51 protein-coding genes and 1 pseudogene (2 of these 52 only partly in view) are annotated in these 56,451 nt (G+C 67.2%); 14 read left to right on the top strand and 38 right to left on the bottom strand.

Going from position 1 to position 56,451, the window contains the following annotated elements:
- On the bottom strand, positions 1-682 hold the 5' portion of the coding sequence (locus tag LE197_RS36445; protein ID WP_003122138.1) for an ABC transporter ATP-binding protein. It extends 242 nt beyond the left edge of the window; only the first 682 of its 924 coding nucleotides appear in the window; the start codon lies at positions 680-682; its stop codon lies beyond the left edge, outside the window.
- Positions 683-965: 283 nt separating this feature from the next.
- On the opposite strand from LE197_RS36445, the gene plsB reads away from it, so the two are divergent.
- The 3 genes from plsB (at position 966) to LE197_RS36430 (ending at position 4,828) form a co-directional block, all read left to right on the top strand.
- Positions 966-3,470 (top strand): glycerol-3-phosphate 1-O-acyltransferase PlsB, encoded by a 2,505-nt coding sequence (gene plsB, locus LE197_RS36440; protein WP_014602565.1) that lies wholly within the window; start codon positions 966-968, stop codon positions 3,468-3,470.
- Between the two features lie 142 nt (positions 3,471-3,612).
- A complete protein-coding gene (locus tag LE197_RS36435; protein ID WP_003119337.1) occupies positions 3,613-4,011 on the top strand; it encodes a YbaY family lipoprotein in 399 nt (132 codons plus the stop codon).
- A 136-nt stretch (positions 4,012-4,147) separates the two neighbouring features.
- A complete protein-coding gene (locus tag LE197_RS36430) occupies positions 4,148-4,828 on the top strand; it encodes a DUF4197 domain-containing protein (protein ID WP_003098644.1) in 681 nt (226 codons plus the stop codon).
- Between the two features lie 40 nt (positions 4,829-4,868).
- On the opposite strand, the gene mexK is transcribed toward LE197_RS36430, so the two are convergent.
- Complete coding sequence (mexK, locus tag LE197_RS36425; RefSeq protein ID WP_003117477.1) at positions 4,869-7,946, bottom strand: multidrug efflux RND transporter permease subunit MexK; 3,078 nt, start codon at positions 7,944-7,946, stop codon at positions 4,869-4,871.
- A gap of 4 nt (positions 7,947-7,950) precedes the next feature.
- On the bottom strand, positions 7,951-9,054 hold the full coding sequence (gene mexJ, locus LE197_RS36420; RefSeq protein WP_003113855.1) for a multidrug efflux RND transporter periplasmic adaptor subunit MexJ: 1,104 nt from the start codon (positions 9,052-9,054) through the stop codon (positions 7,951-7,953).
- Between the two features lie 95 nt (positions 9,055-9,149).
- On the opposite strand from mexJ, the gene mexL reads away from it, so the two are divergent.
- Entirely contained in the window at positions 9,150-9,788 is a 639-nt protein-coding gene (gene mexL / locus LE197_RS36415) for an efflux system transcriptional repressor MexL (protein WP_003098648.1), read from the top strand.
- 6 nt (positions 9,789-9,794) lie between these two features.
- Here mexL and LE197_RS36410 read toward each other — a convergent pair whose 3' ends face one another.
- The 9 genes and pseudogenes from LE197_RS36410 to ppc all read right to left on the bottom strand — a co-directional run bounded on the left by LE197_RS36410 (position 9,795) and on the right by ppc (position 19,072).
- Positions 9,795-11,072 carry a cytochrome P450 gene (locus LE197_RS36410; RefSeq protein WP_196752316.1) on the bottom strand — a complete coding sequence of 426 codons (1,278 nt, stop codon included), beginning with the start codon at positions 11,070-11,072 and terminating at the stop codon, positions 9,795-9,797.
- A 28-nt stretch (positions 11,073-11,100) separates the two neighbouring features.
- A complete protein-coding gene (locus LE197_RS36405) occupies positions 11,101-11,886 on the bottom strand; it encodes a class I SAM-dependent methyltransferase (RefSeq protein WP_019371528.1) in 786 nt (261 codons plus the stop codon).
- Positions 11,887-11,941: 55 nt separating this feature from the next.
- Entirely contained in the window at positions 11,942-12,637 is a 696-nt protein-coding gene (locus LE197_RS36400) for an extensin family protein (protein ID WP_019371527.1), read from the bottom strand.
- A gap of 4 nt (positions 12,638-12,641) precedes the next feature.
- Positions 12,642-13,466: an isocitrate lyase/PEP mutase family protein gene (locus LE197_RS36395; RefSeq protein WP_019371526.1), complete on the bottom strand. Its 825-nt coding sequence runs from the start codon at positions 13,464-13,466 to the stop codon at positions 12,642-12,644.
- A gap of 72 nt (positions 13,467-13,538) precedes the next feature.
- On the bottom strand, positions 13,539-14,405 hold the full coding sequence (locus tag LE197_RS36390) for a DUF72 domain-containing protein (protein ID WP_003143219.1): 867 nt from the start codon (positions 14,403-14,405) through the stop codon (positions 13,539-13,541).
- Positions 14,406-14,423: 18 nt separating this feature from the next.
- On the bottom strand, positions 14,424-14,771 hold the full coding sequence (locus tag LE197_RS36385) for a hypothetical protein (protein WP_003098661.1): 348 nt from the start codon (positions 14,769-14,771) through the stop codon (positions 14,424-14,426).
- Positions 14,772-14,844: 73 nt separating this feature from the next.
- Positions 14,845-15,525, bottom strand: a complete 681-nt coding sequence (gene tsaB, locus LE197_RS36380) for a tRNA (adenosine(37)-N6)-threonylcarbamoyltransferase complex dimerization subunit type 1 TsaB (protein ID WP_003092483.1) — start codon at positions 15,523-15,525, stop codon at positions 14,845-14,847.
- Between the two features lie 103 nt (positions 15,526-15,628).
- The gene (gene adk / locus LE197_RS36375) at positions 15,629-16,276 is read right to left on the bottom strand and encodes an adenylate kinase (protein ID WP_019371525.1); all 648 of its coding nucleotides are present in this window, start codon (positions 16,274-16,276) and stop codon (positions 15,629-15,631) included.
- A gap of 160 nt (positions 16,277-16,436) precedes the next feature.
- Positions 16,437-19,072 (bottom strand): annotated as a pseudogene (gene ppc, locus LE197_RS36370) (phosphoenolpyruvate carboxylase).
- A gap of 206 nt (positions 19,073-19,278) precedes the next feature.
- Between ppc and LE197_RS36365 the strand changes: the two are divergent.
- Positions 19,279-19,623 (top strand): hypothetical protein, encoded by a 345-nt coding sequence (locus LE197_RS36365; RefSeq protein WP_003092488.1) that lies wholly within the window; start codon positions 19,279-19,281, stop codon positions 19,621-19,623.
- Between the two features lie 8 nt (positions 19,624-19,631).
- Here LE197_RS36365 and cadR read toward each other — a convergent pair whose 3' ends face one another.
- Entirely contained in the window at positions 19,632-20,102 is a 471-nt protein-coding gene (cadR, locus tag LE197_RS36360; RefSeq protein ID WP_003103716.1) for a Cd(II)/Pb(II)-responsive transcriptional regulator, read from the bottom strand.
- Between the two features lie 113 nt (positions 20,103-20,215).
- Here cadR and LE197_RS36355 point away from each other — a divergent pair, with 113 nt between their 5' ends.
- The 3 genes from LE197_RS36355 to LE197_RS36345 all read left to right on the top strand — a co-directional run bounded on the left by LE197_RS36355 (position 20,216) and on the right by LE197_RS36345 (position 24,050).
- Entirely contained in the window at positions 20,216-22,432 is a 2,217-nt protein-coding gene (locus LE197_RS36355; RefSeq protein WP_003117471.1) for a heavy metal translocating P-type ATPase, read from the top strand.
- A gap of 379 nt (positions 22,433-22,811) precedes the next feature.
- Positions 22,812-23,216, top strand: a complete 405-nt coding sequence (locus LE197_RS36350) for a DUF4398 domain-containing protein (protein WP_003092495.1) — start codon at positions 22,812-22,814, stop codon at positions 23,214-23,216.
- Positions 23,217-23,264: 48 nt separating this feature from the next.
- Positions 23,265-24,050: an OmpA family protein gene (locus tag LE197_RS36345; RefSeq protein WP_003092499.1), complete on the top strand. Its 786-nt coding sequence runs from the start codon at positions 23,265-23,267 to the stop codon at positions 24,048-24,050.
- Between the two features lie 75 nt (positions 24,051-24,125).
- On the opposite strand, the gene LE197_RS36340 is transcribed toward LE197_RS36345, so the two are convergent.
- The 18 genes from LE197_RS36340 to LE197_RS36255 all read right to left on the bottom strand — a co-directional run bounded on the left by LE197_RS36340 (position 24,126) and on the right by LE197_RS36255 (position 44,687).
- A complete protein-coding gene (locus LE197_RS36340) occupies positions 24,126-24,647 on the bottom strand; it encodes an O-acetyl-ADP-ribose deacetylase (protein WP_003092502.1) in 522 nt (173 codons plus the stop codon).
- Positions 24,644-24,967: a hypothetical protein gene (locus LE197_RS36335; RefSeq protein ID WP_003092509.1), complete on the bottom strand. Its 324-nt coding sequence runs from the start codon at positions 24,965-24,967 to the stop codon at positions 24,644-24,646. The genes LE197_RS36340 and LE197_RS36335 overlap by 4 nt, the downstream gene beginning before the upstream one ends.
- Positions 24,964-25,869 (bottom strand): alpha/beta hydrolase, encoded by a 906-nt coding sequence (locus LE197_RS36330; RefSeq protein ID WP_019371524.1) that lies wholly within the window; start codon positions 25,867-25,869, stop codon positions 24,964-24,966. Before LE197_RS36330 ends, LE197_RS36335 begins: the two co-directional genes overlap by 4 nt.
- On the bottom strand, positions 25,866-26,612 hold the full coding sequence (locus LE197_RS36325; protein ID WP_003113847.1) for a TIGR00266 family protein: 747 nt from the start codon (positions 26,610-26,612) through the stop codon (positions 25,866-25,868). The genes LE197_RS36330 and LE197_RS36325 overlap by 4 nt, the downstream gene beginning before the upstream one ends.
- 68 nt (positions 26,613-26,680) lie before the next feature.
- The gene (locus LE197_RS36320; RefSeq protein WP_003092515.1) at positions 26,681-27,976 is read right to left on the bottom strand and encodes a flavohemoglobin expression-modulating QEGLA motif protein; all 1,296 of its coding nucleotides are present in this window, start codon (positions 27,974-27,976) and stop codon (positions 26,681-26,683) included.
- Between the two features lie 8 nt (positions 27,977-27,984).
- The gene (locus LE197_RS36315; protein ID WP_019371523.1) at positions 27,985-28,536 is read right to left on the bottom strand and encodes a hypothetical protein; all 552 of its coding nucleotides are present in this window, start codon (positions 28,534-28,536) and stop codon (positions 27,985-27,987) included.
- 96 nt (positions 28,537-28,632) lie between these two features.
- Positions 28,633-29,346, bottom strand: coding sequence for a TetR/AcrR family transcriptional regulator (locus tag LE197_RS36310; protein WP_196752315.1), 714 nt, complete (start codon positions 29,344-29,346; stop codon positions 28,633-28,635).
- A 211-nt stretch (positions 29,347-29,557) separates the two neighbouring features.
- Positions 29,558-31,063: a lysine--tRNA ligase gene (gene lysS, locus LE197_RS36305; protein WP_003103728.1), complete on the bottom strand. Its 1,506-nt coding sequence runs from the start codon at positions 31,061-31,063 to the stop codon at positions 29,558-29,560.
- Between the two features lie 181 nt (positions 31,064-31,244).
- Positions 31,245-32,340 (bottom strand): peptide chain release factor 2 gene (gene prfB / locus LE197_RS36300; RefSeq protein ID WP_196752314.1). Its coding sequence is split into 2 segments (ribosomal slippage): positions 31,245-32,267 and positions 32,269-32,340, totalling 1,095 coding nucleotides; the frame shifts between segments, so codons are not numbered across the junction.
- Positions 32,341-32,462: 122 nt separating this feature from the next.
- Positions 32,463-33,506, bottom strand: a complete 1,044-nt coding sequence (gene wspR / locus LE197_RS36295) for a Wsp signal transduction system regulator diguanylate cyclase WspR (RefSeq protein ID WP_003103734.1) — start codon at positions 33,504-33,506, stop codon at positions 32,463-32,465.
- 107 nt (positions 33,507-33,613) lie between these two features.
- The gene (gene wspF, locus LE197_RS36290) at positions 33,614-34,621 is read right to left on the bottom strand and encodes a Wsp signal transduction system protein-glutamate methylesterase WspF (protein ID WP_003092534.1); all 1,008 of its coding nucleotides are present in this window, start codon (positions 34,619-34,621) and stop codon (positions 33,614-33,616) included.
- Positions 34,618-36,927: a Wsp signal transduction system sensor histidine kinase WspE gene (gene wspE, locus LE197_RS36285; protein ID WP_003103736.1), complete on the bottom strand. Its 2,310-nt coding sequence runs from the start codon at positions 36,925-36,927 to the stop codon at positions 34,618-34,620. Before wspE ends, wspF begins: the two co-directional genes overlap by 4 nt.
- Positions 36,924-37,613 (bottom strand): chemotaxis protein CheW, encoded by a 690-nt coding sequence (locus tag LE197_RS36280; protein ID WP_003103738.1) that lies wholly within the window; start codon positions 37,611-37,613, stop codon positions 36,924-36,926. The genes wspE and LE197_RS36280 overlap by 4 nt, the downstream gene beginning before the upstream one ends.
- A complete protein-coding gene (locus LE197_RS36275; RefSeq protein ID WP_003122132.1) occupies positions 37,606-38,874 on the bottom strand; it encodes a CheR family methyltransferase in 1,269 nt (422 codons plus the stop codon). Before LE197_RS36275 ends, LE197_RS36280 begins: the two co-directional genes overlap by 8 nt.
- Complete coding sequence (locus LE197_RS36270; RefSeq protein WP_003106290.1) at positions 38,871-39,386, bottom strand: chemotaxis protein CheW; 516 nt, start codon at positions 39,384-39,386, stop codon at positions 38,871-38,873. The genes LE197_RS36275 and LE197_RS36270 overlap by 4 nt, the downstream gene beginning before the upstream one ends.
- A gap of 4 nt (positions 39,387-39,390) precedes the next feature.
- Complete coding sequence (gene wspA / locus LE197_RS36265; RefSeq protein ID WP_003106291.1) at positions 39,391-41,019, bottom strand: Wsp signal transduction system chemoreceptor WspA; 1,629 nt, start codon at positions 41,017-41,019, stop codon at positions 39,391-39,393.
- A 266-nt stretch (positions 41,020-41,285) separates the two neighbouring features.
- Positions 41,286-42,905 (bottom strand): MFS transporter, encoded by a 1,620-nt coding sequence (locus tag LE197_RS36260; RefSeq protein ID WP_003106293.1) that lies wholly within the window; start codon positions 42,903-42,905, stop codon positions 41,286-41,288.
- A 108-nt stretch (positions 42,906-43,013) separates the two neighbouring features.
- Positions 43,014-44,687 carry a GMC family oxidoreductase gene (locus LE197_RS36255; protein ID WP_012613667.1) on the bottom strand — a complete coding sequence of 558 codons (1,674 nt, stop codon included), beginning with the start codon at positions 44,685-44,687 and terminating at the stop codon, positions 43,014-43,016.
- 175 nt (positions 44,688-44,862) lie between these two features.
- Here LE197_RS36255 and LE197_RS36250 point away from each other — a divergent pair, with 175 nt between their 5' ends.
- Positions 44,863-45,768: a LysR family transcriptional regulator gene (locus LE197_RS36250; protein ID WP_003092552.1), complete on the top strand. Its 906-nt coding sequence runs from the start codon at positions 44,863-44,865 to the stop codon at positions 45,766-45,768.
- A gap of 36 nt (positions 45,769-45,804) precedes the next feature.
- On the opposite strand, the gene LE197_RS36245 is transcribed toward LE197_RS36250, so the two are convergent.
- Positions 45,805-46,500 carry a tellurite resistance TerB family protein gene (locus LE197_RS36245; RefSeq protein ID WP_003106298.1) on the bottom strand — a complete coding sequence of 232 codons (696 nt, stop codon included), beginning with the start codon at positions 46,498-46,500 and terminating at the stop codon, positions 45,805-45,807.
- A gap of 321 nt (positions 46,501-46,821) precedes the next feature.
- Between LE197_RS36245 and LE197_RS36240 the strand changes: the two genes are divergently transcribed.
- The 3 genes from LE197_RS36240 to LE197_RS36230 all read left to right on the top strand — a co-directional run bounded on the left by LE197_RS36240 (position 46,822) and on the right by LE197_RS36230 (position 50,561).
- Positions 46,822-48,684 (top strand): NAD(P)/FAD-dependent oxidoreductase, encoded by a 1,863-nt coding sequence (locus LE197_RS36240; RefSeq protein WP_226033837.1) that lies wholly within the window; start codon positions 46,822-46,824, stop codon positions 48,682-48,684.
- A gap of 323 nt (positions 48,685-49,007) precedes the next feature.
- Entirely contained in the window at positions 49,008-49,649 is a 642-nt protein-coding gene (locus LE197_RS36235; protein ID WP_003092560.1) for a response regulator transcription factor, read from the top strand.
- A gap of 120 nt (positions 49,650-49,769) precedes the next feature.
- A complete protein-coding gene (locus LE197_RS36230) occupies positions 49,770-50,561 on the top strand; it encodes a hypothetical protein (RefSeq protein ID WP_196752311.1) in 792 nt (263 codons plus the stop codon).
- Positions 50,562-50,639: 78 nt separating this feature from the next.
- Here LE197_RS36230 and LE197_RS36225 read toward each other — a convergent pair whose 3' ends face one another.
- A complete protein-coding gene (locus LE197_RS36225) occupies positions 50,640-52,346 on the bottom strand; it encodes a WG repeat-containing protein (RefSeq protein WP_003100693.1) in 1,707 nt (568 codons plus the stop codon).
- Positions 52,347-52,556: 210 nt separating this feature from the next.
- Here LE197_RS36225 and LE197_RS36220 point away from each other — a divergent pair, with 210 nt between their 5' ends.
- Positions 52,557-52,898: an FKBP-type peptidyl-prolyl cis-trans isomerase gene (locus LE197_RS36220; protein WP_003092567.1), complete on the top strand. Its 342-nt coding sequence runs from the start codon at positions 52,557-52,559 to the stop codon at positions 52,896-52,898.
- Between the two features lie 98 nt (positions 52,899-52,996).
- Here LE197_RS36220 and LE197_RS36215 read toward each other — a convergent pair whose 3' ends face one another.
- The 3 genes from LE197_RS36215 to LE197_RS36205 form a co-directional block, all read right to left on the bottom strand.
- The gene (locus LE197_RS36215) at positions 52,997-54,238 is read right to left on the bottom strand and encodes a CynX/NimT family MFS transporter (RefSeq protein WP_023091087.1); all 1,242 of its coding nucleotides are present in this window, start codon (positions 54,236-54,238) and stop codon (positions 52,997-52,999) included.
- Positions 54,239-54,385: 147 nt separating this feature from the next.
- Positions 54,386-54,547, bottom strand: a complete 162-nt coding sequence (armR, locus tag LE197_RS36210; protein ID WP_003100689.1) for a MexR antirepressor ArmR — start codon at positions 54,545-54,547, stop codon at positions 54,386-54,388.
- A gap of 7 nt (positions 54,548-54,554) precedes the next feature.
- Positions 54,555-54,980, bottom strand: coding sequence for a hypothetical protein (locus LE197_RS36205; protein ID WP_003143203.1), 426 nt, complete (start codon positions 54,978-54,980; stop codon positions 54,555-54,557).
- 204 nt (positions 54,981-55,184) lie between these two features.
- Here LE197_RS36205 and nalC point away from each other — a divergent pair, with 204 nt between their 5' ends.
- Positions 55,185-55,826, top strand: a complete 642-nt coding sequence (nalC, locus tag LE197_RS36200; RefSeq protein WP_003109635.1) for an efflux system transcriptional repressor NalC — start codon at positions 55,185-55,187, stop codon at positions 55,824-55,826.
- 12 nt (positions 55,827-55,838) lie between these two features.
- Here nalC and LE197_RS36195 read toward each other — a convergent pair whose 3' ends face one another.
- Positions 55,839-56,189: a hypothetical protein gene (locus LE197_RS36195; RefSeq protein WP_003100685.1), complete on the bottom strand. Its 351-nt coding sequence runs from the start codon at positions 56,187-56,189 to the stop codon at positions 55,839-55,841.
- Positions 56,190-56,377: 188 nt separating this feature from the next.
- Positions 56,378-56,451 carry the 3' end of an NADH:flavin oxidoreductase/NADH oxidase gene (locus LE197_RS36190; protein ID WP_003100683.1) on the bottom strand. 1,033 nt of this gene lie beyond the right edge of the window, so 74 of the gene's 1,107 nt are visible here — the last part of the coding sequence; its start codon lies beyond the right edge, outside the window; its stop codon occupies positions 56,378-56,380.

The raw sequence follows: 56,451 nt of genomic DNA, 5'->3' as shown, positions 1-56,451 counted from the left end.
CCGCCTGGTGGTAGCGCGAGCGGCTGGCCAGCTCCAGCGGCGTGCTGTCCGCCAGCAGCCGCCCGCCGCCGATCACCAGGGCGCGGCTGCACAGCGCCGAGACTTCCTCGAGGATATGGGTGGAGATGATCACGATGCGCTCCTGCGCGAGGCCGCGGATCAGTTCGCGGACCTGGTGCTTCTGGTTCGGATCGAGCCCGTCGGTGGGCTCGTCGAGCACCAGCGCCCGCGGTTCGTGGAGGATCGCCTGGGCCAGGCCGACACGCCGGCGGAAGCCCTTGGAGAGGGTTTCGATGGTCTGCCGGCGCACCTCGTCCAGTTCCAGCAGCCCCAGTGCCCGGGCGACCCGCTCGCGCTTGCCGGCACCACGGTAGCCACGGATCTCGGCGATGAAATCGAGGAAGCCCTGCACGGTCATTTCCGCGTAGCAGGGCGAACCTTCCGGGAGGTAGCCGATCAGCCGCTGCGCCTGCAGCGTGCGGTTGCGGATGTCGAAGCCGAAAATGCTCGCGGTGCCGGCGCTGGGCGCCAGGAAGCCGGTGAGCATCTTCATGGTGGTGGACTTGCCGGCGCCGTTCGGACCGAGGAAGCCCAGTACCTCCCCCGTCTCCACCTGGAAGGACAGGTCGTCCACCGCCACCCGCGAGCCGAAGCGTTTGCCGAGGTTTCTTGTTTCGATCATGGTCCCCTACCTGTTCCGGCGGCCGCCGCCATGTCCGGCCAGGGCCGCGAAAAACGCGCAGGGACTATAGCCGAAGCGCCCCGCCGCCTGGCAATACGGGGCATCGGGAGAACCTTGGCAAAACGTGACAGAACCCGAACGCCTGCCGAAGGTTCTACATTCGCAACCTGTTCGCCGCCGTTCGCCGTAGGACGCGTTGCGTTCTTTTGCGGCCCTCCGGGGATTGCGGCAAACTAGCCGCGCCCGTCACGCCGGGTCCCGATCAACTGCCAGTAGACACCGTATGCCCCGCTACCCTTTCCGCCGCTTTGGTTTTGGCGCCCTGCGCCGCCTGCTGTACCTCTGGGTACGCTCGGAAACCATCAACCAATCGGCCTTCACCCTGAAGATCGACCGCAGCAAGCCGGTGCTCTACGTGCTGCAACAGCCTTCGGTCAGCGATCTCGCGGTAGTGGATACCGAATGCCGCAAGGCCGGGCTGCCGCGTCCGGTGATGCCGGTAGCGGTAGGCGACGCCATCGAGCCGGCGGCGTTCTTCTACCTGACGCCCGAACCCGACTGGCTCGGCCGCCAGGATAAGCGCGGCGCCTCGCCGACCCTGGTGCGCATGCTCGCCGCGGTCGGCCAGAACGGTCTCGACGACGCGCAGATCATTCCGGTCAGCGTGTTCTGGGGACAATCGCCGGACAGCGAATCGAGCCCCTGGAAGCTGCTGTTCGCCGACAACTGGGCGGTCACCGGGCGCCTGCGCAAGCTGGCGCGCATCCTGATCCTCGGACGCAAGACCCGTGTGCAGTTCTCCGCGCCGATCCACCTGCGCGAGCTGGTGGAACAGGGCAAGGGCCACGAGCGCACGCTGCGCATGGTCAACCGTATCCTCCGGGTGCACTTCCGCAACCTGAAGACCGCGGTGATCGGTCCCGACCTGTCGCACCGCCGCAACCTGGTCAAGGGCCTGCTGCGCGCGCCGCTGGTACGCCAGGCGATCAGCGAGGAATGCGAGAGCGAACGGATATCCCAGGAGAAGGCCGAAGGCATCGCGCTGCGCTACGCCAATGAAATCGCCTCGGACTTCTCCTATCCGGTGATCCGCTTCCTCGAAGTCATCCTCAGCTGGTTCTGGAACAAGCTGTACGAAGGGGTCAAGGTCAACCACATCGAGCGGGTGCAGGACGTGGCCCAGGGCAACGAGATCGTCTACGTGCCCTGCCACCGCAGCCACATCGACTACCTGCTGCTCTCCTACCTGCTGTTCCGCAACGGCCTGACCCCGCCGCACATCGCCGCCGGGATCAACCTGAACATGCCGGTGATCGGCTCGATCCTGCGCCGCGGCGGGGCCTTCTTCATGCGCCGCAGCTTCAAGGGCAACCAGCTCTACACCGCGGTGTTCAACGAGTACCTGCACACCCTGTTCTCCCGCGGCTTCTCCACCGAGTACTTCGTCGAGGGCGGCCGTTCGCGCACCGGGCGCATGCTCCACCCACGCACCGGCATGCTCGCCATCACCCTGCGCAGCTTCCTCCGTGACTCGCGCCGGCCGATCGTCTTCGTGCCGGTCTACATCGGCTACGAGCGCGTGCTGGAAGGCCGCACCTACCTCGGCGAACTGCGCGGCGCGACCAAGAAGAAGGAGTCGATCTTCGACCTGTTCAAGGTGGTCGGCGCCCTGAAGCAGCGTTTTGGCCAGGTCTGGGTGAACTTCGGCGAGCCGATCCATCTCGACCAGTTCCTCGACCGCCACCAGCCCGACTGGCAGGACCAGGACCTCGGCCCGGAATACCGCCCCGACTGGCTGCCGCAGACCACCAACCTGCTGGCCAAGGACGTCGCCCGCCACCTCAACGACGCGGCGGCGATCAACCCGGTCAACCTGGTCGCCCTGGCGCTGCTCTCCACCAGCCGCCAGGCCCTCGACGAAAGCGCCCTGGCGCGAATCCTCGACCTCTACCTGGCGTTGCTGCGCAAGGTGCCCTACTCGCCCAGCGCGACCCTGCCGGACGGCGACGGCCAGGCCCTGATCGAATACGTGAAGAGCATGAACCTGCTGGCCGAGCAGAAGGACGCGCTGGGCCGCATCCTCTATCTCGACGAACAGAACGCGGTGCTGGCGACCTATTACCGCAACAACGTCCTCCACGTCTTCGCCCTGCCGGCGCTGATCGCCAGCTTCTTCCAGAGCAACTCGCGGATCAGCCGCGAACAGTTGCTGCGCTTCGCCCGCGCGCTCTATCCCTACCTGCAGGCGGAACTGTTCATCCGCTGGAGCCTGGACGAACTCGACGCGGTGATCGACCAGTGGCTGGCGGCCCTGGTGGAGCAGGGCCTGCTGCGCCAGGAGAACGACACCTTCATCCGCCCGGCGCCAAGCTCGCGGCAATACGTGCTGCTGATCCTCCTCGCTCGTTCGGTGACCCAGACCCTGCAGCGCTTCTACATGGCCATCGCCCTGCTGCTCAACGCCGGGCAGAACGCCCTGACCGCCGAGGAACTGGAGAACCTCTGCACCGTGATGGCCCAGCGCCTGTCGATCCTGCATGGCCTGAACGCCCCGGAGTTCTTCGACAAGAGCCTGTTCCGCCACTTCATCCAGACCCTTCTCGACCTGCGTGTGCTGCGCAAGGACGAGGCCGGCAAACTGAGCTACCACGAACTGCTCGGCGAACTGGCCGAAGGCGCCGCCAAGCGCGTGCTGCCGGCGGAGATCCGCCTGTCGATCCGCCAGGTGGCGCTGGAGCGTCCCGCCGAGGAAGCCGCCGCCGAAAGCAACGACGCAGCCGCCAACTGAGACCCGGCGCCCGCCCTGCGAGGGACGGGCGCCGCTCCGCTGAAATATCCTGCGACCTTTCCCTGTTCCGGCCCGGCAACCTATGCTGGTTTCCCGGGTCAGAGGCCCGCTCGTTTTTTGTTCCGTCTGAAAGGAGGCTCCCATGAAAAAACTGCCATTGCTGCTCGCCGCCAGCATCCTCGCCGGCTGCGGTACCCAGCAATCGACTTCGAACGCCAGCTTCGATGGTGAGGTCTTCTACCGCGAGCGTATCGCCCTGCCGCCCTCGGCGCGCCTGAGCGTGAGCCTGGAAGACGTGTCCCTGGCCGACGCCCCTTCGGTGCAGTTGGCCAGCCAGACCCGCGAGATCACCAGCCAGGTGCCGCTGGCGTTCCACCTGGAGTACGACCCGAAGCAGGTCAAGCCGGGCCACAGCTACGCGGTGAGCGCGCGCATCGAGCTGAACGGCCGCTTGCTGTTCATCAACACCACCCGCCACTCGGTGAAACTCGACGGCAGCGACCCGCAGCCCTATCGCGTGCAGGTCGAATCGGCGCGCTGAAGCACACCGCGGCAAGCCGCCGGTGCGAACCGGCGGTTCCCTCCAGTACACTCCACCTCCTATTCGCTACCGGTTGCCGATCCACCTCACGACGAGCGGCCGGATACCCCGTACGTTCCACATCAAGGACGCTGTCATGTTCCGACTCACTGCCCTCTGCGCCGGCCTGCTGCTCTCGGCCAACGCCCTCGCCCTGTCCCTCGCCGACCTGTCGCAGAACGACGCCTCCAGCGGCCTGAAGGACGCCCTGACCCAGGGCGCGCAGATCGCCGTCCGCCAGCTTGGCCAGCCGGGCGGCTTCAACAACAACCCGGACGTGCGCATCGAACTGCCCGGCAAGCTGGGCAAGGCGGCGAAGCTGATGAAGCAGTTCGGCATGGGCGCCCAGGTCGACCAGCTCGAGGCGAGCATGAACCGCGCCGCCGAGGCTGCCGTGCCGCAGGCCCAGGGCCTGCTGGTGGAGGCGGTGAAGAAGATGACCGTGGCCGACGCCAAGGGCATCCTCAAGGGCGGTGACGACGCCGCCACCGAATACCTGGACAAGTCCAGCCGCGAACAGCTGCGCGCGAAGTTCCTGCCGATCGTCAAGCAGGCCACCGACGAGGTCGGCCTGGTCAAGCAGTACAACGCCTTCGCCAGCCAGGCGGCGACCCTTGGGGTGGTCGATGCGAAGAGCGCCAACGTCGAGGGCTATGTCACCGAGCAGGCCCTCGACGGGCTCTTCGAGATGATCGCCAGGCAGGAGAAGAGCATCCGCCAGAACCCGGCGGCTGCCGCCACCGGCCTGGCCAAGAAGGTCTTCGGCGCGGCCAGGTGAGTCGACGGACGGGGCGCGATCGCCCCGTCCCCTTCTCCCGTCAGGCCCGCGCCTCGTCCTTCTTCACGCGGAACCAGGCGGCATAGAGCGCCGGCAGGAACAGCAGGGTGAGCACGGTGGCGACGATCAGCCCGCCCATGATCGCCACCGCCATCGGCCCGAAGAACACGCTGCGCGACAGCGGGATCATCGCCAGCACCGCCGCCAGCGCGGTCAGCACGATGGGCCTGAAACGCCGCACGGTAGCCTCGATGATGGCGTGCCAGCGATCCAGTCCATGGCTGATGTCCTGTTCGATCTGGTCCACCAGGATCACCGAGTTGCGCATGATCATGCCGGCCAGGGCGATGGTCCCGAGCATCGCCACGAAGCCAAACGGCTGGCGGAACAGCAGCAGGAACAGGGTCACGCCGATCAGGCCCAGCGGTGCGGTGAGGAATACCATCGCCATCCGCGAGAAGCTGCGCAACTGCACCATCAGCAGGCTCAACACCACCACGATGAACAGCGGCACGCCGGCGTTCACCGAACTCTGGCCCTTCGCCGCGTCCTCCACCGTGCCGCCCACCTCCAGCAGGTAGCCGTCCGGCAGCTCGGCGCGGATCGGTTCCAGGGTCGGGGCGATCTGCGCGACCAGGGTCGCCGGCAGCGAATCGTCGTAGATATCGGCGCGCACGGTGACCGTCGGCAGGCGGTTGCGGTGCCAGATGATGCCCTCTTCGAAGCCGTATTCGAGCGTAGCGATCTGCGACAGCGCCACGCTCCGGCCATTCTCGGTCGGCACCGCCAGGCTCGGCAGCAACGACAGGTCACGACGCTCCTGCTCGGTGCCGCGCAGGAGGATCTCGATCAGCTCGTTGTCTTCGCGGAAGAAGCTCACGTGCGAGCCGGTCAGCGCGCTCTGCAGGAACTGCGACAGGCTGGCGGTGCTCACCCCCAGGGCACGGGCGCGCTCCTGGTCGATGCTCAGGTACACCACCTTGCTCGGCTCTTCCCAATCCAGGTGCACATTCACCACGTGCGGGTTCTCGCGCATCTTGTCGGCGACCTTGCGCGCCAGTTCGCGAACCTGCGGGATGTCCTCGCCGGAAACCCGGAACTGCACCGGATAGCCCACCGGCGGCCCGTTCTCCAGGCGACTGATGCGGCTGCGCAGGTGCGGGAAGTCCTCGTTCATCCGCTCGATCAGCCACTTGCGCAGCGCCTCGCGGCTCTCCAGGTCCTTGGCCAGCACCACCACCTGGGCGAAGCTGGCCGCCGGCAATTGCTGGTCCAGCGGCAGGTAGAAGCGGGGCGAGCCGGTGCCGACGTAGGCCACGTAGTTGTCGATGCCGTCATGGCCCTGCAGCATTTTTTCCAGGCGCTGGACTTCCTCGCCGGTAGAGCGCAGTGAGGCGCCCTCCGCCAGCTTGATGTCCAGCAGCAGCTCCAGACGCGCCGAGGGCGGGAAGAACTGCTGCGGCACCAGGCGGAACAGCAGCAGCGCGCCGACGAAGGCGGCGAGGGTCAGGACGATCACCGTCTTGCGGTAGCGCACGCACCACTCCACCAGACGCCGGAAGCGCTGGTAGAAGGCCGTAGCATAGGGATCGTAGCCATCGGCGCTGCCGCCGTGCTTCTGCGCGTGCAACCTGGCCAGGTCCGGCAGCAGCTTGGCCCCCAGGTAGGGAACGAAGACCACCGCGGCGAACCAGGAGACCACCAGGGCGATGGTCACCACCTGGAACAGCGAGCGGGTGTATTCGCCGGTGCCGGACTGCGCGGTGGCGATCGGCAGGAAGCCGGCGGCGGTGATCAGGGTGCCGGTGAGCATCGGGAAGGCGGTACTGGTCCAGGCGAAGGCGGCCGCCTTGAGACGGTCGTAGCCCTGCTCCATCTTCACCGCCATCATCTCCACCGCGATGATCGCGTCGTCCACCAGCAATCCCAGCGCCAGCACCAGGGCGCCGAGGGAGATCTTGTGCAGGCCGATGCCGAAGTAATGCATGGCGGCGAAGGTCATCGCCAGCACCAGCGGGATCGACAGCGCCACCACCAGGCCGGTGCGCAGGCCGAGGGAGAAGAAGCTCACCAGCAGGACGATCACCAGCGCCTCGGCCAGCACCCGGATGAACTCGCCGACCCCGGTACGTACCGCCGCCGGCTGGTCGGACACCTTGCGCAGTTCCAGTCCGGCCGGCAGCGACTGCTGCAGGCGGGCGAACTCGGTTTCCAGGGCCTTGCCCAGCACCAGGATGTCGCCGCCCGGCTTCATCGCTACCGCCAGGCCGATGGCGTCCTCGCCCATGAAGCGCATGCGCGGCGCCGGCGGATCGTTGAAGCCGCGGCGAACCTCGGCCACGTCGCCGATGCGGAAGGTGCGGTCGCCGACGCGGATGGGGAAGTCGCGGATCTCCTCCACCGAATCGAAACGCCCGGAAACGCGCAACTGCACGCGGTCGCTGGCGGTCTCGAAGAACCCGGAGGAGGCCACCGCGTTCTGTTCCTCCAGCGCCTTCTGTACCGCCGCCAGGGGCAGGCCGAGGGTGGCCAGCTTGGTGTTGGACAGGTCGATCCAGATCTTCTCGTCCTGCAGGCCGATCAGCTCGACCTTGCCGACGTTCCTGATCCGCTGCAATTGCAGTTGCAGGCGGTCGGCATAGTCCTTCATCACCGCGTAGTCGAAGCCCTTGCCGGTGAGCGCATAGATGTTGCCGTAGGTGGTGCCGAACTCGTCGTTGAAGAACGGGCCCTGGATGCTTTGCGGCAAGGTGGCGCGAATGTCGCTGATCTTCTTGCGGATCTGGTACCAGAGTTCGGGGATCTCGCTGGAATGGATGTCCTCGCGGGCCATGAAGGTCACCTGCGAGACGCCGGGGCGGGAGAAGGACACGATGCGATCGTAGTCGCCGGTTTCCATCAGCTTCTTCTCGATACGCTCGGTGACCTGCCGGGCCACCTCTTCGGCGCTGGCGCCCGGCCAGTTGGTCTGCACCACCATGGCCTTGAAGGTGAACGGCGGGTCTTCGCTCTGCCCCAGCTTGCTGTAGGACAGCGCGCCGACCGCGCCAAGCAGGATCATCAGGTACAGGACGATCTGGCGATTCTGCAACGCCCAGGCGGAAAGGTTGAAGGACATGCGACTACTCCTTGGCCGCCAGTTTCACCGTGCGGTTGGCCCGGTCGATCGGACGCACCTGCTGCCCTTCGCGAAGCACCTGGACCCCGGTGGCCACCACCCAGTCGCCAGCCTTCAGGCCTTCGAGCACCGGCACCCGGTCCTCGGCATAGGGACCGGTGCGCACCGCCTGCCGGCGCAGGGTCGAGCTGCCCGGCTCGACCACCCAGACGAACGCCTGGCCGGCCTCTGCGGTCAGCGCCGACAAGGGAACCGATAACGGCACCGCCTCGGCGGCGGCGACGTAGACCCGCGCGCTCTGGCCCAGTTCGGCCGGAGTCGCGCGGTCGTCGAAGGCCACCCGGGCGGCGAAGGTACGCGATTGCGGATCGGCCGCGGGCGAGAGCTCGCGGATATGCCCGGCGAAGCGTCTGTCGCGTTGCGACCAGAGTTCGACCGACACCGGCTGGCCGATGCGGAAACGTTCGAAGCTGTGTTCCGGCAGGCCGATCAGCACCTCGCGTTCGCCGTCGGCGGCCAGGCTGAAGACCGTCTGTCCGGCCGCCACCACCTGGCCCACCTCGACGCGCCGGCTGGCGATCACGCCATCCTGGGGCGAGCGCAGCACGGCATAGCCGGCCTGGTTGTCGGCGACGTTGAATTCGGCGCGGATCTGCTTCAACCGCGCCTCGCCGGCGCGGTAGCTGTTCTGGATGTTCTCGAACTGGGAATGGCTGACCAGGTTGCGGTCGAGCAAGGTGCGGTAGCGCCGGTACTCGGCGCGCACGGTCTGCAAGTTGGCCTCGGCGGCACTGACCTGGGCCCGCGCCGCCTCCAGTTGCAGGCGCACGTCCTGGGGATCGAGTTCGGCCAGGGGCTGGTCCTTCTTCACCCGCTCGCCGACTTCCACCAGCCGGCGGATGACCTTGCCGCCGATGCGGAAGGCCAGCTCCGGCTCGTGGCGGGCGCGGATCTCGCCGGGAAAGGCCTGGCTCACCTCCCCCGCCGGCTGGGGCTGGACGACGATCGCCGGACGCGCCGCGGCTGGCGGCGGCGTGCCGTTGCCGCAGGCGGCGAGGAACAGGGAGGAAAACAGGGACAGGGCGACGAGCGGGATATGGCGGTACATGTGACACCTTCCGCAAACTGCGTTCGAGTTCTTATACTGGGCGGTATAGTAAAAATACAGAACCCATCAGTCCAGTATTTCAATTGTATAAGCGCATGTCAGAACCCACCTCCTCCGTCGGTCCCGGCCGGCCCAAGGACCCGGCCAAACGGGAAGCCATTCTCGAGGCGGCCAAGCGCCTGTTCCTCTGCAACGGCTACGACGGCAGCAGCATGGAAGCCATCGCCTCGGAAGCCGGCGTTTCCAAGCTCACCGTCTACAGCCACTTCACCGACAAGGAAACCCTGTTCAGCGAAGCGGTGAAGGCCAAGTGCGCCGAGCAGCTTCCCGCCCTGTACTTCCAGCTGGCCGAAGGCGCGCCACTGGAAAAGGTCCTGCTGAATATCGCCCGCGGCTTCCACCGGCTGATCAACAGCCACGAGGCGATCGCCCTGACCCGCCTGATGGCCGCGCAGGCCGGGCAGAACCCCAAGCTTTCCGAGCTGTTCTTCGAGGCCGGGCCGAAGCAGGTGATCGACGAGATGGAACGCCTCCTCGAGCAGGCCCGCCGCAGCGGCAAGCTGGCGTTCCCGGACGCGCGCCACGCCGCCGAACACTTCTTCATGCTGGTCAAGGGCTGCGCCAATTACCGTCTGTTGATCGGCTGCGCCGAACCGCTGGACGAGGCCGAAGGCGAGCGGCACGTGGAAGAAGTGGTGGCGCTGTTCCTGCGCGCCTTCGCCGCGGGCGGCTGAGGCAGCTCAGGCGCGACGGCGGAAACGCACCCGCGCTCGCTGCGGACGCAGGGAAAACCAGCCGCGCGGCGCCAGGTCGCCGTCGTGCATGATGTCCCAGTGCTCGACCCAGTAGGCCAGCGCCGCCGCCAGATCGATCATCGCCATCGCGGTGCCGGGGCAGGCGCGGTCGCCGAGGCCGAAGGGGAAGTAGGCGCCGCGCGGCCAGCGCGCCGGTTCGAGGAAGCGCTCGGGACGGAACTCCAGCGGCGCCTCGAACCAACGGGGATCGCGCTGGGTGATCCAGCTCGAGACCATGGTCACGTCGCCGCGCTTCAGCCGCTGGCCGAACACCTCGATGTCCGCCGTCACCTGCCGCGGCGCCAGGCCGTAGGCCGGCGGGTACAGGCGCAGGCACTCCTGCAGGACCGCCCTGAGCAGCGCGCAATCGCGCAGGTCGGCGACCGAGCGGATCGCCGTCCAATTCACTCGCGCCAGCTCGGCGCGTAGCCGCGCGAGCAACTCGGGACGCTGGGCCAGCAGCAACAGGCTCCAGGTCAGGGTCACGCCGGTGGACTGGTGGGACGCCATGAGCAGGGTGCAGAGTTCATCGCGCAGGTCCGCCAGCGGCCGCGGCGAGCGCTCCGCCACCTCGCCCACCGCCTCGCGCAACTGGCCCAGCGCCCAGCGCTTGCGCGGGCACAGTTTGCTCGGGAACCAGTGGCCCAGCGGCAGGCCGGTGCTCATTTCCAGCAATGCCACCCGCGACAGCAGGCGCACCGCCTTGGCGATCCGATAGGCCGACGGTTGCAGGTCGACGTCGAACAGCGCGTGACCGCTGAGGGTGACGCTGAACGCAGCCATTTCCAGGTCGAAGTCGTATTCGCGCCCCTCCTCCACCCGCTCGCCCCACTCCGCGGCCAGGCGGCGAACCTCGCTGGCCGGCGGCGGCGCCAGGTGCGGCCGTACTTCTTTGCGCCGGGCCTGGGCGGGGGCGCCCTCGCGCATCATGAAGCTGCGCCCGTTCCACTGTTTCAGCATGCACAGCGCCGGCTGCCAGCGTTGCAGGTCATCGCGGCGATCGACCATCAATTCCTGCACCGCCTGCGGATGGAACAGGCACCAGAGGCGCTGCGGGCCCATGCGGGCAACCGCGAGGTCCGGCTGCGCGACGTGCATCTTCTGCAACCAGGCCAGCGGATCGCGCTGCATCTCCAGCCAGTGGCGGACACCGGCACGCCCGTCGTTGGCCCAGGGCAGGTGCGCCAGGCGCCGGCGAATCGGACAATCGATGGTCTGCTGCATGCTCGCCGCCTCCCTGCGGTGTCGACACTCAGCCCTTGCCCAGGGCCTTCTTCGGATAGATGTCGTAGCGGCTGGACTTGCCTTCCAGGCTATAGCCGGGCTTGGGCCCTTCGATGATCGGCGCCTTGCGCGGGCGCTTCACCACCACCCGGTGGCTGGCCAGGGCCAGGGCCGCCTGCAACAGCGCCGGGGCGTCGAGATCGTCGCCCACCAGCGGCCGGAACAGACGCATTTCCTTCTTCACCAATGCGCTCTTGTCGCGATGGGGAAACATCGGGTCGAGGTAGATCACCTGCGGCGCCTCGCCATCCCAGGCGCGCATCAGGTCCGCCGAGTTGCCGCCGAGCAGACGCATCCGCGCGGCGATCGGCGCCACGTCGGGATCGCGCCGGGCGCGCTCCAGGCCATCCTCGAGCAGGGCGGCGATCAGCGGCTGGCGCTCGACCAGGGTAACCTCGCAGCCCAGGCTGGCGAGGACGAACCCATCCCGGCCCAAGCCGGCCGTGGCGTCCAGGACCCGCGGACGGATGCCTGGCTGGACGCCGACCGCCTTGGCGATCATCTGTCCGCTGCCGCCGCCGAACTTGCGCCGGTGGGCGCTGGCGCCCTCGACGAAATCGACCCGCACCGGACCGGGGGAGTCCGCCCCCAGTTGCAAGACCTGCAAGCCCTGCTCGCCGACCTGCACGGCGAACTCCGCCTCGTCGTCCGCCGCCAGCGGCAGGCCGAGCCGCTCCGCCCAGCGCCGCGCAGCCTCGGCGCAACCGGCGGACAGGGCTTGGACATGCAGGCGAGGAGCGGTGGAATCGGTCATGGTCGGGCAATCGTCGGGGAAAGCGCGGATTTTGCCAGAGTTGACCCGCACGCGCTCACCGGCAGACCTTCCATAGGCCCATGTCGAGGTGGAAGTGATCCCGGTGGGCGGCGTTGTAGTCGGGCCCCAGCACCGCATTGAAACTGGCGCAGGCGCCGTCCCGCACGCGGCGCAGGAAGCGCCCGTCGGCGCTCTCGCCGGCCCAGTCCGTGGCCAGGCGGATCCGCCTCCCGTCGACCAGGCGAAAGCCGCTGATGTCCAGGGCATTGGCCGAGGCATGCTGGCTGCGCCGACCGTCCTCGCGGTTGTAGACGTTGCGGCAGGCGAAGCTGCCGACATGCTCGACCCGCGCCAGCGGCTGGCCATAGATGTCCAGGGCTGCCGGTTGCAGCACGTGCCGCTCGAACAACGCATAGCTCACCGCCAGCGGGCAACTGGCGAGAAAGCTGCTGCTCAACTCCAGCGCCGCCCCACGCACGCGCAGGCTGTTGCTCAACGGGCAGGTAGCCGATGGCGGGTCGTCGGCTACCCGCTGGTAGCGCAGTTGCGAGGTGGCCAGGGCGGCGTCGCAGAGGCTCCGGTCGTCGGCCAGCCGCCATAGCTTGTAGCGGGTCAGCAGGTTCGGCGGTTCGCGCACGTCCAGCGGCAGCCAGGGATTCCAGCGCGCCGGCAGATCGAGCCACTGGTAGCGCAGGGCGCCGATGGCCCCCGCCAGCAGCAGTAATGGCAGCAACCAGGCCAGGCGGCGCACGGGTTCAGCGGAACAGGTCGTTGATACGGTCGAAAGGCATCGCCGCACGGGTCGCTTCCAGGTCGCGCCGCGCCAGCGCCTGCGCCGCCTGATGGAAAGCGCCGAAGGCGACCCGGGCAAGATTCGAGCCCAGGCTCACGCGCTTGACGCCGAGGGCTTCCAGCTCGTCCAGCGACAGCTCCAGGCGCGGCGAACCGACCAGCACGTTGATCGGCTTCGGCGCCACCGCTTCGAGCACCGCGACGATCTGTTCGCGGCGGTTCAAACCGGGCGCGTAGAGCACATCGGCGCCGGCATCGGCGTAGGCGCGCAGACGCCGCAGGGTGTCGTCGAGATCCTCGCGACCATGCAGGAAGTTCTCCGCGCGGGCGCAGAGGGTGAACGGAAATGGCAACGCACGGGCCGCCTCGACCGCGGCAGCGACCCGCTCCAGCGCGGCGGAGAACTCATAGATGGGCTGTCCGGCGCGCCCGCTGGCATCCTCGATGGAACCACCGACCAGACCGGCCTCGGCGGCCAGGCGGATGGTCGTGGCGCAGTCTTGCGGAGCATCGCCGTAGCCGTTTTCCAGGTCGGCGGCGACCGGCAGATCGGTGGCGGCGACGATCGCCCGGGCGTTTTCCAGCGCCTCAGTCCGGCTCACCGCGCCTTCCGCGTCGCGCCGGCCCAGGGAGAACGCCAGGCCTGCGCTGGTGGTGGCAAGGGCGTTGAAGCCGAGGCTGGCGAGCATCTTCGCCGAACCGGCATCCCAGGGATTGGGCAGGACCAGCATGCCGGGCCCCTGGTGCAGGTCGCGGAAACGTTCGGCGCGTTGGCGTTGGCTGGTCATGGCGGCGGGCTCCGTGGCGGGGAAAGGACTCCCTAGCCTAGGCGCAGGCCGGCGGAGCGTCGAGCGCCGCGCTCAGAGCAGGCCCAGTTGCTCCACTTCCGGGGCCGGGATCGGCTCGGGTAGCGCCGGCAAGCCTGGCAGGCGCTGGCCCAGCAGCGCATGGAAACGCTGGGCCTGCTGGGCCGCCAGGTGATTGTCGGGGGTATGCAGGAATACGTATGGAGTCAGGCCGGCCTCGATCCAGTCGGCCACCTTGTCGACCCAGGGCAAAAGGAACACCTCGTTGGCCGGCAGGTCGGGACCGCCGATGAAACGCACCTGTGGCGTATCGCTGAAGGCCGCCGGACGGATCGGCAGGCGCGGCTTCTTCGACTGGGCGTGGAGCACCGCCGGATCGTCCGAACGGCAACTGAACAGCGCCCGCGAATCCAGGCAGATGCGCTCCACGCCACGCTCGCGCAGGTGGCGGTTGAGCAGGCGCTCGTCCTCGCCTTTGTCGAAGAACGCCGGGTGGCGTACTTCCACGGCAATCCGTCGCGGACTCAGCTCATCGAGGAAATACAGCAGTTCGCCCAGGCGCTGCGGGGTGAACGCCGCCGACAGTTGCAGCCACAGCGGGCTGACCCTTTCGCCAAGCGGCGCCAGCAGTTCGAGGAAGTCGTCGGCGGCCTCGAGCCGTTCGCGCAGGTCGCCTTCGTGACTGATATCGCGGGGAAACTTGGCGCAGAAGCGGAACCCCGCCGGCATCGTCTCGGCCCAGCGCCGCACGGTTTCCGCCGAAGGCCGGGCATAGAAGGTGGTATTGCCCTCGACCGCGTTGAAGATGCCGCCGTAGTGTCCGAGGTAGTCGGCGGAACGCAATTCGCGCGGATAGAAGCTGCCTCGCCAGGCCGCCTCGTTCCAGGATGGACAACCGAGGAAATAAGGAAGGGAAACCACGGGAGCGCAGGGAACCGCTCAGGCGTAGAGGTCGAGGCCGAGGACATCCTCGGCGCCGGCGTCGATGTTGAGGCTGGCGGTGGAGTTGTAGCTGGCCAGGGCCATCGCCGCATGGCTGCTTACCGGGCGCTGGAACGCCAGCAGGTCGCGGGCGCTCACCGGCAGGCTGTCGCCGCCCGCCGAACTGGCCTGGACCTTGCGCGCCTGCGGCGCCTGCTCGAAGCCCTGGCTGCCGGAAACCGGCGCCGGCTGCTCGCGCCGCGCCTCGACCTCGCGCTGCACGTCGCGATACGGCGTGACCGCGGAGCCCGGTCGGGCGCTGCGCTCCAGCGGCAACGAAGAGGAAGAAAGTCCGTCGATACGCATGATCAAAACCCGGGGAAGTCTCCACACTCTAGCCAGCCCCGAAAGGCTTGGCAATTACCGCTGCGCGGCATTTTCAGGGCGCTTTTTTCGGCGTCGCCACGTTGTCGCGCAGGTACACCGGCAGCGCCTGTTCCGCCTCCACGCCTTCGCCGCGCGCCCAGGCGAAGCCGGCCAGGCTGAGCAAGTCCTCGGCATGCGGCAGCAGGCTCGCGTCCAGCGCGGCCGGGCGCTGCGGCATGCGCTCGACGTAGCCCCAGCCGGTGCCGGCGCCGAACCAGTCCGCGGCAGCGGCGTCCCACGGTACGGCGACCCGCTCGGGCGGCAGTACCGCTTCGCTGCCGGCCAGGCGCATCTCGCCCTGTTGCAACTGGTAGCAACCCCAGTAGACCTCGTCCATCCGCGCGTCGATGGCCGCGGCGACCCGCTCCGCACCCTGCTCGCGGTAGGCCCGCTGGGCCAGGATCGCCAGGTCGGAGACCGCCAGTACCGGGCGCTGCAGGGCGAAGGCCAGGCCCTGGACCACGCCGATGGCGATGCGCACGCCGGTGAAGGCGCCCGGACCGCGCCCGAAGGCGATGGCGTCCACCGCGGACAGGGCGACGCCGGCCTCGTCGAGCAGGTCGCGGACCATCGGCAGCAGGCGCTGGGCGTGCAGGCGCGGGATCACCTCGTAGTGACTGAGCGCCCGCCCCTCGTGGAGCAGGGCGACGGAGCAGGCTTCGGTGGAGGTATCCAGGGCCAACAGAGTGGACATCGACGGTTCCGCGTGGTGAAAAAGACGCCGATTGTACCAGCCTTCGCCGCCCCGGAAACGCCGACGGCCCGCAAGCGGGCCGTCGGTGCTACAGCGCTGCGGATCAGCTCAGGGCCGAAAGCACTTTCGCGGTGATCTGCTCGACCGAGCCGACGCCGGCGATGCTGTGGTATTTCGGGGTGCCTTCGGCGGCCGACAGCTTCTGGTAGAAGTCGACCAGCGGCTTGGTCTGCGAATGATAGACCGACAGGCGGTGACGCACGGTCTCTTCCTTGTCGTCCTCGCGCTGGATCAGCTCTTCGCCGGTAACGTCGTCCTTGCCGGCGACCTTCGGCGGGTTGTGCTCGGTGTGGTACACGCGGCCGGAGGCCGGATGCACGCGACGACCGGCGATACGCGACACGATCTCCTCGTCGTCGACGGCGATCTCGACCACGTGGTCGATGGTCACACCGGCGTCCTTCAGCGCTTCGGCCTGCGGGATGGTCCGCGGGAAGCCGTCGAACAGGAAGCCCTTGGCGCAATCGGCCTCGGTGATGCGTTCCTTGATCAGGGCGATGATGATGTCGTCGGATACCAGGCCGCCGCTGTCCATCACGCTTTTCACCTGCTGGCCGAGCGGGCTGCCGGCCTTGACTGCGGCGCGCAGCATGTCGCCGGTGGAGATCTGCGGAATGCCGAACTTCTCGGTGATGAACCGTGCCTGGGTGCCTTTGCCGGCACCGGGTGCCCCGAGCAGAATCACACGCATCGATATGCTCCTTAGAATTGGTAAGCGAAAGTCTGGATCCGCCTCGTGGGGCCAATCTCGTATTTGCAGGAAACGGCACTGTATGGCGCCGAAAAGGCTGTCCAAGATACACAGCGCCCCCCCACCGCACAAGACACCGAAAGTTGCCCCCCGCCTTCCCTCATCCGGTGTTGCGCAGTCCGGCGGCGACCCCGCGACCGTCACCAGCAGCGCCTGCTCCAGGCCGCCGCAGGCGTCGCCCTGGCAGCGCCGCGAACGGGCCAGAAGCTCAGCCTGGAGCAGGTGCAGCGGGTCTAGATAGCTGTTGCGCACGCTGATCGACTCGCGGGTCTCGCTGGCGTGGGCGAGCAGCAGCGACTGCCCGGTCAGTCCCAGTACCACGCGCACCGCCTGCGACAATAGGTCGCGTAAACGACGCCCCAGCGGACGCAGCTCGAGCGGCACTAGACGTTCGTCGTAGAGCCGCGCGATATCCGCGTCGGCCTTGGCCAGGACCATTTCCAGCATGTCGATGCGGGTGGTGAAGAACGGCCATCGCTCGCGCATCTGCCCGAGCAGCGCGCCCTCGCCACGCTCGATGGCGTTCAGCAAGGCGGTCTCCCAGCCAAGCCATGCCGGCAGCATCAGGCGCGTCTGGGTCCAGGCGAAGATCCAGGGAATCGCCCGCAGGCTCTCCACCCCGCCTTCGCGGCGCTTGGCCGGGCGGCTGCCCAGCGGCAGACGGCCCAGTTCCTGCTCGGGCGTGGCCAGGCGGAAATACTCGACGAACTGCGGATCGTCGCGCACCACCCTGCGGTAGGCCAGCAGCGCGTCCTTCGCCAGGCGGTCCATCTGCGCGCGCCAGGCCGGCTCCGGAGCCGGCGGCGGCATCAGGGTCGCTTCCAGCACTGCGGCGAGGTAGAGATTGAGGTTCTGTTCGGCGATGTCCGGCAGACCGAACTTGAAGCGGATCATCTCGCCCTGTTCGGTGACCCGGAAGCGCCCGGCCACCGAACCCGGCGGCTGCGACAGGATCGCCGCGTGGGCCGGCCCGCCGCCGCGACCGACGGTACCGCCGCGGCCGTGGAAGAGCAGCAACTCGACCTCGTGCTGGCGGCAGATCTCCACCAGTTTCTCCTGCGCCCGGTACTGCGCCCAGGCCGCCGTGAGGGTACCGGCGTCCTTGGCCGAATCGGAGTAGCCGATCATCACTTCCTGCACCCCGGAGAGCCGCGAACGGTAGCCCGGCAGCGTCAGCAGGCGCTCCATGCAGGGGCCGGCGTTGTCCAGGTCGTCGAGGGTCTCGAACAGCGGCACCACGCGCATCGGCCAGTCGACGCCGCTTTCCTTTAGCAGCAGTTGCACCGCCAGCACGTCGGACGGCTGGCCGGCCATCGAGATCACGTAGGACCCCAGCGACGCCGGTGGTGCGGCGGCGATCGCCCGGCAGGTGGCGAGCACCTCGGCGGTATCCGCCGAAGGCTGGTAGTGCGCCGGCAGCAGGGGGCGGCGGCTGTTCAGTTCCTCGAGAAGGAATTCCAGGCGGGTCTTCTCGTCCCACTCGTCGTAGCTGCCCAGCTCCAGGTACTCGGTGATCTCGCTCAGCGCGGCGGCATGGCGGGCCGAGTCCTGGCGCACGTCCAGGCGTACCAGGAACAGGCCGAAGGTGGCGGCGCGGCGCAGGCAGTCGAGCAACGCGCCATCGGCGATCACGCCCATGCCGCAGGCGTGCAGCGACTCGTGGCACAGTTGCAGCGGCTCGACCAGGTCGCGGTTGTGCTCCAGGACGCCCTCCGCGGCCGGCACCTCGCCGGCCAGGGCCTGGTGGGTCCAGTTGCGGGTCACGCGCAGGCGCTCGCGCAATTGCTTGAGCAGGGCGCGATAGGGCTCGGCGCTATCGCCGACCCGCGCCAGCAGCTGCGGCGAGGCCTGCTGCATGGACAGCTCGGCGGCCAGTCGGTCGATATCGCGCAGGTACAGGTCGGCGGCCATCCAGCGCGCCAGCAGCAGGACCTCGCGGGTCACGCTGGCGGTGACGTTGGGATTGCCGTCGCGGTCGCCCCCCATCCAGGACGCGAAGCGCAGCGGCGCGGCGGTCAACGGCAGGCGTTCGCCGGTGCTGCGCAGGAGTACCTCGTCGACGTGCCGAAGGACGTTCGGCAAGGCCTGCCAGAGAGAATGTTCGATCACCGCGAAGCCCCATTTCGCCTCGTCCACCGGGGTCGGCCGGACCTTGCGGATCTCGTCGGTATGCCAGGCCTCGGCCACCAGCCGCTGCAGGCGCTGCTGGATGCGACTGCGCTCCTCCGGCAGCAGGTCGGCATGGTCCTTGGCCGCCAGCTGCGCGGTGATCGCATCGTATTTCTGGATCAGCGTGCGCCGCGCCACCTCGGTGGGATGGGCGGTCAGCACCAGTTCGATCTCCAGCCCGGCGAGCTGGCGAGCCAGTTGCCCGGGGGCATGCCCGGCGTCCTTGAGACGCCCCAGCAGCTCTTCCAGCACCAGGTTCTCGAAGGGTTCCGGCTCGTTCGGCCGGCGCCGGCGGATACGGTGGTATTGCTCGGCGATATTGGCCAGGTTGAGGAACTGGTTGAAGGCCCGCGCCACCGGCAGCAGTTCGTCTTCCTCGAGCCCGTCGAGGGTGGCGGTGAGCTGCTGGGCGCCCTCCGCGGAACCGCGGCGGGCAGCCTTGGCGCCCTTGCGGATCAGCTCGATCTTGTCGAGGAACCGCGGGCCGTACTGCTCGCGGATGGTGTCGCCGAGCAATTCGCCCAGTTGGTGGACGTCCTCGCGCAGGCGCGCATCGATCTCCGGCATGACCTGTCTCCACTGCGGGTGGGAAACCAGCTTGGCTCAGGCGCCCCCGCGCTTACAAGCCCGCAGGGTGCCAGTACGGCGCCGCCGGGCCGGAAGCGAGGCTGCCGGCGCCGATCGGGTCTAGTCTGAAGGAAGTGCCCGCACCGAGGCACGGCCCCACGAGGGCCCCCCAGCACGCCCGCCACGACCGGGCTGAAGAGGTCAGCATGAAGATCCGTGAGCTTGTCCGCCATTGGGAACACACCGCCAAGGGCCGCATGGCCCGCAACCACTACAGCATCCCGCTGGACGTCGAAAGCGCCGCGCGCCTCGCCGCGCTGCACGAGATGTATCCGCGGCGCAGCGTCGAGGAACTACTGGGCGAGCTGGTCGGCGCCGCCCTGGAAGAACTGGAGGCGAGCTTTCCCTACGTGAAGGGGAGTCAGGTGGTGGCCACCGACGAACAGGGCGATCCGCTCTATGAGGATGTCGGCCCTACCCCACGCTTCCTGTCGCTCTCGCGCAAGTACCTGCACGAACTGGTCGCGCAACAGGACACCTCCAGTCACTGAGCGCGGCTTCAGCCATGCCGGCGGTGCACGCCGGGGACGTGCATGTGCCCGGCCTCGGCGCATTCCTCGGCGATTGGCGACAGCGGCGCGGGCTGCTCCAGTTCGCGGAGGATGCCGCAGGCCTGGCTGTTGCCGGCGACCGTACAGCGTGAGCCGAGATCCCGCAGTTGCTCGCGCAATGCCTGGAGTTCGGCGATGCGCACCTCGACGTGATGCAGGTGCTCGTCGATCAACCGGTTGGCGGTGCCGCAATCCGCCTCGGGACGGTCGCGCAACGCCAGCAGGGTACGGATTTCCTCCTGGGTCATGTCCAGCGAGCGGCAGTGACGGATGAACGACAGGCGCTCGACATGCGCCAGGGTGTATTGCCGATAGTTGCCTTCGCTACGCGCGGGCTCGGGCAACAGGCCTTCGCGCTCGTAGTAGCGGATGGTCTCTACCGGGCAACCGGTTCTCTTCGCCAGCTCACCGATCTTCATGCCAACCCTCCTCCAATCGCCGACGCGGCTACCCGAATTGGCAGTACCGCTTGACTCTGTAGTTGCTACAGGGTGTGCAATCGCACCCAACACGTCAAACGGGAATTGTTTCCATGAGCCACGAACACGCCGACACTTGCTGTCACGGTCACGGACATGATCATGGGCACCGCCACGCGCCTCGCCCGGCGGTGGCCGCCATCGGAACCCTGGCCGGCAACGCCGAGTTGCGCTGGAGCGACCTGCGCATCGAAGCGATGGACTGCCCGACCGAGGAGCGCCTGATCCGCGACGCCCTCGGTCGCCAGCCGGCAGTGGAGTCGCTGGAATTCAACCTGATGCAGCGCCTGCTGCGCGTCCAGCATCGCTTCGACAGCGTCGAGCCGCTGCAGAAGCTGATCGCCGGCCTCGGCATGCAAGCGGTGCCGCTGGATGCCGGCGAAAATACCGACGGCCCCTCGCAAGCGCCGGCGAAACCCTGGTGGCCGCTGGCCCTGGCCGGCGCGATGGCGCTGGCCTCGGAGATCGTCGAATGGTTCGGCCTGGCGCCGGACTGGGTGGTCGCCGGCCTCGCCCTGCTGGCCATCCTCGGCGCCGGCCTGCCGACCTACCGCAAGGGCTGGATCGCCCTGAAGAACCGCAACCTGAACATCAACGCCCTGATGAGCATCGCCGTGACCGGCGCCGTGCTCATCGGCCAGTGGCCGGAAGCGGCGATGGTCAGCGTGCTGTTCGCCATCGCCGAGCTGATCGAGGCGAAGTCCCTGGATCGCGCGCGCAACGCCATCCGCGGCCTGCTGCAACTGGCTCCGGAACAGGCCACGGTACTGGTCGGCGGCGAATGGAAGGAGCTGCCGGCCAAGCAAGTGGAACTGGAAGCCACCGTGCGCGTGAAGCCCGGCGAACGCATCGCCCTCGACGGCGAGGTGACCAGCGGCCGCTCCAGCGTCAACCAGGCGCCGATCACCGGCGAAAGCCTGCCGGTGGAGAAGGAGGTCGGCGAGCCGGTGTTCGCCGGCAGCATCAACGGCGAGGGCGCGCTGGAGTACCGCGTCACCCGCCGCGCCGACGACAGCACCCTGGCCCGGATCATCCACGCCGTGGAGGAAGCCCAGGGTTCCCGCGCACCGACCCAGCGTTTCGTCGACAGTTTCGCCCGCGTCTACACCCCGGTGGTATTCCTCATCGCCCTCGCCACCGCGGTGCTGCCGCCGCTGCTATTCGGCGGCGCCTGGCTGGACTGGATCTACCGCGCCCTGGTGCTGCTGGTGATCGCCTGTCCCTGCGCGCTGGTGATCTCCACCCCGGTGACCATCGTCAGCGGCCTTTCCGCCGCGGCGCGCCTGGGCATCCTGATCAAGGGCGGGGTGTTCCTCGAACTCGGGCGCAAGCTGTCCTGGGTCGCCCTCGACAAGACCGGCACCATCACCCATGGCAAACCGCAACAGACCGACTACCTGCCGATCGCGGAGGCTGACGGGACGGATGCGCGCCTGCTCGCCGCCAGCCTGGCCGCGCGTTCCGACCACCCGGTATCGCGCGCCGTGGCCAACGCAGCGGAAGAGGACGGCCTTGCCCTGGGCGTGGTCGAGGACCTCGCTGCCTTGCCGGGACGAGGCGTCAGCGGACGCATCGACGGCGTCCTCTACCACCTCGGCAACCATCGCCTGGTGGAGGAACTGGGCCTCTGCTCGCCGGCCCTGGAAGAGCGCCTGGACGCCCTGGAGCGCCAGGGCAAGACGGTCATCGCGCTGTGCGATCCGCAGCGCGTGCGGGCCCTCTTCGCCGTCGCCGACGGGGTCAAGGACAGCAGCCGCGAGGCGATCCGCGAGCTACACGCGCTGGACGTGAAGACCCTGATGCTCACCGGCGACAACCCGCACACCGCAGCCGCCATCGCTGCCCAGGTAGGCATCGACGCAGCTCGCGGCAACCTCCTGCCGGAGGACAAGCTGCGTGAAGTGGAAGCGCGCCAGGCCGACGGCTCGCGGGTCGGCATGGTCGGCGACGGGATCAACGACGCGCCGGCCCTGGCCCGCGCCGACATCGGCTTCGCCATGGGCGCGGCGGGCACCGACACGGCCATCGAGACCGCCGGCGTCGCGCTGATGGACGACGACCTGCGCAAGTTGCCGCAATTCGTCCGGCTGTCGCGCACCACCCACGCGATCCTGGTCCAGAACATCACCCTGGCCCTGGGCATCAAGGCGGTGTTCCTCGCCCTTACCCTGGCAGGCGAAGGCACCCTGTGGATGGCGGTATTCGCCGACATGGGCGCCAGCCTGCTGGTGGTGTTCAACGGTCTGCGACTGTTGCGCAAGCGTTTCTAAAAGGCCCCACTGGCCTCCTCCAGCCCCACTCAGGTGGGGCTTTTTTCTGCCCGAGTGTTCCGTCCTGGAGCGCTGCGGCAGTTGTGCGTTTCGTGGACTAGAGCCCTGTAGGACGGGCTTTAGTGAGCAGAGGTGGCGTTCTGCGACCACGCCGGAAGCCGACTGTTCAGTCAGAAAATTTCAGATTTTTTTTTGAACCCCTGAACCAGCGGGGGAGTCACTAAAAGTACATGGCCAATCGCCAAGCCCCTGAAACAGAGGCCTGGCAGAGGCTTGCTCAGTGAGCAGGAAGAAAAGACCGGAGGGCCGGAAACGCGCCCACGGTAATGGCCAGAGATGAAAGCCAAGGAATCAGCATCCCTGTCAGAGGAAATTTCCCATGGAGCAAAAAGCGATGAGCAAGCAACACACCGGTTCCCTGCGTGGCCTCAAGCTGGCCCTGCTGGCCGTAGGCAGCAGCCTGGTCCTGGCCGGCTGCGCCGGCAACCCGCCGACCGAGCAGTTCGCCGTGACCGAATCCGCGGTGAATAACGCGGTGAGCGCCGGCGGCCCGGAATATGCCCCGGTCGAGATGAAGTCCGCTCAGGACAAGCTGAGCCAGGCGCGCATCGCCATGAACGACAAGGAATACGACCAGGCCAAGCGCCTGGCGCAGCAGGCCGAGTGGGACGCCCGGGTCGCCGAGCGCAAGACCCAGGCCGCCAAGGCGCAGAAAGCCGTGAAGGATGCCCAGCAGGGCGTCATGGAACTGCGTGAGGAAGGCATGCGCGATACGCAGCACTAAGCCGGATTCCGCCCTTCTTTCGTCGATTCGTGATTAAGGATGACCCCTATGCGTAAGTACATTGCCCTCCCCGCCGTATCCCTGCTGGCCCTGGCGCTGGCCGCCTGCTCCACGCCGCCGAACGCCAACCTGGAACAGGCCCGCAGCAACTTCTCCGCGCTGCAGTCGCAGCCCGACGCGACCAAGGTCGCGGCCCTGGAAACCAAGGACGCCGGCGACTGGCTGGCCAAGGCCGACAAGGCCTACCAGGATGGCGAAGACCAGCGCGACGTGGACCAACTGGCCTACCTGACCAACCAGCGCATCGAACTGGCCAAGCAGACCATCGTCCTGCGCAATGCCGAGGCGCAGTTGCAGAACGCCTCCGCCCAGCGCGCCCAGGCCCGCCTCGACGCGCGCACCGCGCAACTGGACAAGCTGCGTAGCCAACTGAATGCCAAGCAGACCTCGCGCGGCACCATGGTGACCTTCGGCGACGTTCTGTTCGATCTCGACAAGTCCGACCTGAAGCCCGGCGCCATGCGCAACATCCAGCAACTGGCCGAGTTCCTCCAGCAGAACCCGGAGCGCCAGGTGATCGTAGAGGGCTACACCGATAGCACCGGTTCCGCCAACTACAACCAGCGCCTGTCCGAGCGTCGTGCCGACTCGGTGCGCATGGCCCTGCTCAGCCGCGGCATCAGCCCGGAACGCGTAGCCACCCGTGGCTACGGCAAGGAATATCCGGTGGCCAGCAACGGCACCAGCTCCGGCCGTGCCATGAACCGTCGGGTGGAAGTCACCATTTCCAACGACGCCAAGCCGGTCGCGCCACGCTCCTCCGTCAGCGGCTGATAAGCCCTACGGAAGCCCAAAAGCCCCGCCATCCGGCGGGGCTTTTTCATGGGCGGGGCTTGAGCTTTCCAGGTATCAGCGGGCCACAGGCCGCTCGCCGAGCAAGCGCTGGTAGCGCTCGGCCATCGAGCTATCGAAGGCAACCAGGACGATTTCCTCCAGGCTGCTGTGCGCCGGGCGTTGCCGGCAGACCTCTTCGACGGCAATGGCCGCGGCCTGCTCCAAGGGATAGCCGTAGATGCCGCAGCTGATGGCGGGGAACGCGACGCTGGCCGCCCCGGCCTGCTCGGCCAGCGCCAGGCTGCGCCGGTAGCAGCTGGCCAGCAGCTCCGCTTCGCCGTTGTCGCCGCCGCGCCAGACCGGGCCGACGGTGTGGATCACGTGGGCCGCCGGCAGACGGAACCCACGGGTGATCTTCGCCTCGCCGGTCTTGCAACCGTGCAGCAGGCGGCAGGCCGCCACCAGTTCGGCACCGGCGGCGCGGTGGATGGCGCCGTCGACACCGCCCCCACCGAGCAGCGAGGAGTTCGCCGCGTTGACGATGGCATCCACCGCAAGACGGGTGATGTCTCCCTGCCAGACGCGGACCTCGGTCATTTCACTTCCTGCGGGACTTCCTGTCCGGCGCAGCGCACGGCGTGCTTCCTGTTGTCCACCAGCACGCCGGAAAGGCCCTTCTGCTCGGTGTCGAACAGCACCAGGACGCCATCGATGCACTGCGCGACCTGCTTGGCCGGCTCCAGGGACAGCTTCACATCTTCGCCGGGCAGGCTCTTCAGCATGGTGAAGTCGGCCAGCAACAGGGCGTCCTGCGGCTTGGCGAAATGCAGGTAGCCGTAGTACCAGAGCACGCCGACGGTGACGAAGATGGTACCGATGCCGGTCAGGATGCAGGGGAGTACGTTACGGTCGCTCATGGATTGCCTTCGGGTTTCGCGGATTCGCGGTTCGGGATTTCGGCCAGCCGGCGCAGGCCGGTGAAGCCATGGGGATCGTCGAGGAAGCGCAGCATCACTTCCTGCCAGGTCGCTTCGGCGAAGGTCTGCACGTGGCCGCCTCGGGTCAGTTGCAGGACCTTCGGCGGCCGCGCCTGGCGGTACAGGGCGATGCCGTTCTCGAGGGGCACAATGGTATCGTCGATGCTGTGAAAGAACAGCATGGGTGCGCCAGAAAGCCGCGCCACCGAATGGATGGCGCTGTCGTCGTCGGGCACCAGCCAGGACAGCGGCACCTGCAGCGGCCAGGTCAGCCAGGAACCGTCCAGCATGTGCCGGGCGATGCCGCGGTAGCTCGCCGGTACCCCGTCGAACACCAGCGCCTTGAACTGGCCCAGGCGCTGCGGATGCTCGGCCAGGTAGTGGATCGCCAGCGCGCCGCCGAGACTCTGCCCCAGCAGCACGCGCTCGGTGCCCTTCACCTCCGGCGCCTGGTCGAGCCAGGCGAACGCCGCGTCGATGTCGCGGTAGACCTCCGGCAGTCCCGGCTGGCCCTCCGACTGGCCGTAGCCGCGATAGTCGAGCATCAGCACCTGGTAGCCCTCGGCGGGCAGCCACCACGTGCCGCCGAGGTGCCAGGACAGGTTGCCGCCGTTGCCGTGCAGGTAGAGCACAGTGCCTTTCACCGGCACGCCTTTCTTCGCCGGCAGCCACCAGGCGCGCAGGCGCACGCCGTCGGCGGTGGTCAGGGTGACGTCGCGGTACTCCAGCCCGGCGCGCGCCGGAGTGATCTGCACCACCGGCTCGGGATAGAACAGCAGCGAACTGCAGCCACCGAGGAACAGCGCGCCGAGTACCAGCAGCGGGATCAGCAGGCGCTTCATCCGTTGTTGGTCCTTACCTCTTCGCGGGCGCGAAAGGTGGCGTCGTAGATGCGCCCGGCCAGGCGCGAGAACGGCAGGCTCTGCAGCCAGACGGTGCCGCTGCCCTTGAGGGTGGTCAGCAGCAATCCTTCGCCGCCGAACAGCATGCTCTTCAGGCCGCCGGCCAGTTGCACGTCGTAGTCGATACCGTCGGTGAAGGCCACCAGGCAACCGGTGTCGACCCGCAGCGTCTCGCCATTCAACTGGCGGCGGATCAGCGTGCCGCCGGCGTGGACGAAGACCAGGCCATCGCCCTCGAGCTTCTGCAGGATGAAGCCCTCGCCGCCGAAGAAACCGGCGCCCAGGCGCTTGGTGAAGGCGATGCCGACCCGGGTGCCATAGGCTGCGCAGAGGAACGAGTCCTTCTGGCAGAACAGGCGCCCGCCGACATCGTCCAGGTCCACCGCCACCACGCTGCCCGGATAGGGCGCGGCAAAGGCCACGTGCTGCTTGCCCTGGCCTTCGTTGGTGAAGTGGGTCATGAACACCGACTCGCCACCGAGCTTGCGCTTGCCGGCGCTCCACAGCTTGCCCAGCAGGCTGCCGTCGGAGCCGTCGCCCATCCGCGCGGTGAAGCGGATGTCGCCGGTCATGTAGTTCATTGCCCCGGCCTCGGCGATCACGGTTTCCCCGGGGTCGAGTTCGATCTCCACGGTCTGCATGGATTCGCCGAGGATGCGGTAGTCGAGTTCGTGGCTGGCCATCGCCGTTCTCCTTGCTTGCCGGCCGACCGCCCGCGCGCACCGGGAAAGACCGGCACGGCGGGGAACGGTCAGAGGATGTTCGCGTAGTCCGCTTCGATGCGGTCCAGGCTGAGGTGGTTGAGGAAGTTCGAGAAGCACATCCAGGCCGACAGCGCGTTGAGGTCGCGGAACTGCGGCGGCAGGTACTTCGGCGGCGCCACCAGGCCCTCGTCCACCAGTTGGCGCAGGGTGCGCATGTCTTCCAGGGTGGTCTTGCCGCAGAACAGCAGGGGGATCTGTTCGAGCTTGCCCTTGCGCACGGCGAGCTGGATGTAGTTGTAGATGAGGATGAAGCCCTTCAGGTAGGACAGGTCCTTGGTGAACGGCAGGCCATCCGGGGTCGAGCCGCGGAAGACCCGGCTGGCGTTCTGGTAGCTGTCCTCCAGGCTGTAGCCCTGCTCGCGGTAGAAGTGGAACACGTCGAGGAAATCGGCGCCCTCCTCGGCCATGTGGATCGCCCGGGTGCGATTGGTCAGCTTGCGCAGGCGGGTCGGGTAGGAGGCGAAGGCGATCACCTCCATCAGGATCGCCAGGCCTTCCTGGGTCACGGTGGAGGACGGCGGTCCCTTGGCGAGGAAGGTGCAGATCGGCTGGCTCAGGCCGTTCAGGGTGGTGCCGACGTGCACCAGGCCCTCGTGGACCTCCAGCGCGCGCACGTCGCGCTCGTTGAACAGGGCGTCGGCGCGTACCTTGATGTAGTCGGCGCCGGCCGCCGCGTCGGCGACGATGCCGTCGGACTCGAACACGCGGATGGTGCCCTCCTCCTCGCCGAACACGGTGTTCAGCCGCGCCTGGAGGATCGGTACGACCTCCTTGGCGGTCAGGGTCTTGGGTTCGTCCTTGAGATCGCCGCGGTCGGCGATGTTGTTCAGGTAGTCGGAGAGCATCAGGCCGAGGTCGGCCAGGGTCGGATCGCCGGCATGGAAGGCGTCCGAGGCCGAGCCGTAGAGTTCCTGGGAGATCAGCCCGAGGTCCGGGGTGCCGCGCGCCTCGAGCATGCGAATGACCATTCGGTATTCCTTGCACATCCGCCGCATGATCTGCCCGACCGGGTTGAACTGGCCCAACTGGCGGGTGATGTCGCGCTCGATGTTCTGGAATTCCTGCTTCTTGGCGCTGGCGTCGAAGGCCAGCGGGCGGCTGTCGTAGTAGCCGCGGTCGACCTTCGGCGCATGCTTGCCGCGGCCCTTGAGGAAGTCCTGGCGGATCCCGTCGTCCCATTTGATCGCATCCAGCACGCGGATCGGCGTCTGCGCCTCGACGATGCGATCGGACAGGGAGCGGATGATCTTCTGGTAGTCGTTCTGCGCCTTGCGCTGGCTCATCGGCAATCTCATTGGGTGACCCGCTGGAAGCGGGCGGCCTCGACGAACACGTCGGAATTGGCGGGATCGTTCAGGTAGGCGAAGACCTTCGCCAACGGGCTGCGCACCAGCGCGCCCTTGCCCTGATCGCTGTCGACGCTCTCGCCGTCGAGCTGGCCGGTGCCGAGGTCCTCGACGATGCGCTCGACGTCGAGGTTGTAGATCACCAGCTCGTCACCGTCGGTGATCTCGAAGCCGGCGACGATGAAGTTGCCGCCCAGGCTCTTCGGCAGGCCGGCCGACAGGTACCAGCGCTTGCCCTGGTGGGAGACGGTGAAGCCGTAGTCTTCCAGGCTCTCGGTATTGTCCTTGCTGTCCACGTAGCTGAGCGCACGGTAGACATTGCTGCCGGAACGGGTGATCTCCAGGAATTGTTCTTCCTTCCACTCGTTCTCGCGGCTCCAGGTCCCGAGCAGATGGCTCGGCGCCGCCTCGCGCGGCGGTATCGGCTCCTTGAAGGTGACCAGGCAACCGCCCAACAGCAGGAAACTCAGGACCACCAGGCAACGCCAGGCTTTCATCACACGCTCCTTAGGAACCCTCCGCAACCTGCGACCGGCTGGCCGAGGGAAGGTTCGGGTATGAAAAACCCCGCCATGGCGGGGTTGACGCTCAGGTCACAGGCCCATGACCAGATTCAGGTACCGTCTGAGTATGGCGCGCATTTCGTCCACGGCCAGTTGCTCGACCCCGTCCACGAGGCCCTGATATTCCATCTGCAGAATAATCGACGTCAACACCTTGGCGTCCTGCTCGGGCTGCCCGGAACCGAGCACCTGGAAGAAATGCACGGCGCCGAGGGAGAGAATCCGCTGGTGGGCATCGGCCAGTTCGCGCAGGCGCGGGTTGAGCAACGCCTCCTGGCGGAAGGCCTGTTCGGCCAGCAGGTGCTCGCGGCGCTCGGTGAGCTGGACCTGGACATACTGCACGGCCAGCTCGACGATCCGTTCCACCAGCGAGCCACAGGCGCCGGGGTCGTCGGCCAGCACCGCGGCCATCTCCTGGAGGTCGCCCTCCACGCTGCTCCAGAACGCCGACAGCGCCTCTGCGTTGCGCTCGACGAAGAGGGCGAAGGTGTCGGTGATGAGATCGTCGATGTCCTTGAAGTAGTAGGTGGTGGCCGACAACGGCACCTGGGCCTCGGCGGCCACCGCGCGGTGGCGCACGGCCCGTACGCCGTCGCGGACGATCAGGCGCATGGCGGCATCGAGAATCGCCTGGCGCCGCTGCTCGCTGCCCTGGCGGCTGGCCTTGCGGCCCTGGTAACGAACGCTTTCGGCTACCGCGCTGGCGGCCTGCGCGGCGCTGTCTCTGGGAGCTACTCGGGACACGGTGTTTCCTCCGCTCGCGGACGATGGGGCATTGTTCGGACTTTTTCGCGTGGAATCAATCGGCCGCTATCGGGGAAGCTCCGATCCCACCCGCACCTTCCGTGGTCAGCCGGCGGATCGGCGGTTATCGGCCCCTGGCCCGGCGGCCGGGACACCGCGCGGCCATGAAAAAACCGCCCGAAGGCGGCTTTTCCATGGACTGTTGCGGCGCTCAGGCCTGCGGGCGCATGTGCGGGAACAGGATCACGTCGCGGATCGACGGCGAGTTGGTCAGCAGCATCACCAGGCGGTCGATGCCGATGCCTTCGCCGGCGGTCGGCGGCATGCCGTATTCCAGGGCATTGATGAAGTCGGCGTCGTAGTGCATCGCCTCGTCGTCGCCGGCGTCCTTCTCCTTGACCTGCAACATGAAGCGCTCGGCCTGGTCCTCGGCGTCGTTCAGCTCGGAATAGGCATTGGCGATCTCGCGGCCGCCGATGAACAGCTCGAAGCGGTCGGTGACGCTCGGGTCTTCGTCGTTGCGGCGGGCCAGCGGCGAAACCTCGAAGGGGTAGCGGGTGATGAAGTGCGGCTGCTCCAGCTTGTGCTCCACCAGTTCCTCGAAAATCATCACCTGCAGCTTGCCCAGGCCTTCGTGGCCGAGGACCTTGGCGCCGGCCTTCTTGGCGATGGCCCGCGCCTTCTCGACGTCGTTGAGGTCGGCGGCGGTGATCTCCGGGTTGTACTTGAGGATCGAATCGAACACCGACAGGCGCACGAACGGCTCGCCGAAGTGGAAGACCTTGTCGCCGTAGGGCACGTCGGTGGTACCGAGTACCGCCTGGGCCAGTTCGCGGAACAGTTCCTCGGTCAGGTCCATGTTGTCTTCGTAGTCGGCGTAGGCCTGGTAGAACTCGAGCATGGTGAATTCGGGGTTGTGCCGGGTCGAGACGCCTTCGTTACGGAAGTTGCGGTTGATCTCGAAGACCTTCTCGAAACCGCCGACCACCAGGCGCTTGAGGTACAGCTCCGGGGCGATGCGCAGGAACATGGCCATGTCCAGCGCGTTGTGATGGGTCTCGAACGGCTTGGCCGCGGCGCCGCCGGGGATGGTCTGCAGCATCGGGGTCTCCACTTCGAGGAAACCGCGCTCGCTGAGGAAACGGCGGATGTGGGCGATGACCTGGGAACGCACGCGGAAGGTGTGGCGGGTTTCCTCGTTGACCATCAGGTCGACGTAGCGCTGGCGGTAGCGCTGCTCGGTGTCGGTCAGGCCATGGTGCTTGTCCGGCAGCGGACGCAGCGACTTGGTCAGCAGGCGCACGCTGGTCATGTCGACGTACAGGTCGCCCTTGCCCGAGCGGGCCAGCACGCCTTCGGCGCCGATGATGTCGCCCAGGTCCCAGGTCTTGATCTCGGCCAGGGTTTCTTCCGGCAGGGTCTTGCGGTTGACGTAGACCTGCAGGCGCTCGCTGCTGTCCTGGAGGACGATGAAGGAACCGCGGTTGAGCATGATCCGACCGGCCACCTTGACCGGGATCGCTGCGGCTTCCAGCTCTTCCTTGGTCTTGTCGGCGTACTGTTTCTGCAGGTCCGCGAAGTAGGCGTCGCGGCGGAAGTCGTTGGGGAAGGCGATGGCCCGGGCTTCGCGCACGGCGGCAAGTTTTTCCTTGCGCTGGGCGATCAGCTTGTTTTCTTCCTGTTGCAGTTCGTGCTGGTCGAGTTGTTGGTCGCTCATGGTCTTGGTGGTTCCTGGTTAGGCTCTCTTGCCTGTGGAAACGGATTGCGCAACAGGGGCGAAAAGCGTAGCGAACGCCGGCCAGGCAAGGCGGGAAATGGCGAGGACACGGAGTTCACGATCATAAAAAAACGAGCAGTCCGAACCATTTTCCAACGCGGCCTGGCCAGGCGCAGCAGCTTTACAGCCCCTGTTTGAGGCTGGCTTCGAGGTATTCGTCTAGATCGCCGTCGAGCACCTTGTCGCAGTCGCTGCGCTCGATACCGGTACGCAGGTCCTTGATCCGCGACTGGTCGAGCACGTAGGAGCGGATCTGGTGGCCCCAGCCTATGTCGGACTTGGAGTCCTCCAGGGCCTGGGACGCGGCGGTACGCTTCTGCATTTCCAGCTCGTACAACTTGGCCCGCAGCATCTTCATCGCGGTGTCCTTGTTGGCGTGCTGGGAGCGTTCGTTCTGGCACGCCACCACGGTATTGGTCGGCACGTGGGTGATCCGCACCGCCGAATCGGTGGTGTTCACGTGCTGACCGCCCGCGCCGGAGGAGCGGTAGGTATCGATGCGCAGGTCGGCCGGGTTGATCTCGATCTCGATGTTGTCGTCGATTTCCGGCGATACGAACACCGCGGTGAACGAGGTGTGGCGACGGTTGCCGGAGTCGAACGGACTCTTGCGCACCAGGCGGTGCACGCCGATCTCGGTGCGCAGCCAGCCGAAGGCGTACTCGCCCTTGATGTGCACGGTGGCGCCCTTGATGCCGGCGACCTCGCCCTCGGACAGCTCGATGATAGTGGCGTCGAAGCCGTGCTTGTCGGCCCAGCGCAGGTACATGCGCAGCAGCATGTTGGCCCAGTCCTGGGCCTCGGTGCCGCCGGAGCCGGCCTGGATGTCCAGGTAGGCGTTGTTCGGGTCCATCTCGCCGCTGAACATGCGGCGGAACTCCAGCTTCTCGAGGATCTCGCGCAGACGCTCGACTTCGTTGGCAACGTCGTCGACGGCACCCTCGTCGTCTTCCTCGACCGCCATGTCCAGCAGGTCGCGGGAGTCGGCCAGGCCGCTGGTCAGGTCGTCCAGGGTTTCCACCACCTGCGCCAACTGGGCGCGCTCGCGGCCGAGGTTCTGGGCGTATTCGGGGTTGTTCCAGACGTTGGGGTATTCGAGCTCGCGGTTTACTTCGACCAGGCGATCATGCTTCTGATCGTAGTCAAAGATACCCCCGAATGGTCTGGGTGCGCTCGGAGAGGTCCTTGATGCTGTTGAGGATCGGGTTGATTTCCATGGCTGGCGCTCACTCGCGGGAAAACGTCGAAAAGCTGCGAAGTATACTGCACTTGCGCCCCACAGGCAGTACGCCGGCCTCTATTTAATGCCGGCCGGCGACGCATGGCCGCCGCGCGCCGCTCAGCCCGCCGGGGCCGGCGGCACCGGCTGTTCCATCAGGCCGACCTGGTTGCGGCCATTGTTCTTGGCCTGGTAGAGCGCCTGGTCGGCCATCTCGATGAGAACCCGGAAGGTTTGCCCGCCGCCGCCCGGCACCAGGGTGCTGACGCCGATGCTGACGGTCAGGTGCGAGCCCGGGCGTGGCTGGTCGTGGCTGATCTGCAGGCTCTCCACCGTGCGCCGGACCTTCTCCGCCAGCAACCGTGCGCCGCCCGGCGAGGTACCCGGGAGGACCATAGCGAACTCCTCGCCGCCGTACCGAGCCGCCAGGTCCGAGGAGCGACTGCAGCCCTCGCGGATGGCCCCGGCGACCTGGCGCAAGGCCTCGTCGCCGGCGACGTGGCCGAAGGTGTCGTTGTAGCTCTTGAAATAGTCCACGTCGATCATCAGCAGCGACAGTTGCGACTGCTCGCGCAGCGAGCGGCGCCACTCCATCTCCAGGTATTCGTCGAAGTGACGACGGTTGGAGAGCCCGGTCAGGCCGTCGGAGTTCATCAGCCGCTGCAGCACCAGGTTGGTCTCCAGCAACTGCTGCTGGCTCTCGCGCAGCGCCCGATAGGCCTCGTCGCGTTGCTGCAGGGCGATGTACGAACGCGAGTGGTAGCGGATCCGCGCCACCAGCTCGATGGCGTCAGGCAGCTTGACCAGGTAGTCGTTGGCGCCGGCGGCGAACGCCGCGCTCTTCACCGTCGGCTCTTCCTTGGTCGACAGGACGATGATCGGGATGTCGCGGGTCGCCGGGTTGCCGCGGTAGGCAGCGAGCAGCGTGAGGCCGTCGACGCCGGGCATCACCAGGTCCTGGAGGATCACCGTCGGCTTGATCTGGTTGGCCACCGCCACTGCCTGCTGCGGATCGGAACAGAAATGGAAGTCGATGCCCGCCTCGCTCGCCAGTGAGCGACGCACAGCCTCTCCGATCATGGCCTGATCATCGACAAGCAGTACCATGACCGCGCCGTCCAGAGGGGCGCCCAGGTCGGTCTTGCTCTCATGAGGGTTGTGCATGTTTCTCTCCGGGACCGGGGCCCCTCGTATCAAATTGAATGCTGTTCCACGCACCGCCGCGGCGGGCGCCGGCGCCTACCCTGGCGCCTGGCCGGAGTCGAACCCGGCTAATCGAATACCTCCGCCAGGCGCGGGGCGATCTTTTCCAGGGAAAGGATCTGCACCGCTGCATCGATCGCCGCCGCGGCCTTCGGCATCCCGTAGACTGCGCAACTGGCCTGGTCCTGGGCGATGGTGAGGAAACCGCGCTCGCGCATCTGCTTGAGGCCCTGGGCGCCGTCGCGGCCCATGCCGGTCAGCAGCACGCCCACGGCATCGCCACGCCAATAATTCGCCACGCTCTCGAAAAACACGTCGATGGACGGCCGGTAGACGAAAGAACGCGGTTCGGCGGTGTACACCAGCGAACCGTTGCGCAGCAGGCGGATGTGATTGTTGGTCCCCGCCAGCAGGATCTGCCCCGGTATCGGCGGCTCGCCATCGCGCGCCAGGCGCACCGGCAGCTTCGATTCGCTGGCCAGCCATTCGGCCATGCCGGCGGCGAAGACCTCGTCGACATGCTGCACCAGCACCACCGCGGCATTGAAACTGGCCGGCAGTTGCTTGAGCAACACCGCTAGCGACGCCGGACCGCCAGCCGAGGCGCCGATCGCCACCAGACGCTGGCGCGCCCCGCCGGCCTTCGGCGGCACCACCTGGACCTTGCCACGGTTATCGCGCTGGCCGATCAGCCAGCCGACGTTCTGAATCTTGCGCAACAACGGCGCCGCCGCCGTTTGCGGGTTGCCGATGCCCAGCGCCGGCGTGTTCACCGCATCGAGCGCCCCATATCCCATCGCTTCGAAAACCCGGTGCACATTCTGCTCGATATCGACGGTAACAATCACGATCGCGCAAGGACTTTCCGCCATGATCCGACGAGTTGCCTCGACGCCGTCCATCACCGGCATGAGCAGGTCCATCAGCACCACGTCGGGCGTATCGGCGGCGCACTGGGTCACCGCCTCGGCACCGTTGCTGGCGACCCAGACGATCTGGTGCTGCGGCTCGAAGGCCAGCGCGCGGCGCAGCGCCTCGACGGCCAACGGCATGTCATTGACGATTCCGATCCTCAACCCTGTGCTTCTCCGATCAGGACGACGACGGCATCCAGCAAGGCCTCATCGTGGAAACTGGCCTTCGCCAGATAATAGTCGGCGCCGGCGTCGAGACCGCGCCGACGGTCCTCCTCACGATCCTTGTAGGACACCACCATCACCGGCAGCGACTGCAGGCGGCTGTCGCGACGCACCAGGGTGACCAGTTCGATACCGTCCATGCGCGGCATGTCGATATCGGTGATGAGCAGGTCGAAATGCTCCGAGCGCAGGGCGTTCCAGCCGTCCATGCCATCCACCGCCACTGCCACGTCGTAGCCGCGGCCGAGCAGGAGCTTGCGTTCCAGCTCACGCACCGTGAGCGAGTCGTCGACCACCAGGATGCGCTTGCGTTGCGCCCCGCCGGCCTGCCGCCGGCTGCGATCGATGCGCTCCAGGCGGCCGCTGCTGAGCAGCTTGCCGACCGAATGCAGGAGGTCCTCGACGTCCAGGATCAGCACCGGCGAACCGTCGTCCAGCAAGGCGCCGGCGGAAACGTCGCGCACCTTGCCCAGGCGCGGATCGAGAGGCATCACCACCAGGGTACGCTCGCCGACGAAACGCTCCACGGCGACGCCGTAGACCGCATCGCGGTCGCGCACCACCACTACCGGGATGGCCCCTTCGGTGCGGCTGCTCTCGGGCCGCTGCAGCAGTTGCGCAGCCGAAACCAGGCCGACATGGCGACCCTCGTACCAGAAGTGCTGGCGACCTTCGAGCTGGACGATCTCCTCCGCTTCCAGCTCGCACATGCGCTCGATGTGCGCCAGCGGGAAGGCGTAGGCCTCCTCGCCGATCTCCACCACCAGGCTGCGCACCACGGACAGGGTCAGCGGCACCTCGACGTGAAACAGCGCTCCCTGCCCCTGGCGTTGCTCCATGCGCACGCCGCCGCGCAACTGGCGGACCATGTGCTGCACGGCGTCCAGTCCGACGCCGCGACCGGACACCTCGGTGACCTGCTCGCGCATGCTGAAGCCGGGCAGGAAGAGAAACGCCAGGAGTTCCTCCTCGCTCAGTTGCGCCACGGTCTCGGCGGTGGCGAACTGGCGATTGAGCACGGTCTCGCGCAGGCGCTGCAGATCGATGCCGCCGCCGTCGTCGCTCAGTTCCAGGACCAGCATGCCGGCGTGGTGGCGGGCGCGGATGGTGATCCTGCCCTCGGCCGGCTTGCCGGCGGCGAGGCGGGTTTCCGGCGCCTCGATACCGTGATCGACGGCATTGCGTAGCAGGTGGGTGAGCGGCGCTTCGAGTTTTTCCAGGACATCCCGGTCGACCTGGGTGCTTTCGCCCTCGACCAGCAGGCGCACCTGCTTGCCCAGCGAGCGGCCCAGGTCGCGAACCATCCGCGCCTGGCCGCTAAGGACGTCGGCGAATGGCCGCATCCGCGAGGCCAGCGCCGCGTCGTAGAGCACCTGGGCACGCTGGCCGCCCTGCCAGGCGAACTCGTCGAGATCGGCGATGTGCTGCACCAGCATCTGCTGGCATTCGCCAATCAGTTGCCGCGCCTCGCCGAGCATGGCCTGGGCCTGCGGGTCGAGGGCGGTTTCCTGGACCGTCTCGCGTACCACGTCGAGCGCGCGGCTGGCGCTGGACTGCAGGCGACGCAGGCGTTGCAGGGAATCGGCCAGCGGCTTGATGCGCTGGAACTCCACCAGCGACTTGCTGGAGATATCCAGCAGCCGGTCCAGGCGTTCGGCGGTGACCCGCAGGACCCGGCTGCGGCGCTCCTCGGCCTGTTCGCCGCCCGCCTGCCCGGCGGGCTCCTCGTCGTTGTCGTCGCTGGCGGCCGCTGACGCCGCTGGCGGCGCCTCGGGGACCGCTTCCGGCAGACCGGGAGTCGTCGCCGGCAGCTCCGCGCGGGCCAGCGGCAGGCCGCTGCGCACCAGGCCTTCGAGGCGCAGCACCAGGCCGTCGATCTCTTCCCGCCCGGCGCCTTCGGCCCAGCCTGCGTCGCCGGCTGGCGGGGTGCCAATACGCAGCAACAGGTCGCAGCCCTGGAGCAACGCATCGATATGTTCCGATTGCAGGAGCAGGCGTCCGTCCTGCGCCTCCACCAGGCAATCCTCCATGACGTGCGCCACGCGCACGCCGGCGTCCAGCCCGACGATCCGCGCCGCGCCTTTCAGCGAGTGCGCGGCGCGCATGCAGGCTTCCAGTTGGTCGGCCTGGGTCGGGCTGCGCTCCAGCGCCATCAGGCCGGCGTTGAGCACCTGGGTCTGGGCCTCCGCCTCGAGCCGGAACAGCTCGAGCAGCGACGCGTCTCTCATCTGGTCCGGGGTCATGCCAGGCTCCGCGCTACGGCTTGCAGGAGAGGGCCTTCGTCGAGCAGGGTGATGCTCCGCTCGCGCCATTGCAGCACGCCGGCCACGTGCCGGCGCGAGGCCTGGCCGTCGGCGTGGTTGGGCGGCAGTATCCGCGCCAGCGGAATCGCATGGATGCCGTCGACTTCCTCCACCGGCGCCACCACCGGACCGCCGGCGGCGGAAATGATCAGCATGCGCGGAACCACCCGGCGCTCGCTGACCGGCGCGGCGCCGGGTTCGAGATCCAGCAGTTCGCCGAGGGAAAGGCAGGCGACCAGCGCGCCGCGCACGTTGGTCACCCCTTGCAGGGCGCGCGAGCGCTGGTGCGGCAGGGAATGGATAGGATTCATCGGCGCCACTTCCACCAGGCTGCCGGTGGCCAGGCCGAACCACTCTTCGCCCAGGCGGAACACCAGGATCGAACGCGTCTCGCCGAGGTCGCTCTGTTCGCGCTGGCTGTCCATCGTTTCGGCGCTGTCGAGCTGGTCCTGGCGCAGGGCGATGCGGTCCAGCAAGTAGGTCGCCGCGGCAGCGTAAACCTCGCAGTTGCGGCAATGGACATGCTCGGCCAGGCGTTCGCAGGACTTGTCGCCATGCACGCCGATGCGGTTCCAGCAGTCATCCACCTGTTGGGTATCGAGCAAGGTCAGGCTCGCCTCAACCATCTTTGTTCACTCCACGGGCCGCACGTTGCTGCAGGCGCCGGGCGCCGGCATGGTCGCCGCGAGCGGCGAGCAGCGCCGCCAGGTGCGCCAGCGCCTCGGCGTGCTGCGGCTCCAGGTACAGGGCCTTGCGGTAGAAATCCTGGGCTTCCTGCTCCTGCCCGGCGACATCGCTGAGCAGCCCGAGCCAGTAGAAGACCGTGGCCGACGGCCCACGCGCGGCCAGTTGGCGCTCGCAGGCGGCGCGCGCCTCGCGGTGCTGGCCGGCATCCGCCAGGCGGGCGATTTCGTCGAACTCGCCGACGGGACTGGCGAGGGGCTGGCCGCTGGCTGGCGGAACCAGGCTGGACAGCCGCTGGCGCGGTTTCGCCGGTGGCGGCGGCGAAGGCCGAATACTCGCACGCTCCACGGCGGCGGCAACGACCGGGCGCGCTCCGTCGCTCACCGCTTTGGGCCGCGCGCCGCGGGGCGCCTCGCTGGTCCGGCGGAACACGAAAGACAGCGGCACGCCGATCGGCTGCATGCCGTGCTGGCTGAGCAGGCTCGCCTCGGCCGGACCGATGAACATCGCGCCGTCCGACCGCAACAGGCGCTTGAGCACCTCGACCACCTCGCTCTGGGTCGGGCGGTCGAAATAGATCAGCAGGTTGCGACAGAACACGAAATCGTAGGGTGCCTCGCCCGCCAGTAGCCCGGGATCGAGCAAATTGCCGCAGCGGAAGCGCACCTTGCGGCGAACCTGCTCGGCCAACTGGTAGCCCTCGGCAACCTCGCTGAAATGGCGGTCGCGAAACCCCAGTTCGTCGCCGCGAAAGGAATTCCTGCCGTACACCCCGAGGCTGGCGCGCTCGATCACCCGAGCGCTGACGTCGAGGGCGTCGACCTCGAACAGGTACTCGGAGAGCCCGGCATCGAGCAAGGCCATGACGATGGAATACGGCTCCTCGCCGGTGGAACAGGGCAGGCTGAGGATCCTTAGCGCGCGTCCGCCGCCCAGGCTCGGCAGGCGCTCGAAGGCCAGCCTGGCGAGGGTGGTGAACGACTCCGGGTAGCGGAAGAACCAGGTCTCCGGCACCACCACCGCTTCGATCAGCGCCTGCACCTCGCCCGGCGAGCCGTTCAGGCGCATCCAGTATTCGTCCTCGTCGTGCAGCGCGAGGCCGCTCATGCGCTGGCGTACCGCGCGCTCGATCACCGCGCTGCCCACCGAGCTGGCATCCAGGCCGATCCTGCTCTTGAGCAGGCGTTCGAAGCGATCGTTCATGCCGTCCCCTCGCCGCACTCCGGCGGGAACAGCAGGGCGCGCACTTCGTCGGGCAGCAATGCCTCGACCCGCACCCATTGCACCAGTCCCCGTGGTCCTTCATAGACCGGACCGAGATAGCGGGCCCCGCCGTTGTCCAGGCCATAGTCGCGGAACGCCGACGGTTCGCAGCGCAGGGTATCGGTGGCCTGTTCGAGGATCAGTCCGAGCCAGACCGGCTCCCGGTCCTGGCGGGCGCGGTATTCGACCAGCACGATGCGCGTGCTGGTGCGGGCCAGCGCCGCGCGGCCGAAGGCCATTGCGCAGAGGTCGAGCACCGGGACCAGGACGCCGCGATGGGAGAACACCCCGGCGACCCATTCCGGCGCCTCCGGAATGCGCTTCAGGCGCAGCAGCGGCAGCACTTCGACCACTTCGCGGGCATCCAGGGCATAGCGGTCGCCTTCCATACGGAACAGCAGGAACAGCTTGCTGGTGCGTCGATGATCGCCGGTGGAGCGGGACACGGTCACAGCCTCAGACTTTGAAGCGGGATACGCCGTTGCGCAGCCCGTTCGCCACCAGGTTCAGCTCATCGATGGCGAAGCTGGCCTGGCGCAGCGACTCCACGGTCTGCCCGGTGGCCTCGCCCAGTTGCACCAGCGCCTGGTTGATCTGCTCGGCACCGGTAGCCTGGGCCTGCATACCCTCGTTGACCATCTGCACCCGCGGCGCCAGCGCCTGCACCTGCTGGATGATCTGCGACAGTTGCTCGCCGACCTGGCCGACCTCGGCGATACCGCGGCGGACCTCCTCGGAGAACTTGTCCATGCCCATCACCCCGGCCGATACCGCCGACTGGATCTCGCGCACCATCTGCTCGATGTCGTAGGTGGCGACCGCGGTCTGGTCCGCCAGCCGGCGCACCTCGGTGGCCACCACGGCGAACCCGCGGCCGTACTCGCCGGCTTTCTCCGCCTCGATGGCGGCGTTCAGCGAGAGCAGGTTGGTCTGGTCGGCGACCTTGACGATGGTGGTGACCACCTGGTTGATGTTGCCGGCCTTCTCGTTGAGGATCGCCAGCTTGGCGTTGACCAGGTCGGCCGCACCCATCACGTGGTGCATGGTTTCCTCCATGCGCGCCAGGCCCAATTGGCCGGAACCGGCCAGGGTCGACGTCTGCTCGGCGGCGCCGGAGACTTCGCTCATGGTCCGCACCAGGTCGCGCGAGGTGGCGGCGATCTCGCGAGAAGTGGCGCCGATCTCCGTGGTGGTCGCGGCGGTTTCGGTGGCGGTGGCCTGCTGCTGCTTGGAGGTCGCGGCGATCTCGGTGACCGAGGTGGTGACCTGCACCGAAGAACGCTGGGCCTGCGACACCAGGCCCTTGAGCTCTTCGGCCATGCCGTTGAAACCGGTCTCGATGGCGCCGAATTCGTCACGCCGGCCGAGGTTCAGGCGTGCGGTGAGGTCGCCACCGGCCATCAGGTCGAGGCTGCGGACGATCTTCTGGATCGGCTGGGTGATCGCCCGCAACAGCAGGAACCCGCAGATGCCGGCTACCACCACCGCCAGCAGCAGGGTCACCAGCATGCTCAGTTCGGCATCGTCCACCGCGTTTACGATGTTGTCCGAGGCGCGGTCGGCGATGTCCTTGTTCAGCTCGATCATCTCGTTGAGGTACTTGCGGCCCTCGCGCCAGTGCTCGGTCAACGGGCCGGCGACGAGCTTGCCGGCTTCCTCGAAGCGCTTCTCGCGGTAAAGCTCGAGCACCTTGTCGTGCTGCTCCAGGTAGTTCTTGCGCACGGCCTGGAAACCGGCGAGCAACTCGTGGTCGCGGGCCTCGTCCGGGTTCATGGTCTTCTGGTAGGAGGCGATCTGCTGGTCCAGGCGCTCCTCGCTGGCGAGGATACTGTCGGCCTCGGCCTTGCTCAGCTCGTGGTCGTCGGTGATGCCGAACAGTTCCTGGGTCTGCAAGTAGTTGTCGGTCCACGAACTGCGTACCAGGGTGATGAAGTACATCCCCGGCATGGCGTCGTCCTGGACACGGTAGGCGCCCTTTTCCACCGTCAACATCTTCACGTACGCAGTAGCGGCCATCAGCAGCATGATCGCGATGATCACGGCGAAACTTGCCAGGATTCGCTGGCGAACAGTCCAGTTCTTCACATTTTTCCCCAAGACTCGAGTCCGGATTCGTTCCTGCCGCCACAACGGCCCGTCAATCGCGCGGACTGTATAGGCCGTCCCCGGCACCGGCAAGCAGCGCCATAGGGTTTTCCCGCTATTGTAGGCGCTGGAAAGGCGTTTTTTGACGCCAGAAGTGTGGCAGAAAGAGAAAGAAAGAAAACTGGCAAGCCAGACTTTTCTGAGAAGACAGGCTCATCACGGAGGGAATGTGCGCCCCGTCCCCATGCCGGGAACGGGGCGCGATTTCACCGGTGGATGTCGGTATGGCGGGTTTCGCGGAGGAACAGCAAGGCGCAGACCAGGCTACCGCCGGTGATCAGCACCGGATACCAGAGGCCGTAGAAGATGTCGCCGGTGTACACCACCAGGGCGAACGAGACCGTGGGCAGGAAGCCGCCGAACCAGCCGTTGCCGATATGGTACGGCAGGGACAGCGAGGAATAGCGGATGCGGGTCGGGAACAGTTCGACCATCAGCGCCGCCAGCGGACCATAGCAGAGGGTGGAGATCAGTACCAGAGCGAAGATGATGGCGATCACCATCGGCTTGTTCACCTGGCTGCCGTCGGCCTGCTGCGGATAGCCTGCCGTCTTCACCGCGGCCGCCATCGCTTCGGCGTCGAAGCCGGCGATCTCGGTCTCGCCGATCCGCACCCTGACGTCGCTGCCGGCGGGCGCCGCCACCGTCGAGTAGGGCAGGCCGGCCTTGACCAGGAAGGTCTTGACCTTGTCGCAGGGGCTGTCGAAGGTCGCCTTGCCTACCGGGTCGAACTGGAAAGTGCAGGTCGCCGGGTCGGCCACCACGCTGATCGGCGACTGCCGGCTGGCCTGGTCGATGGCCGGGTTGGCGTAGTGGGTCAGGCCCTTGAACAGCGGGAAGTAGAACAGCGTGGCGAGCAACAGTCCGGCCAGCAGCACCGGCTTGCGGCCGATGCGGTCGGACAGCCAGCCGGCGACGATGAAGAACGGCGCGCCAAGCACCAGGGCGACGATCAGCAGACCGTTGGCGGTGCCGCCATCGACCTTGAGCACCTGGGTAAGGAAGAACAGCACGTAGAACTGCGCCGTGTAGAAGGTCACCGCCTGGCCGGCATTGATGCTGAACAGCGCGGTCAGCACCACCTTCAGGTTGCCCCACTGGGTGAAGGACTCGCGCAGCGGCGCCTTGCTGACCTTGCCCTCGGCCTTCATCTTGAGGAACGCCGGCGACTCGCGCATGGACAGGCGGATCCAGGTGGAGATGCCCAGCAGGACGATGGACAGCAGGAATGGCAGGCGCCAGCCCCAAGTCTCGAACTCGTCGCCGGTCAACTGGCGACAGGCCAGGATCACCAGCAGCGAGAGCAACAGGCCGAGGGTCGCGGTGGACTGGATCCAACTGGTGTAGCTACCGCGCTTGTTCGCCGGGGCGTGCTCGGCGACATAGATCGCCGCGCCGCCGTACTCGCCACCCAGGGCCAGGCCCTGGAGCATGCGCAAGGTGACCAGGATGATCGGCGCGGCGACCCCGATCGAGGCATAGGTGGGCAGCAGGCCGACGGCGAAGGTCGACAACCCCATCAACAGGATGGTCACCAGGAAGGTGTACTTGCGCCCGATCATGTCGCCCAGGCGGCCGAACACCAGCGCGCCGAAGGGCCGCACCAGGAAGCCGGCGGCGAAGGCCATCAGGGCGAAGATGAAGGCCGTGGTGTCGTTGACGCCGGCGAAGAACTGCTTGCTGATCACCGCCGCCAGGGCGCCGTAGAGGAAGAAGTCGTACCACTCGAAGACCGTGCCCAGCGAGGAGGCGAAGATCACCTTGCGCTCCTCCTGGGGCGTGGTCGCAGGCACTGTGTAGGAAGGGGTCGTTGCGTACTCGGTCATTGCGGCTCTCCCGCCCCTTGTGGGGGCTCTTATTGTTGTCTGCCATTTCCGTTTTCAGCGTCGACCGCTGCGGCGCCGGGCGCCACGCGATACGGGGTGTAGCGATCCTCAGGCCTCCACCGCCTCCTTGCCGCCGGCCGCCATGGCGCTTTCGACGACCTGCGGCGCGGCCTCGCGGCGGCGCTCGGCGAGAATCATCTGCGCCGCCTTCTCGGCGATCACCAGCACCGGCGAACAGGTGTTGCCGGAGGTCAGGCTGGGCATGATCGAGGCATCGGCGATGCGCAGGCCGGGGATTCCGTGCACCCTCAATTGCGCATCCACCACCGCTTGCGGCCCCTGGCCCATGCGGCAGGTGCCGGCAGGGTGGAAGATGGTGGTGCCGATCTCCGCCGCAGCGCGCTGCAGATCCTCTTCGCTGCGGTATTCCGGGCCGGGCTTGTATTCCTGCGGACGGAAGGCGGCCAGCGCCGGTGCGGCGGCGATGCGGCGGGTCAGGCGTATGGCGTCGGCGGCGACCTTCAGGTCGCGCGGATCGCTCAGGTAGTTGGGCTGGATCGACGGCGCCTCGCCCGGGTCGAGCGAGCGGATGCGCACCGTCCCCCGGCTGTGCGGGCGCAGGTCGCAGACCGACGCGGTGAACGCAGGGAAGGCATGCAGCGGCTCGCCGAAGCGATCCAGCGAGAGCGGCTGGACATGGTATTCGAGGTTGGCCGAGGGCTGCTGCGGATCGGAGCGGGCGAAGGCGCCCAGTTGGCTCGGCGCCATCGACAACGGCCCGCTGCGGCTCGCCAGGTAGCGCAGGCCCATGCCCAGCTTGCCCCATAGGCTGCCGGCGATCTGGTTGAGGGTGGGAACGCCGTCGACCTTGTAGATCATGCGCAGCTGCAGGTGATCCTGGAGATTGCCACCGACCCCGGGCAACTCGTGGACGACCCCGGCGCCGAGCCGCTCCAGCAGGTCCCGCGGGCCGATCCCGGAGCGTTGCAGCAGGCACGGCGAACCGATCGCGCCGGCGCTCAGGACGATCTCGCGGCGCGCCTCGAAGCGCTGCTCGCGGCCCTGCCAACAGACCGACAGGGCCCTGGCGCGGCCGTCCTCGAGGAGCACTCGCTGGACTTCGGCATGGGTCAGAACCGTCAGGTTGGCGCGCTGGGCGATGCCGCGCAGGAAGCCTTTCGAGGCATTCCAGCGCACCCCGCCGCGCTGGTTGACCTGGAAGTAGCCGCAGCCTTCGTTGTCGCCACCGTTGAAATCCTCGACGCTGGCGATGCCGGTCTGCGCCGCCGCCTGCTGGAAGGCATCGAGCAGCTTCCAGGAGAGCCGCTGGCGTTCTACCCGCCATTCGCCGCCGGCGCCGTGCATTTCGCTGGTCCCGGCGAAATGGTCCTCCATCCTGCGGAACAGCGGCAGCAGCTCTCTCCAGCTCCAGCCCGGATTGCCTTCGGCCACCCACTGGTCGTAGTCGCGGGCCTGGCCACGCATGTAGATCATGCCATTGATCGAGGAGCATCCTCCGAGCACCTTGCCGCGCGGGTACTTCAGGGAACGACCGTTGAGCCCGGGGACCTCGTCGGTGTCGAAGCACCAGTCGGTACGCGGGTTGCCGATGCAGTAGAGGTAGCCGACGGGAATGTGGATCCAGGGATAGTTGTCCGGGCCGCCGGCTTCCAGCAGCAGGACACGGTTGGCAGGGTCGGCGGAAAGCCGGTTGGCCAGCAGGCAGCCGGCAGGTCCGGCGCCAACGATGAGGTAGTCGTAGGTATCCAGTACCTCGGGCATGGCGAGCCTCGTCTTGTCATTCTTGTGATGGGCCGTCGGACCTGCGGATGACCGGCAAGTCTCGAACGGCTTGAGGCTAGTCGTTCATTCGCGATAAAAAAACAAACGTTTCGGGGCAGCTATTGTTCGTTTTCTAACAGCCCCCCCCCCCTCGGCCCGGCAGAAGGCGCTCCCCATGTTCGACTGGAATGACCTGCGTTTCTTCCTCGAGTTGCAGCGCAGCGGTCGCCTGCTGACCGCCGCCAAGCGTCTCGGCACCACTCACGCCACGGTGGCCCGGCACATCGAGAACATCGAGCGCGACCTCGGCACCCAACTGTTCGCCCAGCACACCGGCGGCTACCAGTTGACTCCGGCCGGCCAGGCGCTGCTCAAGCACGCCGAGGCGATGGAGAACACCGCGCTGCTCGCCCAGGAAGAAATGAGCCAGAGCATCTCGCCGCTGGGGCAGATCCGCATCGGCGTCACCGAAGGCCTCGGCAGCGTCTTCCTCGCTCCGCGCCTGGCGCAATTGATGCGCCACTACCCGGGCCTGGAGGTCGAGCTGGTCTCGGTGCCGCGCTTCGTCAGCATCACCAACCGCGAAGCGGACATCGCCATCTCCCTCGACCGGCCGAGCGCCGACCTGGTGATCACCCGCCTGCTGACCCGCTATCGCCTGGCGTTGTTCGCCAGCCCCGCCTACCTGGAACAGGCGCCGCCGCTGCGCGACCGCGACGACCTCGGCAGGCACCAGTGGATCGGCTACGTCGACGACCTGCTGTTCAGCCAGGAACTGATGTTCCACCACAGTTTCTGCCGCCACCCGCAGGTCGTGTTCCGCAGCACCAGCGTGGTCGCCCAGCAGCAGGCGGCACAGGCCGGCATCGGCCTGGCGATCCTGCCGCACTTCATGGGTAGCCGCGATCCGTTGCTGGTACCGGTGCTGCCCGAGGAAAGCATCCAGCGCGAGTACTGGATGAGCACCCGGCGGGAACTGCACCGCTCGGTGCGCCTGCGGGTGGTCTGGGACTTCCTGCTGGAGCTGTGCCAGCGCGAGCGAGAGGTTCTGCTCGGCCCTTCGGCAACGCCGCCGCCATGATGGCGGCGGTTATCCGCGGAACGACTCTCCGCCGTCTCAGGCCAGGCGTTGCAGCGCCTGTCTGGCCTGGTTCTCCAGCTCCAGCTTGAACGAGGGTTCCAGGCGCAGCTGCCGCGCCAGCTCCTCGAGGTAGGAGCGCTCCATGAAGCTTTCCTCGTCGACCATCAGCAGGCTGGCCAGGTACATCTCCGCGGCGATCTCCGGGGTGCTCGCGGCACGGGCGATCTCGGCCGGGTCCAGCGGCTTGTTCAGCTCGCGCTCCAGCCAGCCCTGCACCTCGCGGTCGCTGGTCAGCTTGGCCACCTCGCCTTCGATCATCTGCCGTTCGCGCTCGTCGATGTGGCCGTCGGCCTTGGCCGCACCGACGATGGCCTGGAGGATCGCGTGGCTATGCACTTCGGCCTGGGCTTCCGGCAGGCGGTCGACGGTCTGCGGCTGCGCCTGCGGCGCGGCGCCGTTCTGTTGCTGCTGCCAGTTGTTGTAGGCCTTGTAGGCGATCACCCCGAGCGCGGCGAGGCCGCCGTAGGTGATCGCCTTGCCGCCGAACTTGCGCGCCTTCTTGTTTCCCAGCAGCAGGCCGATGGCGCCGGCCGCCAGGGCTCCGCCGCCGGCGCCGGAAAGCAGGCTGCCGAGCTGTCCGCCGCCGCTGGCGCCGGGCTTGCCGCCGGACTTGTTCTGCAACATTTCCTGCCCGGACTTGAGCAATTGGTCGAGCAAACCACGGGTATTCATGAGGAACCTCCAGGACGTTCGGTAACAACCGGATTCGACCGACTCTAGCCCTTCGCGTCCGCGCTGCCCGCCGGGAGTTTGCTTCGAGATATTGCCGGCCTCCCCGGACACCGTGGCAAAGCGCGACACATGTCACATTTCTCCAGATAGAGGCCTAGTGCCAGCAGAAAGCCCTTCGACGCGCCGGCATGGCCCTCTAAACTCCGCGCCCGCCCGCGACTGCGGGTCGGCGTCCGACGCCAGCCGCTCCGCGCGCATTCGCAACAGCAATCTGTGAACATGGCTCCCCCGAGCCACCCACTGCCTCGCAAAGGACTTCCCATGACCATCTCCCGCCGCGACTTCCTGAACGGCGTAGCCCTGACCATCGCCGCAGGCCTGACCCCCGCCGAGGTCCTCCGCGCCGCCCCCGGCGGCCGCTACTATCCGCCCGCGCTCACCGGCCTGCGCGGTAGCCATCCGGGCGCCTTCGAAGTCGCACACCAGATGGGCTGGGAGAAGAAGACCTTCGATGTCGACCACCTGCCGATCGAAGAGGAATACGACCTGGTGGTGGTCGGCGGCGGCATCAGCGGCCTCGCCGCCGCCTGGTTCTATCGCGAACGGCACCCCGCGGCGCGCATCCTCGTCATCGAGAACCACGACGACTTCGGCGGCCATGCCAAGCGCAACGAATTCCAGGCCGGCGGGCGCACCATCCTCGGCTACGGCGGCAGCGAGTCGCTGCAATCGCCGAACGCCCTCTATAGCGAAGACGCCAAACACCTGCTGAAACGCCTGGGCGTCGAGCTCAAGCGCTTCGAGACAGCCTTCGACACCGACTTCTACCCCGGCCTGGGCCTGTCCCGCGCGGTGTTCTTCGACAAGGCCAGCTTCGGCGTGGACAAGCTGGTCAGCGGCGACCCGACGCCGATGGTTGCCGACGAGGTCCCCCGCGATCGTCTCAATGCCCGCTCCTGGCGCGCCTTCATCGGCGACTTCCCGCTGAGCCGCGAAGACCGGGAGGCGCTCATCGCGCTGTACGAGTCACCTCGCGACTATCTTGCCGGCAAGAGCGTGGAAGAGAAGGAAACCTACCTGGCGAAGACCAGCTACCGCGACTACCTGCTCAAGAACGTCGGGCTCTCGGAAACCTCGGTGAAGTACTTCCAGGGCCGCAGCAGCGACTTCTCCGCCCTCGGCGCCGACGCCCTGCCGGCGGCCGACGCATACGCCGCCGGCTTCCCCGGCTTCGACGCCCTCGGCCTGCCGCAACCCAGCGAGGAGGCCCAGGCGGAAATGGACGAGCCGTACATCTACCATTTCCCCGACGGCAACGCCTCGCTGGCTCGGCTCATGGTGCGCGACCTGATCCCCGCGGTGGCGCCGGGCCGAGGCATGGAGGACATCGTCATGGCCCGCTTCGACTACTCGAAGCTGGACCTCGCCGGGCACCCGGTGCGCCTGCGCCTGAACAGCACCGCCGTCAGCGTGCGCAACCGCGCCGGCGGCGTCGATGTCGGCTACAGCCGCGCCGGCCGCCTGCACCGGGTACGCGGCAAGCACTGCGTGATGGCCTGCTACAACATGATGGTGCCGTACCTGCTGCGCGACCTCTCCGAGGAGCAGGCCCACGCGCTGAGCCAGAACGTCAAGTTCCCGCTGGTGTACACCAAGGTATTGCTGCGCAACTGGCAGGCCTGGAAGACCCTCGGCATCCACGAGATCTACGCGCCGACCCTGCCCTACTCGCGGATCAAGCTGGACTTCCCGGTCGACCTCGGCAGCTACCGGCATCCACGCGACCCGCGGCAGCCGATCGGCGTGCACATGGTCTACGTGCCGACCACCCCGAACGCCGGCATGGACGCCCGCACCCAGGCTCGCGTAGGCCGCAGCAAGCTCTACGCGATGAGCTTCGAGCAACTGGAAAAGGACATCCGCGACCAGCTCCAGGCCATGCTCGGCCCGGCGGGCTTCGACCACCGCCGCGACATCACCGGCATCACCGTGAACCGCTGGTCGCACGGCTACTCCTACTTCATGAATACCCTCTACGACGACGAGGCGGAAAGCGAAGCGCTGATGGAACTGGCGCGAAGCAAGGTCGGCAATGTCGCCATCGCCAACTCGGATGCGGCCTGGGATGCCTACGCCCATGCCGCCATCGACCAGGCGGTGCGGGCAGTCCGCGAACTGGGTTGAAGGACGGCGACGGCAGCGGAACCCGCGCTGCCGTCGCGCCCTTCCGATGTCCAGCAAGACTGACAGAAATGTACTGACAGCGATTTCAACCCCTACTCCACGAAAGCCGTTCAAAGACCCTATGTTTCTCGGCCTCCCCTCGAAATAACCTAGGGAAAACACATAGGAAATTTCCTACTAGCATTCAGAAAAGTCCTGATTAAACCGACAGACACCATCGCTAGAATTCGAGCCCGTCCGGAGCTGCCTCCTGGCGGATTATCCGCCTGCCGGCGTTGCCGGTAGCCGCTGCGGAAACCTCCACCTCGATCGGGTTCGATTTCATGAAAACACGCGTCATCCTCGTCGACGACCACGCCCTCACCCTGATCGGCATGCGCTATCTGCTGAGTGCGTACGACGACCTGCGGATCGTCGCCCAGGCCCAGGACGCCGATGGCTTGCTGGCGCAGCTCGAAGCGCACCCCTGCGACCTGCTGATCACCGACCTGATGATGCCCGGCAGCCAGCAGGCCGACGGCTTGCGCCTGGTGCAGAAGGTCCGGCGGCGCTATCCGGACCTGCCGATCATCGTCGTCACCATGCTCGGCAACCCGGCACTCGTTTCATCCCTGCTCAAGCTGGGCATTCACGGCCTGGTGAGCAAACGCGGCATGCTCGACGATCTACCCAAGGCGATCCGCCACGCCGGCCGTCGACCATTCATCTCGCGCTCCATCGCACACCTGCTGGAAGTGGGCGAAGCCGAGCACGGCAAGCCGCTGGCCAGCCTCGAACAACTCACCCCGCGCGAAGTGGAAGTGCTGCGCCTGTACGGCAGCGGCCTGGCGGTCGGGGAAATCGCCATCCGACTGTGCCGCAGCAAGCAGACCATCAGCGCGCAAAAGAGCAGCGCCATGCGCAAGCTTGGCCTGGACAGCAATGCCGGACTCTTTATCTACATCCGGGAAAACGGCCTGGCCTGAGCAGCGCGGCCGCGATATGTCCGCCCCGCCAGCCCGCTTCGCAAGGTCCGCGCAGCCGCTAGAATGTCCCGCAGCGCCGGGCGTCTTCCGTGCCCGCCTCCGCCAAAGGACTCTTTTCACATGGACCGTAACCGCCGCCTCTCCGCCCGACTCTGCCTCCTGCTGCTGGGACTCGCCAGCCAGGCCGAAGCCCGCGAACCGCAGCCCTGCGCGTCGCGACTGCTTGACGCCGTAGCCAGGCAGGTCGGCCACGATGGCTGGATAGCCCCTTCGTACGAATCTTCCGGTCCGTTCCTCGCCGTGGCCTGCAAGCCCTGGCCGGACGACCCCGCGCAGACGGTGATCGCCATGGCCTACCTGGATCCGGGCGACACCGCCGTGGAAGGCGAACGCCACCCGCATCTGCTATTGGCCAAGGCCGACAGCCGCAGCGGCAGGCTGCTCGAACGCTACGACAGCGACTTCGAAGAAGACGCCTCCGTCGCCGTCGGCAGCGACAGCCTCTGGCTGGACACCGCGCGCTATCGCCTGAGCCCGACGGTGCGCGCCTTCGGCGTGGTATTCCATAGCGTGGCGCGTGGCGCCAGTTGTCCGGAAGCCGGCTTCGACAACCTGCTGACCCTGGTGGTGCCGGCCGGCGAAGGCAAGCTGCGGCCGGTGCTCAATACCTACCTGGACCAGTGGAGGACGCTGAAAGGCTCGGTCTGCTCCGCCGAGCCCGGGTTCGAACAGGAAGTCTCGCACCTGACCCTGGAACTCGGCCGCGGACGCTCCAACGGCTTTGCCGACCTGGTCATCACCTCGCGGGTCAGCGACGGCGAAACGGAGAACGGCAAACCCTTGCGCACGCTGCGCTATGACGGCGAGCGCTACCCGTTCGAGGAGTATTCGGACTTCTGGCACCGCCAGTGAGGGGAGACCGTGGCCAGCAGCCACGGCGAAACAGCGGAACCGCGCGCCCGCCGCAAGGGACGGACGCGCTCGGGGAACTCAGCTCTCGCTGGTTTCCTCGCTCTCTTCGACGGGCGCCGGCTCCTGCTCCGGCTCGCCTTCGTCGTCCTGCTCGTCGTCCGACTGGCAATACGGGGTCGGGTCCTGCGGCCAGATCGCCTTGCCATTGCCGTCGAGCAACTGTTCGGCGCCGCAATCGGTGGTGGCCACGGTGAAGCGCGGCTTGCCGTTCAGGTCGTACAGTGCGCGCAAGGTTTCCGTCGCCTCGTCGCCAGTGCCGCTGACTTCGTAGCCCAGGATGTAACCCTGCTGCGGATTCACCTCCAGCTTCTGCCAGAGCGCCGGAACCAGCGTGCGTCCCTGGCGATCGAGCAACACGGTGTGGGCAGCGTTGTCCATACCGTCGAGACCTTCCAGGAAACGACCGTCATACGCAGACTGGATGCTGATCAGTTCGCCCGGCTCCAGCAGCATCTTGCCGCTGCGGTCCATCAGGCCCACCACCGGCACCTGGCTTTCCGAACCCATGAAGCTGACGGTCTTCTGCGGTCCGCCCTTCTTCGCCACGACGAACAGGTCGTTGCCCAGCGCGCCGATCTGCGCATAACCCGGCTTCACCCACTCGCTGCCTTCGTCGAGGTTGAAGATGCCGAAGTCGGCGCTGAACAGGCCGGTGCTCACGCCGACGGCAGCCAGGCCGGGCACGTCGACGGTGTAGCCAAGCGCGGTGAGGCCGGCGCTGTCGGCCGAATCGTACTGCGGCTGCACCTTCCAGGCGCCGCTGCGATCGATCAGGCCGTACTTGCCCGACGAGCCATCTTCCATGCGCTGCTGGGCCAGCCCGCCCTGCTTGCCGAAGGCGCCGCAACCGGCGAACTGGGCGGCGATCGCCACCTTGCCCTGGTAGTCGAGGTAGCCACAGGGGCTGTCGTACTTCTCGCGGAACGCCACCAGGCCGTTGGCCGGGGTGCCCAGGTAATCGTAGCTCTTGCCGTCACCGACCACGTCGCCCTTGGCATCCACCAGTTGGGAGCCCTTGCCGATGACGCTGGCGCTCATCACGCCGTCGTGGAGGTCGCCCAGGCTCTCGTAGGCCACGGCCTTCTGTTCGCCGGTAGCGAGGTTGATGATCCACTTCTCCTCGCCACGCTCGGCGCTGATCAAGCCGCCGTGTTCGGCGACGCTGCCGTTGACCAGGGTGGTGTCGTAGAGCGCCTCGGTGAGCTGCTTGCCCTTGGCATCGAGGATGCCGCGCTTGCCATCGATCTCGTAGATGATGAATTCATTGGCACTGTTGGGGTAGATGTCGTCGAAACGCGGCGCCTGGACTTCCTTGCCCTGGCCGTCGACCACGCCGTACTTGCCATCGCGGACGAAGCCATAGAGGTTGGGGGTGAGCAGCGACAGGGCTTCGCCGATATCGTCGCGCAACACCTTGCCGTCCTTCGCCTGGATCAGGTTCCAGCGCTCCTCGCGCGCCGCCATCAGGGTGCCCTGGTAGGCGCTGGCGACGATATTGTCGTAGTCGTTGTCGAACGGCACGAGCAGCTTGGCGTCCTGGTCGATCACCGCGCACTGGCCGTTGAGGCATAGCGGGATGCTCAGTGCAGCCATGCTCGGTGCGGCCGGTTGCGGCGCGACCGCCGCAGGCTTCGGCGCATCGTCGCCCTGGTTGCAGGCGCTGAGGAGCAAGGTGGAAACGGAGACGGCGAGGGTGTTGCGGCCGATACGCGACAGTCTTTGCATGCGGATATGTTCTCGTATGATCCCTGAGATATGTGTCCAGCCGCGATGCGCGCGACATCGCGGAACGCGGTAGCCTTCCCGACGGAAAGGCGCGGGCATGATGCCCGTGCCGCGGACCGCCTGGCAATGCCCTGATCCGTCGGCTCGGCGACAGGCGGCGCGCTTGCTGGCAGAATCGCGGCTTTCCGCAAACCGCGCAGGTACCGCCCCATGAACGACCGACTGCAGATCGAAGACCTCCTCCTGGGCGACGGCAAGGAGGTAGTGAAGGGTGCGCTGATCACCACCCAGTACAAGGGCACCCTGGAAGACGGCACGCTGTTCGACTCCTCCTACGAGCGCGGCCGGCCATTCCAGTGCGTGATCGGCACCGGACGAGTGATCAAGGGTTGGGACCAGGGCCTGATGGGCATGAAGGTCGGTGGCAAGCGACGGCTGTTCGTCCCTTCCCACCTGGCCTACGGCGAACGGCAGGTCGGCGCGCACATCAAGCCCCACTCCAACCTGCTGTTCGAGATCGAACTGCTGGAAGTGCTCACCCGCGACGACTGAGCCGAGGGACGGCGGCGGCCTCTGGCCGCCCGTGCCGAACCAATGCGCAGGACGAATAGTCGCTCGGCTACCCGCCCTGCACGAAGCCGGTTTCTCTTCTAATCCGCGGGGCGAGCCGCGGAACCCGTGGCAATGGCGCGAGGCAGGCCGTCCAGCGCACGCAGCAGGCAGAACCCCAGGACGGCCCCCGCCGCGCCCGCGACCAGCATCAGGCCGATCGCGCCCGACCAGTCGAAACGGCTGACGATCAGGCCGATCAGCAAGGGGCCGATCACCTGCCCCAGGTAGTTGCCCTGCATTACCCAGCCGATGGCCAGTGGCGTCAGCGAAGGCGCGGGCGAGGCCAGCGGCGCGGTCGCCAGCACGGTGGTGGGGAGCATGCCGGCGACCGCCGAGAAGACGAACCCCAGCGCAATCGCCAGGAGTCCCGGCGTCGCGGCATGGAAGAACGCCGCACCGGTGAGTCCCATCAGGATCGCGGTGCTCGCCAGCAAGGCGCCGGGACGTATGCCGCGGGAAAGGATGAAGCCCGCCGCGACATTGCCCAGGGCGTTCGCCGCGACGATGGCCGCGCCGATGAGTCCCGCAGTCTCCAGGGCGACGCCCAGGCGCTGCATGAGGAACACGGGGAGGAACGTCATCAGGGCGAAGAACTGCAGGTTGTAGGTGGTGAAGCCGAGCGCCAGCAGGGTGATCGCCGGAACCTTGAGCAACGTGCCAAGACCGGCCGGCCTCACGCCTGCCGCCCTGCACCCATCGTCGGCAGGGACGCTGAGCGGCAGCAGCAGCGCCGCGACCAGTACCAGCAGTGCGCTCAGTTGCCAGTCGGCACGCCAGTCCGCGAGCAGCGGCCCGAACAGCATCGAGAGGGCGATTCCGCCTGCCATGAAGGTGCTCCACAGACCGAACACCACGCTGCGCCGCGTCTCGCTGGTGATCCTGTGCAACACGGCGGGCGCCGCCACTACCACGATGAGGAAACCGAGCCCCTCGACGAAGCGAGTGGCAAGCAACCAGGCGAAGTCCTGCATCGACGCACCGAGCAGGCTCGCCCCGCCGAGAATCGCCAGCCCAACGGTCAGCAGCCGGCGATCTCCCCAACAACGCACCAGGAGGCCGGCGGCGATGCCGCCGAATACGCCGACGAACGGAAAGGCGGACATGATCCAGCTCAGCGCGGCGAGGTCGCCGCCGAAGCTCCGTTGCAGCGACGGCAGGGCGATGGTCGCCTTGCCGACATGCAGGGCAGCGGCGATGCCGGCGAAGATCACATTGGCAACTGCCAGCCATCGCGGGCTGGCCTGGGGGTGCGGACGAGCGAGAGTGGACGGGCTATCCATCGTTGCCTCCGGGCATGGAGTGGCGCCCGGCAAGATCGCCAGACGCTCTGCGCGGATTCTGATAGCTCAAGTTAACTTGAGGTAAAGAGCCCAGGAATCAAACGATGTGTTCCATCGCCCGCACCAATGGCAATCCGGCACGCCCGCTCAGTAGAAGTGCTCGCCGTAGAGGTCCCAGGCATTGCGCCGGGCTGCCCGGCGCAGCTGCTCGGTGTAATCCCGCCGGCCGACGGCGGATCGTCCCGAGCTGGCAGCGACAGCTTCGGTCTCGGTGCGGGACGGTTTGTTGCGCGGAGTGTTCAGGGACATGGCGGCGTCACCAGTTCATCCCCGTCGCCGGCCCGCTCAGCAGTGCCTTCGCCATGCCGCGGGCGGACGCCAGGTCCGGCGCCACGCTCACCGGCGGGCCGTAGACAGCCTGCAGCACCGGCGCCAGTTGCTGCAGGTCGGCGAGGTTGTCCGGCTGGCCGTTGGCACTGAGCAGGATGCCCCGGCAATGCTCGACGAAGCGCTGGCGATTTTCCTTGAGCCACAACACCAGGCGCTTGCGCGCCTGCTGGTCGCCTTCAGCTTCTTCCTGCGGGAGCGGCGGATAGACCAGGGCGAAATCGCGCTCGACGGCCAGCAGCGCTTCGACCTCCTCCAACCAGCGCTCGACATCGGCCAGCTCGCGGGGCATCTCGCGGACCTGGACCAGGGGAAAGGCATCGATATCCAACAGGCTCTTAGCGGGGGCATTCATGGGGGGACTCCTGCGGGGAGGCAAGGCGGAGGAATGAGCGGAAGTGCTTGCCAAAACAGTACTGTACGATACAGTTCTTAAATGACCAGCGTCAACCCTAACGAGAAACGCTCTCAGCAAACCGCCTGGAGGCTTGAACGGACCGTCCCGACGGCCCACCATGCGCACCTTCCGACCGCCACCCCGCGAGGCCCGATACCGCTCATGAACGATGCTTCTCCCCGTCTGACCGAACGCGGCAGGCAACGCCGCCGCGCCATGCTCGACGCCGCTACCCAGGCCTTTCTCGAACACGGTTTCGAAGGCACCACCCTGGACATGGTGATAGAACGGGCCGGTGGTTCACGGGGGACCCTGTACAGCTCCTTCGGCGGCAAGGAGGGCCTGTTCGCCGCGGTGATCGCCCACATGATCGAGGAAATCTTCGACGACAGCGCCGATCAGCCGCGCCCCGCCGCCACACTGAGCGCCACCCTCGAGCATTTCGGCCGGCGCTTTCTCACCAGCCTGCTCGATCCCCGCTGCCAGAGCCTCTATCGCCTGGTGGTGGCGGAATCCCCGCGGTTTCCGGCGATCGGCAAGTCCTTCTACGAGCAGGGGCCGCAGCAGAGCTATCTGCTGCTCAGCGAGCGACTGGCCGCGGTCGCTCCTCACATGGACGAGGAAACGCTCTACGCGGTGGCCTGCCAGTTTCTCGAGATGCTCAAGGCCGACCTGTTCCTCAAGGCCCTCAGCGTGGCCGACTTCCAGCCGACCATGGCGCTGCTGGAAACCCGCCTCAAGCTGTCGGTGGACATCATCGCCTGCTACCTGGAACACCTGTCGCAGCGCCCCGCGCAGGGCTGAGCGACGCGCCGATCAGGCGGAGGGCGGCAGCGCCTGGCCCGGCAGTTCGGTGAGGTGGATCTCGGTGACCAGGGGTTCCTGGCGCGGCAGGGTACGTTCGAGCAGGGGTGAGAAACGCGCCAGCGCGCCGATCAGGTCCCACTGGGTCTCCAGGGCGGCCCCCAGCTCCGAGAGTTCGTTCAGGACCCGATGACCGACCCGTTGCAGGCGTGGCTCTTCGCTCTGGCTGAGCTCCACCGAAAGGTGCGCCAGCATGGTGGTCATGTTGTTCATGTTGCGTGTCGCCAGGACCAGGATATTGGCCAGCAGGGCGACATCGCTGTCAGGCAGGGAGGCGTGGGGAGAACCGGCGTTGGCGTGCATGCGAGCATCCTTTCTCGAAGTGCGGTCCGGAGCGAACGTCGCGGGAGAATAACATCATATTGCCATTACGCAATATCTCCCACGAAACGCTCAGGTTGATTTCCTGATGCCAGGCAGACCGCCAAGGTCGGCAAAGGTTTCCATCAGGTGGGCCGCCAGCGCCTCGCCGCGCCGACGGCCCCGACGGCTCACTGCATTTCCAGGGATTTGCGCGGCGGCGTGCTGCGATGAGCGGCTCGCAGGTACTGCGGCGGCCAGGGCA

It is taken from the genome of Pseudomonas sp. PS1(2021), assembly GCF_020405165.1.
In the GTDB taxonomy this organism is placed as follows: Bacteria; Pseudomonadota; Gammaproteobacteria; order Pseudomonadales; family Pseudomonadaceae; genus Pseudomonas; species Pseudomonas aeruginosa.
Note: the sequence above shows the minus strand (reverse complement) of the source record. Positions and strands in the feature narration are given on the sequence as shown.

Excerpts from the sequence above, each read along its gene's own strand:
- LE197_RS36260 (WP_003106293.1), bottom strand. The coding sequence starts at position 42,905 with ATGACCGAGTACGCAACGACCCCTTCCTACACAGTGCCTGCGACCACG.
- mexK (WP_003117477.1), bottom strand. The coding sequence starts at position 7,946 with ATGTCCTTCAACCTTTCCGCCTGGGCGTTGCAGAATCGCCAGATCGTC.
- LE197_RS36240 (WP_226033837.1), top strand. The coding sequence starts at position 46,822 with ATGACCATCTCCCGCCGCGACTTCCTGAACGGCGTAGCCCTGACCATC.
- LE197_RS36280 (WP_003103738.1), bottom strand. The coding sequence starts at position 37,613 with ATGGTTGAGGCGAGCCTGACCTTGCTCGATACCCAACAGGTGGATGAC.
- LE197_RS36215 (WP_023091087.1), bottom strand. The coding sequence starts at position 54,238 with ATGGATAGCCCGTCCACTCTCGCTCGTCCGCACCCCCAGGCCAGCCCG.
- lysS (WP_003103728.1), bottom strand. The coding sequence starts at position 31,063 with ATGAGCGACCAACAACTCGACCAGCACGAACTGCAACAGGAAGAAAAC.
- LE197_RS36355 (WP_003117471.1), top strand. The coding sequence starts at position 20,216 with ATGAGCCACGAACACGCCGACACTTGCTGTCACGGTCACGGACATGAT.
- LE197_RS36350 (WP_003092495.1), top strand. The coding sequence starts at position 22,812 with ATGGAGCAAAAAGCGATGAGCAAGCAACACACCGGTTCCCTGCGTGGC.
- LE197_RS36330 (WP_019371524.1), bottom strand. The coding sequence starts at position 25,869 with ATGAAGCGCCTGCTGATCCCGCTGCTGGTACTCGGCGCGCTGTTCCTC.
- LE197_RS36255 (WP_012613667.1), bottom strand. The coding sequence starts at position 44,687 with ATGCCCGAGGTACTGGATACCTACGACTACCTCATCGTTGGCGCCGGA.
- LE197_RS36245 (WP_003106298.1), bottom strand. The coding sequence starts at position 46,500 with ATGAATACCCGTGGTTTGCTCGACCAATTGCTCAAGTCCGGGCAGGAA.
- LE197_RS36250 (WP_003092552.1), top strand. The coding sequence starts at position 44,863 with ATGTTCGACTGGAATGACCTGCGTTTCTTCCTCGAGTTGCAGCGCAGC.
- LE197_RS36320 (WP_003092515.1), bottom strand. The coding sequence starts at position 27,976 with ATGAGCCAGCGCAAGGCGCAGAACGACTACCAGAAGATCATCCGCTCC.
- LE197_RS36405 (WP_019371528.1), bottom strand. The coding sequence starts at position 11,886 with ATGACCGATTCCACCGCTCCTCGCCTGCATGTCCAAGCCCTGTCCGCC.
- wspE (WP_003103736.1), bottom strand. The coding sequence starts at position 36,927 with ATGACCCCGGACCAGATGAGAGACGCGTCGCTGCTCGAGCTGTTCCGG.
- LE197_RS36220 (WP_003092567.1), top strand. The coding sequence starts at position 52,557 with ATGAACGACCGACTGCAGATCGAAGACCTCCTCCTGGGCGACGGCAAG.
- LE197_RS36275 (WP_003122132.1), bottom strand. The coding sequence starts at position 38,874 with ATGAACGATCGCTTCGAACGCCTGCTCAAGAGCAGGATCGGCCTGGAT.
- cadR (WP_003103716.1), bottom strand. The coding sequence starts at position 20,102 with ATGAAGATCGGTGAGCTGGCGAAGAGAACCGGTTGCCCGGTAGAGACC.
- LE197_RS36235 (WP_003092560.1), top strand. The coding sequence starts at position 49,008 with ATGAAAACACGCGTCATCCTCGTCGACGACCACGCCCTCACCCTGATC.
- LE197_RS36195 (WP_003100685.1), bottom strand. The coding sequence starts at position 56,189 with ATGCACGCCAACGCCGGTTCTCCCCACGCCTCCCTGCCTGACAGCGAT.
- tsaB (WP_003092483.1), bottom strand. The coding sequence starts at position 15,525 with ATGTCCACTCTGTTGGCCCTGGATACCTCCACCGAAGCCTGCTCCGTC.
- LE197_RS36335 (WP_003092509.1), bottom strand. The coding sequence starts at position 24,967 with ATGAGCGACCGTAACGTACTCCCCTGCATCCTGACCGGCATCGGTACC.
- LE197_RS36315 (WP_019371523.1), bottom strand. The coding sequence starts at position 28,536 with ATGAAAGCCTGGCGTTGCCTGGTGGTCCTGAGTTTCCTGCTGTTGGGC.
- mexJ (WP_003113855.1), bottom strand. The coding sequence starts at position 9,054 with ATGTACCGCCATATCCCGCTCGTCGCCCTGTCCCTGTTTTCCTCCCTG.
- LE197_RS36325 (WP_003113847.1), bottom strand. The coding sequence starts at position 26,612 with ATGGCCAGCCACGAACTCGACTACCGCATCCTCGGCGAATCCATGCAG.
- LE197_RS36365 (WP_003092488.1), top strand. The coding sequence starts at position 19,279 with ATGAAGATCCGTGAGCTTGTCCGCCATTGGGAACACACCGCCAAGGGC.
- LE197_RS36385 (WP_003098661.1), bottom strand. The coding sequence starts at position 14,771 with ATGCGTATCGACGGACTTTCTTCCTCTTCGTTGCCGCTGGAGCGCAGC.
- LE197_RS36435 (WP_003119337.1), top strand. The coding sequence starts at position 3,613 with ATGAAAAAACTGCCATTGCTGCTCGCCGCCAGCATCCTCGCCGGCTGC.
- LE197_RS36430 (WP_003098644.1), top strand. The coding sequence starts at position 4,148 with ATGTTCCGACTCACTGCCCTCTGCGCCGGCCTGCTGCTCTCGGCCAAC.
- LE197_RS36225 (WP_003100693.1), bottom strand. The coding sequence starts at position 52,346 with ATGCAAAGACTGTCGCGTATCGGCCGCAACACCCTCGCCGTCTCCGTT.
- wspR (WP_003103734.1), bottom strand. The coding sequence starts at position 33,506 with ATGCACAACCCTCATGAGAGCAAGACCGACCTGGGCGCCCCTCTGGAC.
- LE197_RS36230 (WP_196752311.1), top strand. The coding sequence starts at position 49,770 with ATGGACCGTAACCGCCGCCTCTCCGCCCGACTCTGCCTCCTGCTGCTG.
- LE197_RS36410 (WP_196752316.1), bottom strand. The coding sequence starts at position 11,072 with ATGCAGCAGACCATCGATTGTCCGATTCGCCGGCGCCTGGCGCACCTG.
- armR (WP_003100689.1), bottom strand. The coding sequence starts at position 54,547 with ATGTCCCTGAACACTCCGCGCAACAAACCGTCCCGCACCGAGACCGAA.
- LE197_RS36340 (WP_003092502.1), bottom strand. The coding sequence starts at position 24,647 with ATGACCGAGGTCCGCGTCTGGCAGGGAGACATCACCCGTCTTGCGGTG.
- adk (WP_019371525.1), bottom strand. The coding sequence starts at position 16,276 with ATGCGTGTGATTCTGCTCGGGGCACCCGGTGCCGGCAAAGGCACCCAG.
- LE197_RS36205 (WP_003143203.1), bottom strand. The coding sequence starts at position 54,980 with ATGAATGCCCCCGCTAAGAGCCTGTTGGATATCGATGCCTTTCCCCTG.
- LE197_RS36395 (WP_019371526.1), bottom strand. The coding sequence starts at position 13,466 with ATGACCAGCCAACGCCAACGCGCCGAACGTTTCCGCGACCTGCACCAG.
- mexL (WP_003098648.1), top strand. The coding sequence starts at position 9,150 with ATGTCAGAACCCACCTCCTCCGTCGGTCCCGGCCGGCCCAAGGACCCG.
- LE197_RS36345 (WP_003092499.1), top strand. The coding sequence starts at position 23,265 with ATGCGTAAGTACATTGCCCTCCCCGCCGTATCCCTGCTGGCCCTGGCG.
- nalC (WP_003109635.1), top strand. The coding sequence starts at position 55,185 with ATGAACGATGCTTCTCCCCGTCTGACCGAACGCGGCAGGCAACGCCGC.
- plsB (WP_014602565.1), top strand. The coding sequence starts at position 966 with ATGCCCCGCTACCCTTTCCGCCGCTTTGGTTTTGGCGCCCTGCGCCGC.